The sequence below is a fragment of the Pantoea endophytica genome (genome assembly GCF_002858935.1).
GTDB lineage: Bacteria > Pseudomonadota > Gammaproteobacteria > Enterobacterales > Enterobacteriaceae > Pantoea > Pantoea leporis.
In genome coordinates this window covers 346,029-403,382 of the sequence record NZ_PJRT01000033.1, presented here as the reverse complement: position 1 = coordinate 403,382, position 57,354 = coordinate 346,029, and the positions used below count along the sequence as shown (strand labels likewise).

General features: G+C 55.5%; 52 protein-coding genes (2 of these 52 running past the window's edge). 26 read left to right on the top strand and 26 right to left on the bottom strand.

Annotation, left to right across the window (positions count from 1 at the left end; genetic code table 11):
• From PZBJ_RS22555 to PZBJ_RS22530, 6 genes are all read left to right on the top strand, one after another.
• Positions 1 to 705: the 3' portion of a sugar-binding transcriptional regulator gene (locus PZBJ_RS22555; protein ID WP_101764372.1), read on the top strand. 285 nt of this gene lie to the left of the window's left edge; the window shows 705 of its 990 coding nt (coding positions 286-990); the start codon falls outside the window, past its left edge; it ends in the stop codon at positions 703 to 705.
• Positions 698 to 2,452 carry a glycerol-3-phosphate dehydrogenase/oxidase gene (locus PZBJ_RS22550; protein WP_101764371.1) on the top strand — a complete coding sequence of 585 codons (1,755 nt, stop codon included), beginning with the start codon at positions 698 to 700 and terminating at the stop codon, positions 2,450 to 2,452. The genes PZBJ_RS22555 and PZBJ_RS22550 overlap by 8 nt, the downstream gene beginning before the upstream one ends.
• Positions 2,436 to 3,275: a class I fructose-bisphosphate aldolase gene (locus PZBJ_RS22545; RefSeq protein WP_101764370.1), complete on the top strand. Its 840-nt coding sequence runs from the start codon at positions 2,436 to 2,438 to the stop codon at positions 3,273 to 3,275. Before PZBJ_RS22550 ends, PZBJ_RS22545 begins: the two co-directional genes overlap by 17 nt.
• 60 nt (positions 3,276 to 3,335) lie before the next feature.
• Positions 3,336 to 4,820 carry an FGGY-family carbohydrate kinase gene (locus PZBJ_RS22540; protein ID WP_101764369.1) on the top strand — a complete coding sequence of 495 codons (1,485 nt, stop codon included), beginning with the start codon at positions 3,336 to 3,338 and terminating at the stop codon, positions 4,818 to 4,820.
• Positions 4,821 to 4,937: 117 nt separating this feature from the next.
• Positions 4,938 to 5,420: an Xre family toxin-antitoxin system antitoxin gene (locus PZBJ_RS22535; RefSeq protein WP_101764368.1), complete on the top strand. Its 483-nt coding sequence runs from the start codon at positions 4,938 to 4,940 to the stop codon at positions 5,418 to 5,420.
• Positions 5,420 to 5,920 carry an RES family NAD+ phosphorylase gene (locus PZBJ_RS22530; protein WP_101764367.1) on the top strand — a complete coding sequence of 167 codons (501 nt, stop codon included), beginning with the start codon at positions 5,420 to 5,422 and terminating at the stop codon, positions 5,918 to 5,920. The genes PZBJ_RS22535 and PZBJ_RS22530 overlap by 1 nt, the downstream gene beginning before the upstream one ends.
• Positions 5,921 to 6,201: 281 nt before the next feature.
• Here the strand turns inward: PZBJ_RS22530 and PZBJ_RS22525 are convergent, their stop codons facing one another.
• Both PZBJ_RS22525 and PZBJ_RS22520 read right to left on the bottom strand, forming a co-directional pair.
• Positions 6,202 to 7,464: an acid phosphatase gene (locus tag PZBJ_RS22525; RefSeq protein ID WP_101764366.1), complete on the bottom strand. Its 1,263-nt coding sequence runs from the start codon at positions 7,462 to 7,464 to the stop codon at positions 6,202 to 6,204.
• 75 nt (positions 7,465 to 7,539) lie between these two features.
• Positions 7,540 to 7,779: a hypothetical protein gene (locus PZBJ_RS22520; protein ID WP_101764365.1), complete on the bottom strand. Its 240-nt coding sequence runs from the start codon at positions 7,777 to 7,779 to the stop codon at positions 7,540 to 7,542.
• Between the two features lie 250 nt (positions 7,780 to 8,029).
• Here PZBJ_RS22520 and hpxO point away from each other — a divergent pair, with 250 nt between their 5' ends.
• Complete coding sequence (hpxO, locus tag PZBJ_RS22515) at positions 8,030 to 9,187, top strand: FAD-dependent urate hydroxylase HpxO (RefSeq protein WP_101764364.1); 1,158 nt, start codon at positions 8,030 to 8,032, stop codon at positions 9,185 to 9,187.
• Between the two features lie 25 nt (positions 9,188 to 9,212).
• Here the strand turns inward: hpxO and dcp are convergent, their stop codons facing one another.
• The 5 genes from dcp to guaD form a co-directional block, all read right to left on the bottom strand.
• Positions 9,213 to 11,261, bottom strand: coding sequence for a peptidyl-dipeptidase Dcp (dcp, locus tag PZBJ_RS22510; RefSeq protein WP_101764363.1), 2,049 nt, complete (start codon positions 11,259 to 11,261; stop codon positions 9,213 to 9,215).
• 72 nt (positions 11,262 to 11,333) lie between these two features.
• Positions 11,334 to 12,116, bottom strand: a complete 783-nt coding sequence (gene xdhC, locus PZBJ_RS22505) for a xanthine dehydrogenase accessory protein XdhC (protein ID WP_101764362.1) — start codon at positions 12,114 to 12,116, stop codon at positions 11,334 to 11,336.
• Positions 12,103 to 14,469 (bottom strand): xanthine dehydrogenase molybdopterin binding subunit, encoded by a 2,367-nt coding sequence (xdhB, locus tag PZBJ_RS22500; protein WP_101764361.1) that lies wholly within the window; start codon positions 14,467 to 14,469, stop codon positions 12,103 to 12,105. Before xdhB ends, xdhC begins: the two co-directional genes overlap by 14 nt.
• Complete coding sequence (gene xdhA / locus PZBJ_RS22495) at positions 14,459 to 15,901, bottom strand: xanthine dehydrogenase small subunit (protein WP_101764360.1); 1,443 nt, start codon at positions 15,899 to 15,901, stop codon at positions 14,459 to 14,461. The genes xdhB and xdhA overlap by 11 nt, the downstream gene beginning before the upstream one ends.
• Positions 15,898 to 17,226 carry a guanine deaminase gene (gene guaD, locus PZBJ_RS22490; protein WP_101764359.1) on the bottom strand — a complete coding sequence of 443 codons (1,329 nt, stop codon included), beginning with the start codon at positions 17,224 to 17,226 and terminating at the stop codon, positions 15,898 to 15,900. Before guaD ends, xdhA begins: the two co-directional genes overlap by 4 nt.
• Positions 17,227 to 17,610: 384 nt before the next feature.
• On the opposite strand from guaD, the gene ydfG reads away from it, so the two are divergent.
• Positions 17,611 to 18,357, top strand: a complete 747-nt coding sequence (ydfG, locus tag PZBJ_RS22485) for a bifunctional NADP-dependent 3-hydroxy acid dehydrogenase/3-hydroxypropionate dehydrogenase YdfG (protein ID WP_101764358.1) — start codon at positions 17,611 to 17,613, stop codon at positions 18,355 to 18,357.
• A 127-nt stretch (positions 18,358 to 18,484) separates the two neighbouring features.
• Here ydfG and PZBJ_RS22480 read toward each other — a convergent pair whose 3' ends face one another.
• Positions 18,485 to 18,814, bottom strand: a complete 330-nt coding sequence (locus tag PZBJ_RS22480; protein WP_192233901.1) for a YnfA family protein — start codon at positions 18,812 to 18,814, stop codon at positions 18,485 to 18,487.
• A 130-nt stretch (positions 18,815 to 18,944) separates the two neighbouring features.
• On the opposite strand from PZBJ_RS22480, the gene PZBJ_RS22475 reads away from it, so the two are divergent.
• Both PZBJ_RS22475 and PZBJ_RS22470 read left to right on the top strand, forming a co-directional pair.
• Entirely contained in the window at positions 18,945 to 19,280 is a 336-nt protein-coding gene (locus PZBJ_RS22475) for a DUF1283 family protein (protein WP_101764357.1), read from the top strand.
• A 52-nt stretch (positions 19,281 to 19,332) separates the two neighbouring features.
• Positions 19,333 to 19,629, top strand: a complete 297-nt coding sequence (locus PZBJ_RS22470; protein ID WP_101764356.1) for a DUF1161 domain-containing protein — start codon at positions 19,333 to 19,335, stop codon at positions 19,627 to 19,629.
• Between the two features lie 31 nt (positions 19,630 to 19,660).
• On the opposite strand, the gene PZBJ_RS22465 is transcribed toward PZBJ_RS22470, so the two are convergent.
• Positions 19,661 to 21,121 (bottom strand): MDR family MFS transporter, encoded by a 1,461-nt coding sequence (locus PZBJ_RS22465; protein ID WP_101764355.1) that lies wholly within the window; start codon positions 21,119 to 21,121, stop codon positions 19,661 to 19,663.
• Positions 21,122 to 21,505: 384 nt separating this feature from the next.
• Between PZBJ_RS22465 and PZBJ_RS22460 the strand changes: the two genes are divergently transcribed.
• The 4 genes from PZBJ_RS22460 to osmV are packed head-to-tail and all read left to right on the top strand — an operon-like array spanning position 21,506 to position 24,958.
• Entirely contained in the window at positions 21,506 to 22,222 is a 717-nt protein-coding gene (locus PZBJ_RS22460) for an ABC transporter permease (protein WP_101764354.1), read from the top strand.
• A gap of 16 nt (positions 22,223 to 22,238) precedes the next feature.
• Positions 22,239 to 23,165: a glycine betaine ABC transporter substrate-binding protein gene (locus PZBJ_RS22455; RefSeq protein ID WP_008108905.1), complete on the top strand. Its 927-nt coding sequence runs from the start codon at positions 22,239 to 22,241 to the stop codon at positions 23,163 to 23,165.
• A gap of 9 nt (positions 23,166 to 23,174) precedes the next feature.
• Positions 23,175 to 23,822, top strand: coding sequence for an osmoprotectant ABC transporter permease OsmW (gene osmW, locus PZBJ_RS22450; RefSeq protein WP_064738719.1), 648 nt, complete (start codon positions 23,175 to 23,177; stop codon positions 23,820 to 23,822).
• Positions 23,822 to 24,958, top strand: coding sequence for an osmoprotectant ABC transporter ATP-binding protein OsmV (gene osmV / locus PZBJ_RS22445; RefSeq protein WP_101764353.1), 1,137 nt, complete (start codon positions 23,822 to 23,824; stop codon positions 24,956 to 24,958). The genes osmW and osmV overlap by 1 nt, the downstream gene beginning before the upstream one ends.
• Positions 24,959 to 25,102: 144 nt before the next feature.
• Here the strand turns inward: osmV and PZBJ_RS22440 are convergent, their stop codons facing one another.
• The 4 genes from PZBJ_RS22440 to PZBJ_RS22425 form a co-directional block, all read right to left on the bottom strand.
• A complete protein-coding gene (locus tag PZBJ_RS22440) occupies positions 25,103 to 26,476 on the bottom strand; it encodes a nucleobase:cation symporter-2 family protein (RefSeq protein WP_101764352.1) in 1,374 nt (457 codons plus the stop codon).
• Between the two features lie 178 nt (positions 26,477 to 26,654).
• Positions 26,655 to 27,359 carry a dethiobiotin synthase gene (gene bioD / locus PZBJ_RS22435; RefSeq protein ID WP_101764351.1) on the bottom strand — a complete coding sequence of 235 codons (705 nt, stop codon included), beginning with the start codon at positions 27,357 to 27,359 and terminating at the stop codon, positions 26,655 to 26,657.
• A gap of 102 nt (positions 27,360 to 27,461) precedes the next feature.
• On the bottom strand, positions 27,462 to 28,679 hold the full coding sequence (gene mlc / locus PZBJ_RS22430) for a sugar metabolism global transcriptional regulator Mlc (RefSeq protein ID WP_101764350.1): 1,218 nt from the start codon (positions 28,677 to 28,679) through the stop codon (positions 27,462 to 27,464).
• Positions 28,680 to 28,813: 134 nt separating this feature from the next.
• Complete coding sequence (locus PZBJ_RS22425) at positions 28,814 to 29,710, bottom strand: LysR family transcriptional regulator (protein ID WP_101764349.1); 897 nt, start codon at positions 29,708 to 29,710, stop codon at positions 28,814 to 28,816.
• A gap of 94 nt (positions 29,711 to 29,804) precedes the next feature.
• Between PZBJ_RS22425 and PZBJ_RS22420 the strand changes: the two genes are divergently transcribed.
• From PZBJ_RS22420 to PZBJ_RS22410, 3 genes are all read left to right on the top strand, one after another.
• On the top strand, positions 29,805 to 31,061 hold the full coding sequence (locus tag PZBJ_RS22420) for a multidrug efflux MFS transporter YnfM/SxtP(Kp) (RefSeq protein WP_101764348.1): 1,257 nt from the start codon (positions 29,805 to 29,807) through the stop codon (positions 31,059 to 31,061).
• A 168-nt stretch (positions 31,062 to 31,229) separates the two neighbouring features.
• Complete coding sequence (locus PZBJ_RS22415; protein WP_101764347.1) at positions 31,230 to 31,487, top strand: hypothetical protein; 258 nt, start codon at positions 31,230 to 31,232, stop codon at positions 31,485 to 31,487.
• A 364-nt stretch (positions 31,488 to 31,851) separates the two neighbouring features.
• The gene (locus tag PZBJ_RS22410) at positions 31,852 to 33,036 is read left to right on the top strand and encodes a sugar transporter (RefSeq protein ID WP_101764346.1); all 1,185 of its coding nucleotides are present in this window, start codon (positions 31,852 to 31,854) and stop codon (positions 33,034 to 33,036) included.
• An 82-nt stretch (positions 33,037 to 33,118) separates the two neighbouring features.
• On the opposite strand, the gene bhsA is transcribed toward PZBJ_RS22410, so the two are convergent.
• Positions 33,119 to 33,376 carry a multiple stress resistance protein BhsA gene (gene bhsA / locus PZBJ_RS22405; RefSeq protein ID WP_101764345.1) on the bottom strand — a complete coding sequence of 86 codons (258 nt, stop codon included), beginning with the start codon at positions 33,374 to 33,376 and terminating at the stop codon, positions 33,119 to 33,121.
• Positions 33,377 to 33,670: 294 nt separating this feature from the next.
• Between bhsA and PZBJ_RS22400 the strand changes: the two genes are divergently transcribed.
• Positions 33,671 to 34,324, top strand: a complete 654-nt coding sequence (locus tag PZBJ_RS22400) for a TetR/AcrR family transcriptional regulator (protein WP_101764344.1) — start codon at positions 33,671 to 33,673, stop codon at positions 34,322 to 34,324.
• 67 nt (positions 34,325 to 34,391) lie between these two features.
• Here PZBJ_RS22400 and rhaM read toward each other — a convergent pair whose 3' ends face one another.
• From rhaM to rhaB, 4 genes are read right to left on the bottom strand one after another with little or no spacing between them, the layout of a single operon-like run.
• On the bottom strand, positions 34,392 to 34,706 hold the full coding sequence (gene rhaM / locus PZBJ_RS22395) for an L-rhamnose mutarotase (RefSeq protein ID WP_008108878.1): 315 nt from the start codon (positions 34,704 to 34,706) through the stop codon (positions 34,392 to 34,394).
• Positions 34,696 to 35,538: a rhamnulose-1-phosphate aldolase gene (rhaD, locus tag PZBJ_RS22390; protein ID WP_101764343.1), complete on the bottom strand. Its 843-nt coding sequence runs from the start codon at positions 35,536 to 35,538 to the stop codon at positions 34,696 to 34,698. Before rhaD ends, rhaM begins: the two co-directional genes overlap by 11 nt.
• A gap of 10 nt (positions 35,539 to 35,548) precedes the next feature.
• Positions 35,549 to 36,805 carry an L-rhamnose isomerase gene (locus PZBJ_RS22385; RefSeq protein ID WP_101764342.1) on the bottom strand — a complete coding sequence of 419 codons (1,257 nt, stop codon included), beginning with the start codon at positions 36,803 to 36,805 and terminating at the stop codon, positions 35,549 to 35,551.
• A 19-nt stretch (positions 36,806 to 36,824) separates the two neighbouring features.
• Positions 36,825 to 38,270, bottom strand: coding sequence for a rhamnulokinase (gene rhaB, locus PZBJ_RS22380; protein WP_101764341.1), 1,446 nt, complete (start codon positions 38,268 to 38,270; stop codon positions 36,825 to 36,827).
• 290 nt (positions 38,271 to 38,560) lie between these two features.
• Between rhaB and rhaS the strand changes: the two genes are divergently transcribed.
• Together rhaS and rhaR are read left to right on the top strand one after the other, a co-directional pair.
• Complete coding sequence (gene rhaS, locus PZBJ_RS22375) at positions 38,561 to 39,382, top strand: HTH-type transcriptional activator RhaS (protein ID WP_101764340.1); 822 nt, start codon at positions 38,561 to 38,563, stop codon at positions 39,380 to 39,382.
• Between the two features lie 15 nt (positions 39,383 to 39,397).
• Positions 39,398 to 40,264 (top strand): HTH-type transcriptional activator RhaR, encoded by an 867-nt coding sequence (gene rhaR / locus PZBJ_RS22370; RefSeq protein ID WP_101764339.1) that lies wholly within the window; start codon positions 39,398 to 39,400, stop codon positions 40,262 to 40,264.
• A gap of 27 nt (positions 40,265 to 40,291) precedes the next feature.
• On the opposite strand, the gene rhaT is transcribed toward rhaR, so the two are convergent.
• The gene (rhaT, locus tag PZBJ_RS22365; protein ID WP_101764338.1) at positions 40,292 to 41,326 is read right to left on the bottom strand and encodes an L-rhamnose/proton symporter RhaT; all 1,035 of its coding nucleotides are present in this window, start codon (positions 41,324 to 41,326) and stop codon (positions 40,292 to 40,294) included.
• Between the two features lie 366 nt (positions 41,327 to 41,692).
• Here rhaT and PZBJ_RS22360 point away from each other — a divergent pair, with 366 nt between their 5' ends.
• The 3 genes from PZBJ_RS22360 (at position 41,693) to aldA (ending at position 43,767) form a co-directional block, all read left to right on the top strand.
• Positions 41,693 to 42,016 carry a hypothetical protein gene (locus PZBJ_RS22360; RefSeq protein WP_101764337.1) on the top strand — a complete coding sequence of 108 codons (324 nt, stop codon included), beginning with the start codon at positions 41,693 to 41,695 and terminating at the stop codon, positions 42,014 to 42,016.
• A gap of 14 nt (positions 42,017 to 42,030) precedes the next feature.
• Positions 42,031 to 42,129, top strand: coding sequence for a YoaK family small membrane protein (locus PZBJ_RS24090; RefSeq protein ID WP_137385834.1), 99 nt, complete (start codon positions 42,031 to 42,033; stop codon positions 42,127 to 42,129).
• Positions 42,130 to 42,330: 201 nt separating this feature from the next.
• On the top strand, positions 42,331 to 43,767 hold the full coding sequence (aldA, locus tag PZBJ_RS22355) for an aldehyde dehydrogenase (RefSeq protein ID WP_101764336.1): 1,437 nt from the start codon (positions 42,331 to 42,333) through the stop codon (positions 43,765 to 43,767).
• 596 nt (positions 43,768 to 44,363) lie between these two features.
• Here the strand turns inward: aldA and PZBJ_RS22350 are convergent.
• A complete protein-coding gene (locus PZBJ_RS22350; RefSeq protein WP_101764335.1) occupies positions 44,364 to 45,638 on the bottom strand; it encodes an MFS transporter in 1,275 nt (424 codons plus the stop codon).
• Entirely contained in the window at positions 45,635 to 47,056 is a 1,422-nt protein-coding gene (locus PZBJ_RS22345) for a M20 family metallopeptidase (protein ID WP_101764334.1), read from the bottom strand. The genes PZBJ_RS22350 and PZBJ_RS22345 overlap by 4 nt, the downstream gene beginning before the upstream one ends.
• Positions 47,057 to 47,204: 148 nt before the next feature.
• Between PZBJ_RS22345 and PZBJ_RS22340 the strand changes: the two genes are divergently transcribed.
• A complete protein-coding gene (locus PZBJ_RS22340; RefSeq protein WP_101764333.1) occupies positions 47,205 to 48,131 on the top strand; it encodes a LysR family transcriptional regulator in 927 nt (308 codons plus the stop codon).
• A gap of 1 nt (position 48,132) precedes the next feature.
• Here PZBJ_RS22340 and PZBJ_RS22335 read toward each other — a convergent pair whose 3' ends face one another.
• The gene (locus PZBJ_RS22335; RefSeq protein WP_101764332.1) at positions 48,133 to 49,728 is read right to left on the bottom strand and encodes an ABC transporter substrate-binding protein; all 1,596 of its coding nucleotides are present in this window, start codon (positions 49,726 to 49,728) and stop codon (positions 48,133 to 48,135) included.
• A gap of 126 nt (positions 49,729 to 49,854) precedes the next feature.
• Here PZBJ_RS22335 and pepT point away from each other — a divergent pair, with 126 nt between their 5' ends.
• Positions 49,855 to 51,081, top strand: coding sequence for a peptidase T (gene pepT, locus PZBJ_RS22330; protein ID WP_101764331.1), 1,227 nt, complete (start codon positions 49,855 to 49,857; stop codon positions 51,079 to 51,081).
• Positions 51,082 to 51,263: 182 nt separating this feature from the next.
• Here the strand turns inward: pepT and PZBJ_RS22325 are convergent, their stop codons facing one another.
• On the bottom strand, positions 51,264 to 52,043 hold the full coding sequence (locus PZBJ_RS22325) for a transporter substrate-binding domain-containing protein (RefSeq protein WP_101764330.1): 780 nt from the start codon (positions 52,041 to 52,043) through the stop codon (positions 51,264 to 51,266).
• 16 nt (positions 52,044 to 52,059) lie between these two features.
• A complete protein-coding gene (locus PZBJ_RS22320; RefSeq protein ID WP_101764329.1) occupies positions 52,060 to 53,226 on the bottom strand; it encodes a methionine aminotransferase in 1,167 nt (388 codons plus the stop codon).
• 126 nt (positions 53,227 to 53,352) lie between these two features.
• Here PZBJ_RS22320 and PZBJ_RS22315 point away from each other — a divergent pair, with 126 nt between their 5' ends.
• The gene (locus PZBJ_RS22315) at positions 53,353 to 54,195 is read left to right on the top strand and encodes a LysR substrate-binding domain-containing protein (RefSeq protein ID WP_101764328.1); all 843 of its coding nucleotides are present in this window, start codon (positions 53,353 to 53,355) and stop codon (positions 54,193 to 54,195) included.
• On the opposite strand, the gene PZBJ_RS22310 is transcribed toward PZBJ_RS22315, so the two are convergent.
• Together PZBJ_RS22310 and PZBJ_RS22305 are read right to left on the bottom strand one after the other, a co-directional pair.
• Complete coding sequence (locus PZBJ_RS22310) at positions 54,192 to 55,859, bottom strand: methyl-accepting chemotaxis protein (protein WP_101764327.1); 1,668 nt, start codon at positions 55,857 to 55,859, stop codon at positions 54,192 to 54,194. The two genes, PZBJ_RS22315 and PZBJ_RS22310, sit on opposite strands and share 4 nt — an antisense overlap.
• Before the next feature lie 213 nt (positions 55,860 to 56,072).
• Positions 56,073 to 57,354, bottom strand: partial view of a carboxylesterase/lipase family protein gene (locus PZBJ_RS22305; RefSeq protein ID WP_101764326.1) — the 3' portion only. Its footprint extends 236 nt past the window's final position; the window shows 1,282 of its 1,518 coding nt (coding positions 237-1,518); the start codon falls outside the window, past its right edge — the gene reads right to left on this strand; it ends in the stop codon at positions 56,073 to 56,075.

Here is a 57,354-nt window from a genome sequence, read left to right as displayed (position 1 = left end):
CATAGTCTGCAAATGGTCGGCGCAGCGGCGGCAGAATATTTGTTATCACGTCTAAAGGATGGCGATGTCATTGCTATTACTGGTGGCAAAGGTGTAAGTGCGCTGGTTGAAGCATTACAGCCCTCACGTAAATACGATGTTCAAGTGGTACCCGCGCTGGGCTGCGTGCAAGGCAAACATTACACCGACGTCAATCATGTGGCCTCGGAAATGGCGGCGCGTCTTGGCGGACACGCATGGCAGATTCACGCCCCGCTGTTTACTGATTCTGCCGATGAACGCGACATGCTGATGGGCATTAGCGCCGTCGACCAGGTGCTGGATAAAGCGCGTAACGCCACGTTAGCGGTAGTGGGTTTAGGATCAATTCATAGCGACAATTCCAGCTACTACGATCTTAACCTCTCGGCGCGCCATGCTTCCTCCAGCATTGAAACCAGCGGTGCGCGCAGTGAACTGTTAGCCTGGCTGCTGGATGCTAACGGCCAACCGGCTCCGTTCGATGCCAACCGGCGTTTAGTTGGCCTGACGTTGCCTGAACTGCAACGCATTCCCTTCTCAATGGCGGTGGTGGCTGGTCGTGACAAAGTGGACCCGATTGACTGCGTGCTGCACGGTCAGTGGCTGAAAGGCATGGTCACTGATGAATCGACTGCGGCAGGCGTACTGGAATTGGCCCTGAGCCGAGGAGCATCTCATGGATAACATTAAAACCCGCGAACAACGCCTGAGCGCCCTGCGCCTGCGTTCATCGACACCGGTGTTGATTGTCGGCGGCGGCATCAACGGCATCAGCACTTTTCGTGAGCTGGCGCTGCAGGGCATTCCGGCGATTCTGGTGGAAAAAGGCGACTGGTGTCAGGCCGCCAGCGGTGCGCTGTCGCGCATGATTCACGGCGGTTTGCGGTATCTGGAAACCGGTGAATTTACGCTGGTCAAAGAGTCGGTCACCGAGCGCGATCGCCTGCTGAAAAATGCTTCGCACTATGTTTTCCCCCTACGCACCACGGTGCCGATCGATAATCTCGCTGGCGGTTTAGTGAATGCTACCCGCCGTTTTCTACGCCTGAGCGATAAACCGACGCGGCGCGGGGCGTTGCTGATCAAAACCGGGCTTAGCCTGTATGACATTTACACCCGCCAATATGGATCGATGCCGAAGCATCAGGTGCGCAATGAAGCCGCCACGCGTGACCGCTGGCCGGGATTCGCGCCCTGGGTGAAATACAGCGCCAGCTATTACGATGCCTGGATCAGCGCGCCGGAACGGCTGGGATTTGAGCTGATTGATGATGCCGAAAAAGCCTGTCCAGAGGCGCTGGCGCTCAATTATCTGCAGCTGGTCAGCGCCGAGGGCGAAACGGTTATTTTGCAGGATGCGTTAAGCGGTGAGCGATTTAGCCTGCAACCGCATGTGCTGGTGAATGCCGGTGGCGCCTGGATCGACCAGCTTAACCAACGCATCACCTCCAACCGCGATCTGCCAAAGCTGATTGGCGGCACCAAAGGTTCGCATCTGATCCTCGATCATCCCGAATTGCTGCAGATGCTGGACGGCGAAATGGTCTATTTCGAAAACCAGGAAGGCCGCGTCTGCATCATGTTTCCGTGGTTTGGCAAGGTGCTGGTGGGTTCCACCGATATCCGCGTGGACGATCCCGATGCAGTGGTGTGCGAAGAGGAGGAAAAGAGTTATATCCTGGAGTCACTGCGCTTCGTCTTCCCGCATATCGAGGTGGCGGATTCCGCCATCGTTTACACCTTCTGCGGCGTACGTCCGCTGCCCGCCAGCGAGGCCAAACTTAACGGCCAAATCTCGCGCAATCACTCGTTAGTGGTGTTGCCAGCTGACGCCAATCGCGCCTGGAGCACGCTCTGTTTAGTCGGCGGTAAATGGACCACTTTCCGCCAGTTTGGTGAAGAGGCGGCGGATCGCGTGCTGCGGCTGCTCGGCGAAAAACGTCAGGTCTCCAGCGGTGATGTGCCGATTGGCGGCGGACGTGATTTCCCCAAACCTTCTGGACAAACCGCGTGGCTGGCGCAACTGGCGCAGCGTTATGGCGCGCCGCTACCGCGCGTAATGCAACTCGCCAAACGTTACGGCAGCCGCGCCGTGCCGCTGCTGGCGCTGATCCAGCAGCACGGCGAGCAAATGTTGCAGCATCACGCCGCCTACAGCGATGTCGAATTGCGGTATCTGATTGAGCACGAACAGGTTTGTCAGCTGGAGGATTTGCTAGTGCGCCGCACCTCGCTAGCGATTTGCGGTGAACTTAGCGCGCCGCTGGTGCAGGAGATCGCGCAGATCATGGCCGCAACGCTCGGCTGGAGCGATAGCGAACGCGCGCAGCTGCTGCAGTGCGGCTGCGCCAATCTGGCAAGGTTGCACGGCCTTACCGGCCTTTACCCCACGGTTTTTCAGGAGGAAACACGACATGTTAGTAACCAATAAAGTGCGCATGCAGCGTCTGTTTCAGCACGGTAAATGTCTGGATGTCGCCATTGATCACGGTATCGCCAACGAGCCCGATTTTCTCATCGGTCTGGAGAATATTGAGGGCGTGATGGATAACCTGATCGCCGCGCAGCCGGATGCGATTCAGGTCAACTACGGTCAGGCCGATCTGCTGCAGCGTGTGGCGGGACGTAAACCGGCGCTGGTGTTGCGCACCGATGTGGGCAATGCCTACAACGCGGCGCGTCATCGGGAAATGTGGGCGGTGCTGCACAATCCGGATGAACCGATTCTTGCCGCATTGCAGATGGACGCCGCCGCAGTGGTTGTAAACCTCTATCTGATCCCGGATGAACCGGGCATTTTCCGCATGTGCGTCGAAAATATTGGCCGCTTGCGCCAGGCTTGCGATCGCTACGCCATGCCGCTGATGATTGAGCCGCTGGTGATGGCCCCCGCCGGACAAGGCGCGGCTTACGGCTCACTCGGCGATGTCGAGAAAATTGTGCCGCTGGTGCGGCTGGCGCGTGAGTTAGGTGCCGATATCATCAAAGCCGATCCCACTGAGAACGTGGAAGATTTTCATCGCGTGGTGGAAGCGGCGCGCTGTCCCACGCTGGTGCGCGGCGGCGGCAAAGGTGAACTGGCTGGCGTGCTGACGAAAAGTGCTGCGCTGATGGCGCAAGGTGCCAGCGGTATGGTGTATGGCCGCAATGTTTATCAACACGATAATCCGTCACGCGTGGTGAAAGCGCTGATGGCGATTATTCATCAGGGCGTCAGCGGCGCGGACGCCCTGGAAATCTATCAGCAGGGTTGAGCCTTACCTGCACCGGCGCTTAAGCGGTGCGCCGTCTTCGCCAGTTGCACGGAGTCGGATATGAAGATAGTTGGTATTGATGCCGGAAACACCATGATCAAAGCGGTGCTGTTTGATCTCAGCGGTCGCGTATTGTCGGTGGCCGAGTGCGCGGGAGAAACCCATCGTCCGCAGGAAGGCTACGCCGAACGGCCGGTGGCGGATATCTGGCATGGCGTCAGCGATGCGGTGAGCCGTTGTCTGCAGCAGGCGGAGACGCCCGCCAGCGATGTGATTGCGGTTGGCGCGGCCGGCCACGGCAACGGTTTGTACGCGCTGGATAAGCATCAGCAGCCGCTGTTTGGTATTCAATCTATCGATCATCGAGCTTGTGACACGGTGCACGCGCTGGAAATGAGCGGCGCGGATAAGCGCATCTACCAGATTTCGCTGCAAAAACCCTGGCCTGCGGCAACGCCGGTATTGATCAGCTGGATTAAGCAACATCAACCCGAGCGCTGGGCGCAAATCGGCCATTTACTCTGCGCGAAAGATGTTATCGCCCATTTTCTCAGCGGTGCGATTAGCGCTGATTTTTCAGATGCCGCCGGTGCCGGCTTAATTGATTATCGTGCGCGCAGCTACAGCCGTGAATTGATGGCGCTGTACGACATCGAAGAGGCGCTCGCCCTGCTGCCCAAACTGCATGAATCCTGCGAGGTGGTTGGCCATGTCACGGACCGGGCTGCTCAGCTCACCGGATTACCGGCGGGCATTCCGGTGGTGGCGGGCATATTTGATGTGGTGGCCAGCGCCGTGGGTTCAGGCGTGGTGAACACCGGTGAAGCCTCAATTGTCGCCGGTACGTGGAGCATCAATCAGGTGGTGGTGGATAAACCCGATTATCTGCGCCCGGTATTTATGAACTCCATTGTAGAGTCCGACCGTTATATGGCGATTGAGGCCAGCGCCACCTCGGCGGCGAATCTCGACTGGTTCCTGCGCGAATTTGACGATGGTCGCGGCGGTCAGGGCGCGGTGCGCAGCAGCGATAGCGTGGCGCACGTGCAACCCAATGCCCAGCTACCGCTCTATCATCCTTATCTCTATTCCGGACGCAAATCGGAACCGGCCAAGGCCGGGTTTTATGGCTTAGGCGGCTGGCATACGCGCGCCGATATGCTGTTTGCGCTGTTTGAAGGCGTGACCTTTGCCCATCGGGCGCATATTGATCGCTTGCGTGCGGCAGGCATCCCTTTTACGCAGGCCATTTTGTCGGGCGGCGCGGCGCGCAGTTGCGTCTGGCCGCAGATGTTTGCTGACGTGTTAGGCATACCGATTCGCGTGGCGGAGTGCAAAGAGACCGGCGCGCTGGGCGCCGCCTTGTGTGCCGGTGTGGGCGTCGGCGCGTGGCGCAATCTTGCCGAGGCCGCGCAGCAGGCGGTGCAGATCAATCCCGGCGAATTGTTGCCGCGACCAGAGCGCGTTGCGTTTCACGACGTACGTTATCGGGTGTTTAAAAAGCTGGAGCTGGCGATGCGCGAGATGTGGCAGCAAGCCAGTTGATTATTGTTTATTAACAATGCATTAGTTTTAAGATCGTATAAAAAATGACAACCCCTGCGCAGTGATGTACACTTGAGCTATCAAAATGTTCAAATGAACATTGTTCAGGAGGTTGTTATGACAACTGCATCCCCATTCAATCACGGCAATGCCGCACGCGTCTTCGATCCCACGCTGATCCAGCACGCTCAGCAATCGTTTATGGATCAAATGGGCTTACCGCGTAATCCGCTGAAAGCGCACCAGTTGATCACCGAAGGTCTGGATGTCGGCATCGTTGAACGCGCGGCCACGGTGCTGAAAGCAACGCCGCTGGATGTGGCCCAGATGGTGTCTATCGATCGCAATACCTATCGCCGCCGCGAGAAAGCCGGATCGCAACTTTCGGTGGAGCAAGGTGCGCGCGTGTATCAGGTGTTCGAAATTCTGGATGCCGTATTGCAATTATTTTCCGGTGACGTTGACGCTGCCATGCGCTGGATGTATCAACCTGCGTTGGCACTGGATGATGCATTGCCGATGGAGATGCTGAGCACGCCTGCGGGTTGTGATGCGGTGTTAACGCTGATTGGTCGCCTGGAACACGGAGTAATTGTGTAATGACGCAACGGAAGGAACCGGATGCTCCCTATCGGCTGTTTTATCGACTCGTGAAAGAAGAGTACGCCAGCGAGGCATTTAGCGGCGCTGGCGCTGAAAAATGGGGCGGACGCTGGAATCCGCCCGGCATTAAGACGGTGTATCTCAGCAGTTCAAAGGCGCTCGCCACGCTGGAACTGGTGGTGCATGCCGGTAAAGCGATGCTGGAGAAAAGTCGCTTTGTGATTTTTACTCTGCCGATTCCTGAAAGCGAAATCATGGCGCTGGACAGCAATAAACTGCCCGACGATTGGCAGAAGTATCAGCAGCAAGAAGAGACACAGGCGATTGGCGCCGCATTCCTCGATGTGCAAGGCGGCTTTCCTTTGCTGTTAACGGTGCCCAGCATTTTGACCGGCGAAGACAACGCCATTCTCAATCCCGACCACCCCGCCGCTGCGGCCCTATTTGCACAAGCTACTTCAGCGCCCTTCGCGCTTGATCGCCGGATTAAAGCGTGACGAGGGTATTGCTTCAGTGCGAGTTGTTGAAAAGGACACATTTGCTAAAGGCGCTGGCGCGTCTGCTGCGGCAAAAGGGCTATCCACAGCGCTGAGGATTTTACGTTGGGCCAGGAGCCTCACGCATGGATGCGTGAGGCAGTTCGGGGCCGGCCAGGACGGCCGATCCCCGAACGGTCCGTTGGCACAACGTAGAAGCCGAAGGCACCGCGCTAGCGGCGCGAGGACGGCCCGTGACGCAGCAGATGTGTCTGCGCCCGCACCGAATTTAAAGCAAAATATCAACGCGCCGGTTTCGCTAAAGCATACGCCGCCGTTAAATCCACACGTTGCCAGAATGACTGATCTGCATCATTGCCAGACAGCGGATAGCCGTTTGGCAGCGCGCTTTTCACCATCAGGCTACGAATCTGCGCATCAGACAGCTGCGGCAACGCGGTTTTTAGCAGGATCTCCGCGCCCTGCGGGACTTTGACAGGCGCGTTCTGCACATTGGCTCTCGGCAGGTTGTAACTCATGGTGAAACGATAGAACTGCTTCATCGCCGGTGAGCGATATGGATCGTCCTTGCCATTGCTGCGCGCACACTCTGCCAGCGACGTGCCACACTCTTTTTCCAGCGCGGCACGCAACTGATTACGCGCTTCCCTAAACAGTGCCTGATAGCGCGCATCGTTGAGATAATTCGCCACGTTGCGCTGCGCTACCATGCGCGAACCCATCACATCCAGCGGGTAATGCACGCCCAACACTAAACGCGAATAACCGTAGCGTGCGCCGCGCGTCACCAATGCTTCAAAACGTTCCGGCACCATTTCGGCCAGCAACAAAGCATCGGTATAACCGGTGTTGGTGTGACCACTCGGGAAAGAGCCGCCGTCGGCGGTGTAACGCACGTTATCCTTCACCACTACATCGTCCGGCACCAGATGGATGCTGTTGCCTTCACGCAGGAACGGCCGCGGATAGTTAAAGTGCTTTTTCGCCGCGCTGGTGCTGACTTCACTGGCTTTAATTAGCGCGGCGGCCTTACCTATCTCACCTTTGTCGTAAGCGGCGAGGAAGGCTTTGCCAAGGCGCGGACCAAGCGCATCGGAGAGGAAATAGAGATAGCTGATGGCTTCTGCATCGGCCAGAGCCTGATGACGCACATTTTGCGTGGCGTTCAGGTTGATGTGGGTGACGGTGGCTTGGCTGGCATCAAGTACGCTGGCGGGCAACGTGCTAAAGCCCGAAAGCAGCGCAATTCCGGCCTGCTGGTTCTCTTTCATTTTGAAATCGTAGCCGCTGTTTTTCAGCCACTGCGTGTCTGCCTGTTTCGCGGTCTGTTTGGCTTTTTCCAGTTGCTCGCGCGTCAACGTGCTGCTGTCACCTTGCAGCGCCTGACGTTCAGCCTGTAGCGATTGCTGCTCGAGATCGCTATAAGCGGAGGTGGAACCGGTAGAGGTTAAGCCTGCCAGCGCGGCCGCATCGGGCAGTGAAACCGCATGTGCCTGCTGTGCCAGCAGAATAACCGTTGCAATCAAAGTGAAGCGGGTTTTCATTATTTTCCCCTGTTATCAGAATATTACCTTGCCGGGGAAACACGCTAGCACTCGGTTATGACAGATTTATTTCACTTAACGACACTGACTGGCACAGTTTTGTACGCAAATTTGTGCCAGCGAGCCGCAGCCGCCGTTATTGTCATTTTTACACTGTGATTGCTGCACATAGCAGTTTTGCTGACAGGCTGAAACATCGCACTTCGCGGCAATCGGCGTCAGCTGCACCACCGGTGCTTTTCGCTCCGGCTGCCATTGCGGTTGTGCCAGCACGCTGGCGCTGAACAGCAAGGTAAAAGCCATTATCCATTTCATGATTGAGTCCTCGCAGAACGGGTGTAATGAGTATGGCTGCTGCGGGGCCAATTACCATGCTGAAACAATCGATTCACTCTTTCACAGAAGTTGCTCTGCTGCAGTGCATGGACGTGCGCCACTGTAGTGCAGAGCGGCAAGATCAGATGCTGCTTCGTTGATTTTAAATCAATGAGTTAGCCTCCATTCGGCCAACCTTCCAACCTGGTACAAAAGTTGCAGTCTTTAATGCATAGCAAAGGAGACGGATATGAAAGCGATTGTGATTGGCGCGGGCATTGGCGGTATGAGTGCTGCGATTGCGCTGGAGAAAGCGGGTTTTGACACCGCCGTATTTGAAGCAGTGAAAGAGATGAAGCCGGTGGGTGCGGCGATCTCTATCTGGCCCAACGGCGTGAAATGTCTCAACGCGTTGGGCATGAAAGAGCCGCTGCGTGCACTGGGCGGCAACATGGCGTTTATGGCTTATAACGATGCGCACAGCGGTAGCACGCTCACCCGCTTCAGCATGAAACCGCTGGTGCAGCAGGTGGGGGAATATCCCTATCCGGTGGCGCGCGCCGAATTGCAGGCGATGCTGATCGATACCTACGGACGTTCGCGCATTAGCTTTGGTAAACGCGTCACGCAGGTTGAGCAAACCGAGCATGGCGTCACCGCCTGGTTTGATGACGGTAGCCAGGCCGAAGGTGATTTTCTGATTGCCGCCGATGGTACGCACTCGGTGATCCGCCACTATGTGCTGGGTGAAAGCGTGGAACGTCGTTACGCCGGTTACGTCAACTGGAACGGCCTGGTGACAATTGATGAAGCGATTGCGCCCGCCGATCAATGGACCACTTTTGTCGGCGAAGGCAAACGCGTGTCGCTGATGCCGGTCAGCGATAACCGCTTCTACTTCTTCTTTGATGTTCCGCTGCCAAAAGGCTTGCCGGAAGATCGCGCAACGTTGAAAAACGATCTCAAAGGCTACTTCAGCGGCTGGGCCGAACCGGTGCAGCGTCTGATTGAACGCCTCAATCCGGAAACCACCAACCGTGTGGAAATCCACGACATCGAACCGTTTAGCCGTTTTGTTAAAGGTCGCGTGGCGTTGCTGGGCGATGCCGCACACAGCACCACGCCGGATATCGGGCAAGGCGGTTGTGCGGCGATGGAAGATGCGGTGGTGCTGGCGCAGACGCTGGCGTCACACTCTTTAGGGATTGAGGATGCGTTGTTGCGTTATGAAGCCCGTCGTGTGGAGCGCACCAAAGATTTGGTGTTGAAAGCCCGTAAGCGCTGCGATGTGACCCACGCTAAAGACGCGGAAGTGACGGCGGCATGGTATGCAGATTTGAAAAACGAAACCGGCGAGCGCGTGCTGGCCGGCATGTGCGATACCATTGAAGGCGGTCCGCTGGGTTGAACCAGCGTCGCCATCAATGGCGGTTCTACGACTCTAATCCACGATTTTTCAGCATAGGGCCGATCTCCGGCTCTTTGCCGCGCCACGCCAGCCACAGATGCTGCAAATCGGTGCTGTTACCGCGTGACAGAATATGTTCGCGGAACTGCTGACCGTTTTCACGTGTTAATCCACCGCGTTCAACAAAGGCTTGATAGCCATCATCGGCGAGCATCTGCGTCCAGATATAGGCGTAATAACCGGCTGCATAGCCGCCGCCCCAGATATGGCGGAAATAGCTGGAGCGATAGCGAGGCGGAACCGTCGCCAGCGCAATGTTTTCGGCAGCCAGCGCCTGCAGCTCGAAGTGGCTGACGTCCTGCGGATTGTCGTGCGTGGTCAGTGAATGCCACTGCAGATCCAGCAGCGCGGCGGCCAGCAGCTCGGTCATGTCGTAACCTTTGTTGAACTTTGCGGCGCGAACCATCTTGTCACGCAGCTCAGCAGGCATCGCCTCGCCGGTTTTGTAGTGGCGCGCATAGTTGGCAAACACCGCCTCGTTGCTGGCCCAATGCTCATTAATCTGCGACGGGAACTCGACAAAGTCGCGCGGCGTGGCGGTGCCCGACAAGCTCGGATAGCGTTGCGTGGCGAACAAACCGTGCAGCGCATGACCAAACTCGTGGAACAGCGTGATCACTTCATCCCAGCTCAGCAGCGCCGGCTGGCCTGCCTGCGGCTTGGTGTAGTTGCACACGTTGTAGATCACCGGTTTGGTGCCGAGCAGCGTGGTTTGGTCGACGAAATTACTCATCCACGCGCCGCCGCTTTTGTTATCACGCTTAAAGAAATCGGTGTAGAACAGCGCCAGCGGCGTGTCGTCGGCATCGAAAATCTCGTAAACGTTAACGTCCGGATGATAAACCGGCAGATCGTGGCGCTGGCTAAAGCGAATGCCAAAAAGCTGGCTGGCCGACCAGAACACACCTTTTTCCAGCACGTTATTCAGCTCAAAGTACGGGCGGATTTGGCTCTCATCCAGCGCGTATTGGGCTTTACGCACCTGCTCGGCATAAAAACTCCAGTCCCAGGCGCGCAGCGGAAAACTGTGATGCGCGGCTTCAATGGCCTGCTGAATGTCGGCGGCTTCGCGTTCCGCGCGGGCCCGCGCGGCAGGGACAATATTGCGCATAAAGGCAAAAGCCGCCTCCGGCGTTTTCGCCATCTGATCCTGCATGCTCCATTCGGCATAGGTTTTGAAACCGAGCAAACTCGCCTGCTGCGCGCGCAGTTGCGCCATGCGTAACACGATGTCGCGCGTGTCGTTATCATCGCCCTGCTCGCTGCGTGTTAGCGCCTGCTGGAACAGCGCTTCACGCGTGGCGCGCACTTCCAGCGCCTGCAGCGCCGGTTGCTGCGTGGTGTTTTGCAGCGCAATCAGCCATTCGCCGTGCAAGCCGCGTGCTTCGGCCGCCGCTTTGGCATGCGCCAGCTCTTCTTCACTTAATCCGGCCAGCGCCGCAACATTGCTCACCACGTAAGCACCGGCTTTGGTGGCCGCCAGCAACTTATTGCCGAAGCGGGTGCTGAGGCTCGCCAGCTCCTGATTGCAGGCGCGCAGCTGGGTTTTATCCGCTTCGCTCAGGCTGGCACCGGCCAGCTGGAAATGCTGCCAGGTGACTTCCGCCAGACGCATCGCTTCGGCATCCGGGCACTGCGAACCGCGATGCTGGTAAACGGTATCGAGGCGAGCAAACAGCTGGCTGTTCAGGTAGATTTCATCATTGAGCGCGGTGAGTTGCGGGGTAATCAGCTCATCGATTTCCTGCAGCCGATCGCTGGTGTTGGCGGAAGTCATGGCACCAAACACCAGATTCACGCGCTTCAGCAACTGGCCGCTGCGTTCCAGCGCCTCAAAGGTGTTGGCGAAGGTTGGCGCGTCAGGATTGCTGGCGATCGCCGCCACTTCGCGCCGTTTCTCTTCAATCCCCGCTTCCAGCGCCGGCAGAAAATCCTCTTCCTGAATCTGGTCAAATGGCGGGGTTTGATACGGCAAGGTGCTGGCGGTGAAAAACGGATTGGCTCGTGAATTCATTATCGCTCCTGATAATCAGCAACGCCGCACGGTGGCGGCGGGATGGTTCTATCCTGGCAGTTTCCTCGTCACTCAACAACTTATCGCCTGCTGTTGATAAACGCTGATGATTTCTCCCGCCACCGCGACGGCAATTTCCGCCGGTAACTTGCCCTTCACATCCGCCAAACCAATCGGGCAGCGCAAACGTGCGAGGGAATCTGCCGCAATGCCTTTGCCCTCTAAGCGATAGCGAAAGCGCTGGGCTTTAGTGGCAGAACCAATCACACCGGCATAGCGAAAATCGCCCCGGCGCAAGATCGCTTCGCTGAGCGCCAGATCGAGTGGATGATCGTGCGTCATCACCACAAAATAGCTGTCGGGCGCGGCTTCCTGCACGCAGTCAATCGGATCCTCAACCTGACGCACCGTCACGCCGGGCGGCACGGCGCGAAACTGCGCGGCGCGGCTGTCAATCCACGTGATGCGGCACGGCAAAGTGGCAAGCAGATTTACCAGCGCCTGGCCAACGTGACCTGCACCGTACACCTGGATTTCCGGCTGCTGCTGCATCAGCGGTTCAAACAGCAAAGTGGCGTGACCACCGCAGCATTGGCCGAGACGTGCAGCCAGCGCAAACTCTTCACTGCGCGGTTGAGTGCAGCGCTGCTGCAGCATCTCTCGCGCCTGCGCAATGCATTGATATTCGAGATGGCCGCCGCCAATGGTGAGAAAAGTGTCAGTGGCGCTGACCACCATTTTGCTACCGCGATCGCGCGGCACAGAGCCCCGCTCGCTGAGCACGGTAATCAGTACGCAGCTTTCGCGTTTTTCCCGCAGGCTGTGCAACACGCTGATCCAGTCATGATAAATCATGGTCCGCTCCTGATAAGCGCTGAATCCCCCAGAATACTCGCTCCGGCGTGGCGGGTGCGTCCAGCTGCGGATGGCGACGATAGTTATCAACGCTGGCAACCGCATCCTGCAATGCGCACCACACGGCGATGCCCAACATGAACGGCGGTTCGCCGACGGCTTTGGAGTGGAACACCGTGTCCTGCGGGTTTTTGCGGTTCTCAACCAGCGTGACGCGCAAATCACTGGGCACATCGCTGATCGCCGGGATTTTGTAGCTGGCCGGGCCATCGGTGAGCAATTTGCCCTTGTCGTTCCACACCAGTTCTTCGCAGGTGAGCCAGCCCATGCCCTGCACAAAACCGCCCTCAACCTGGCCGATATCAATGGCCGGATTCAGCGACGCGCCCACGTCATGCAAAATGTCGGCGCGCAGCAAGCGGTATTCGCCGGTCAGCGTATCCACCAGCACTTCGCAGCAGGCCGCGCCGTAGGAGAAGTAATAGAACGGTTTGCCGCGTCCGGCGGCGCGATCGTAATGGATGCCCGGCACTTTGTAGAAACCGGTGGCAGAAAGCGGCACCTGATTAAGCCACGCTTGCTGTGCAACCTGGGCGAAGGTGAAGTGTTTCTCGCCGACTCGCACGATTCCGTTGCTGAAATGCACCGTGTCAGCCGCGCATTGATGTTGCTGACACAGCATCTCGGTCATGCGATCGCGCAGAATTTGCGCCGCATTTTGCGCCGCTTTGCCGTTGAGATCGGCCCCGCTGGACGCTGCGGTTGGCGAGGTGTTGGGCACTTTGCCGGTATCGGTGGCGGTCACCTGAATCTGGCTGATATCAATCTGCAGCACTTCCGCCACAATCTGCGCCACTTTGGTGTTTAAGCCCTGGCCCATTTCGGTGCCGCCGTGATTGAGCTGCACCGTGCCATCGGTGTAAATCAAAATCAGCGCGCCGGCCTGATTGAGGAAGCTGGAGGTAAATGAGATGCCGAATTTCACCGGCGTCAGCGCCAGTCCGCGTTTCATAAAACGGTTGCTGGCGTTAAATGCGCTGATGTCACGACGCCGCGCGGCGTATTCGCTGCTGGTTTCTAATTGCTCCGTCATCTCATCCAGCAGATTGTCTTCCACCTGCTGGTGGTAATGGGTGATGTTGCGATCGGTTTTGCCGTAATAGTTACGTTTGCGCAGTTCGAGCGGATCTACTCCCACTTCGCGCGCGACGTGATCCATGATCTGCTCAATCGCCACCATGCCTTGTGGCCCGCCGAAGCCACGGTACGCGGTGTTCGAGGCGGTATGTGTGCGGCAGCGATAGCCGGTAATCAGTGCATCGCCGAGGTAATACGCGTTATCGGCGTGGAACATCGCACGATCGACAATCGATCCGCTAAGATCGAGCGAATAACCGCAGTTGCCGGCCAGATCGATCTTCACGCCGCAGAAGCGACCATTATCATCGACGCCGACATCGTAGCGGACAAAAAACGGATGGCGTTTGCCGGTGATCTGCATATCGTCGCGGCGCGCCAGACGCATTTTTACCGGTTTTCGCAGCTGACGCGCGGCGATGGCACACAAACACGCCACGCCCGCCGCCTGCGTCTCTTTACCGCCAAAGCCACCGCCCATGCGCCGCATATCAATGGTGACTTTGTTCATGGTGATGCCCATCACTTCCGCCACCAGTTTCTGCACTTCTGTGGGGTTTTGCGTCGAGGAGAACACCTGCAAGCTGTCATCTTCGCCGGGGATCACCAGCGCCGTCTGGGTTTCCAGATAGAAATGTTCCTGACCGCCGATGTGAAATTCGCCCTGAATACGGCGTGACGCCCGCGCCAGCGCAGCGTCAGCATCACCGCGTTGGTGAATGTGCGGCTGCTGTACAAAGAAACGCTGTTCCAGCGCTTCACGCACGTCGAGGACGGCCGGTAGCGCTTCGTACTCAACGATCGCCGCTGCGGCACCGGCACGCGCCGCTTCGGGTGAATCAGCGGCGACGGCAATGACGATTTGACCGAAATATTCGATTGTGTCCTGCGCCAGCAGCGGATCGCCCGGTTCGAGCGGACCGACATCGTTGAGGCCCGGCACATCGCGCCACGTCAGCACGCTGACTACGCCCGGCACCGCGTAACATGGCTGCACATCCAGTTTGGTGATGCGCGCATGCGCATGCTCGCTCAGACGCGGATAGAGATGCAGCAATCCCGGCAGATCCGGCTTGTCGTCGATATACAGCGCTTCACCGGAGACATGCTTGTCGGCACTTTCATGTTTATTGCTGCGCCCGACGCCCGTTTGCATGTCGGTGGCAAACTGGGCTTTGAGCAGCGTTTCGTTCAGTTCCGGACGGTTATGAGACATAGCGCGATACCTCAGTAATGGTCAGCTCGCCAGACGCTTGTGCGTAGTAGCGGCGCAACAGATTGCGCGCCACCTGCAGGCGATAATCGGCGCTGGCACGGAAGTCGCTTAGCGGCTGGAAATCCTCACTCAGCGCGGCGCAGGCTTTTTCGATGGCGCTGAGATGCAGCGGCTGGCCCAGCAGTTGTGCTTCAGCCGCCAGCGCGCGTTTCGGCGTGGCGGCCATACCCCCAAAGGCGAGCCGCGCTTTCACAATTACCCCTTCCGCGATGTGCAGATTGATAGCGGCGAAAACCGCGGAAATATCATCATCCAGCCGCTTAGCCACTTTCCACGCCGCAAAGTTGGGTGACACCGTCACTTTGGCGATGGTGATGCTGCGAATGAATTCACCCGGCAGCAAGACCGTTTGGCGATATGCAGTAAAAAAATGGTCGAGCGGGACTTCTCGCCTCTTTTCACCCTGCTGCAAAACCAGACGCGCATTTAAAGCCAGCAGCATCGGCGCGCAATCACCAATCGGCGATGCGTTACCAATATTGCCGCCGAGCGTGCCCTGATTACGAATTTGCAATGAGGCAAAACGCTCCAGCATGCTGCTAAACGCTGGAATGTGCTGTGCTAAAAACTGATAGCAATGCTGCAATGAGGCGGCAGCACCGAGATAAAGATGCGTTTCATCTTCGTGGCAGACCTTCAACTCATCAATCTGCTCCAGCGCGATCAGCAGCGGCAAGCGCTGATATTGCTGAGTGATTTGCAGCGTCAGATCGGTACCGCCAGCCACCAGACGGGCTTCAGGATATTGCTGATAGAGCTCGGCGAGTTGCGCTACTGTTTTCGGCAGATAGCAGCGGCTGCCCGCGGCTTCGATGATCTGTACTTCATCGTTGCTGAGCGCCTGTAAACGCTGTACTAGCGCGGGTCCATTGGCGCTGAAGGCATCTGCATCAGGTTGTTCACACGCCTGCTGCGCCGCATCCATGATCGGACGATAGCCGGTGCAACGACATAAATTACCCGCCAGCACCTGTTCTGCCTGATGTCGGTCCCAGCCAGCGCTGTTTTTCTGCAGAGTAAACAGCGACATCACAAAACCCGGCGTGCAGTAGCCGCATTGCGAGCCGTGGCAATCCACCATCGCTTGCTGCACGCTGTGTAGTTCGCGGCCCTGCTTGAGATCTTCCACGGTAATCAATTGCTTGCCTTGCAGGCTGCTGACCAGCGTCAAACAGCTGTTCACCGCCTGATACTGCATCTGCCCATCGACGACTTTACCGAGCGTGACGGTGCAGGCACCGCAATCGCCAGACGCGCAGCCCTCTTTGGTGCCGCGACGCTGCTGCTGGCCGCGCAGGTAGTTAAGCACGGTGAGATTGGGATCAAGCTCGTGTTCGGTGACTAAACGATCGTTGAGTAAGAATTGGATCATGCGATTTGCTCCTCACTTTCGCGCTGCCAAACCGGCTTGCCGCTCACCCAGGTTTGCGCGATGTTGCGGTCGTCGCCAAGCGTCATCATTACAAACAGCCGCTCCCAGATGTCTTTGCTGTTGGCATTGCGCAGCTTCTGCAGCGGCGACACCGCCGCATCGAGTACCACGAAATCGGCCTCTTTGCCGGGGTTAAAATTGCCGATAACGTCATCCAAATCGAGCGCGTGCGCGCCGCCTAAGGTGGCGTGATAAAACGCTTCGCAGGCGCTGAGTTTGTATTGCTGTAGCTGGCCGACTTTGTAGGCTTCGCCCAGCGTTTGCAGCAGATTAAATGTGGTACCTGCGCCAACGTCGGTGCCAATGCCCATGCGCACGCCCTGCTGCCAGCAGCGTTTGATGCTGAATAAGCCGCTGCCGAGGAACAGGTTTGAGGTCGGGCAGAAGGCAATTGATGAATCGGTGTCATGCAGGCATTGCCACTCTTGATCTTCCAGATGCAGGCAGTGCGCGAACACACTACGTTTGCCGGTAAGTTGGTGATGATGATAAACATCAAGATAGCCTGCGCGCTCCGGGAATAGCGCTTTTACCCAGGCGATCTCCTGCGGATTTTCACTTAGGTGCGTGTGCATCCAGACATCAGGAAACTCCTCGCGCAGCTGACGCACTTTATCCAGCAATTCCGGCGACGAGGTCGGTGCAAAGCGCGGCGTGAGCGCATAGCTCAGGCGACCGCGCTGATGCCAGCGCTCAATCAGTTCACGCGTGTGCTGATAACTCTCTTCCGGGGTTTCGGTCAGGTATTCCGGCGCATTGCGATCCATCATCACTTTGCCAGCAATCAGCCGCATATCCAGCTGCTGCGCGGCGCTGAACAGCGAGTCGACCGACTGCTTATGCACGGTGCCGAACACCAGCGCGGTGGTGGTGCCATTCGACAGCAGCTGATGCAGGAAGAACGCCGACATTTTTGCCGCGTGATCGGGACAGTGATATTGGCTCTCCACCGGGAAGGTATATTGGTTGAGCCACTCCAGCAGCTGTTCGCCAAAGGCGCCGATCATCTCGGTTTGCGGATAATGAATATGGGTGTCTATAAAGCCGGGCACAATCAGTTTGCCGCGCAGATCGGTGACGTGCGTGGGATCAACGCGCCCTTCCGCGATTTGCCAGCTTTCCAGGCTGACCACTTTGCCGTCACGCAGCGTTAATAAGCCATCTTCGAGATAGCGCGCGTTGGCAGCGATGTCGTCTGGCTGCGCGGCCAGAGCGGTGAAATCAAAGAAGCTGGCGCGCAGCAGCGTTTCGGGTGCGTAAGGCATAATGGTTCCTTGGTGCTTTTTTATTAGTGCAGGTGATTGCCTTAAAGATAGTTTGCAAAGCGCATGCCAATGCAAAGAACAAAAAATACTGTTTACTTTCAATATAATAGGTTGTTCTGATGCGTTTTTGTGTCAAGCTTAACGAGCAAACGTATGCGCAACCGGTTGCCTGCAATCGCAAACGGTTGCGATTTAACATTGCGGCGAGTTTTGCCGGGCATGGCGTGTTTATCGCCTGTTGAGATGCGTCTTTGTGGTGCGCTAATGCACTCGTAATGTGCAGGAAAAATCCTGCAACACGCTGCTTTGGGTTTTCATGAGCATGGGTTCGAGGTTAATGCTAAGGTGTGGCTGATAACCTGAAATCGTATAAGGAACAGTGAGATGATTATTTTTGTTACTGGCGCAACTGCTGGTTTTGGTCAAAGTATCACCCGCCGCTTCATTGCTACAGGTCACAAAGTGATCGCCAGCGGACGTCGCGCTGAGCGTTTAAAAGAGCTGAAAGATGAGTTGGGCGATAATCTGTATACCGTTCAGCTGGACGTGCGTAATCGCGCCGCCATCGATGAAGCGATCGCCTCCCTGCCCGCTGAATGGCGCAATATTGATGTGCTGGTTAACAATGCTGGCCTGGCGTTGGGTGTGGAACCGGCGCACAAAGCCAATATCGAAGACTGGGAAAATATGATCGACACCAACAACAAAGGTTTGGTGTACATGACGCGTGCGGTGCTGCCGGCAATGGTTGAACGCAATGTTGGTCATATCGTGAATATCGGTTCGATTGCCGGCAGCTGGCCTTACTTGGGTGGCAACGTGTATGGCGCGACCAAAGCGTTCGTGCGCCAGTTCAGCCTGAATCTGCGTACCGACCTGCACGGCACCGCGCTGCGCGTGACCGATATCGAGCCAGGTTTGGTGGGCGGCACCGAGTTCTCAAACGTGCGCTTCAAGGGCGATGACGATAAAGCGGGCCAGGTTTATGAAGGCACCACCGCACTGACGGCGGAAGATGTCACCGAAGCGGTGTATTGGGTGACGACGCTGCCGAAGCACGTCAACATCAATACGCTGGAGATTATGCCGGTGACGCAAACCACCGCGGGACTGAAGGTGCATAAAGGTTAATCGCGGTTACACGCTGTTTGATCGAAATATCCGGGGCGACCATCCTGTGAGGCGCTCCGGCGGCTTTTGCCGCGACGATCTCATGGGGATGTTTCCCCCTGATATCGCACGCCGGTGTGGCCGATGATTACGCGCGGCCCCAACCGGTTACGATAATCAACATGCCGCTCAAGGCGACCAGCGCGCCAACCCAATCCCACGTACTCAGTTTTACGCCATCCACCACGCGCAGCCAGATTAGCGCCGTCAGCACATATACGCCGCCATAGGCCGCATAAACGCGCCCGCTCGCGGCAGGATGCAACGTCAACAACCAGACAAACAGCGCCAGACTTGCCGCGGCTGGCACCAGCAGCCACGCCGTCATGCCCTTCTTCAACCACAGCCACGGCAGGAAACAGCCAACAATTTCCGCTATCGCAGTGATAAAAAACAGCAAGGCGGTTTTGACCAGCATAGAAAATCTCTCGCTAAGCTAAACAAAGCGCTCACCGCTGGTGAGCAAAGAAGCAGCGATGATATACTAGCGGCCATGGTTGTTACAGCCGCGATCCCGGCTGTGCTGGTGTTAACTGAAGGAAATGACGATGAAAAAACTGTTTTCCGCCCTGCTGGCTACCGTGGTGACGTCGAGCCTGTTAATGGCTGCGCCCATCGCTGCGGCCAAAACCGATCGCCTGATTATTGAAGATGGCAGCAGCGCCTCCAGTAATGAAGCCGCGCGCCAGAGCAAAGAGCAGTGGAACGATACCAAAAACCTGCGTAACAAGGTCAATACGCGCGTTGAGAAAGAGTTCGATAAAGCGGACAAAGCCTTTGATACACGCGACTCCTGCGAAAAGAGCTACAACGTTAACGCCTATTGGGAACCGAATACGCTGCGCTGCCTCGACCGCCGCACCGGACGTCCAATTGCACCTTAATCGTTTATCACTGCTATAGTTTTGACAGGATTTCTGACCAAAGGAGTGAATGATGAAAAAACGTAATGCAGTTCTGCTGATGGCGATGTTGTCGCTGCCGGTATTGGCGCAGGCGTCTTGTGAAAGCGTCAAAGCGGACATCAGCAAAAAAATCATTAACAACGGCGTCGCCGAATCGGACTTCACGCTGGATATCGTGGCCAATGATCAAGCCGATCAGGTCGGCGGCCAGGTTGTGGGTCATTGTGAGAACGACACACAGAAAATCGTCTACAAGAAAAATGGCCGTGATGGTGACAGCACCGTGCCAGACAGCGTGGGCAGCTCTCAGGATACGCCAGCGCAGTAAACTTTCGGGCGGCTCTCTGGCCGCCCTGCTTTTACTCCACTTCCGGCCTTTGCCGCGGCATTATCCACGCCACCCACAACGTTAGCAGCGCAATCAGCAACGACACTACAAACACCCAATGTAAAGAACTGGCGATTTGTCCGGTCCAGTCATGCAATGTCGCCTCCGACAGCGCCTGACGGCTTTCAGGCGACATGATTTTCTGCATCGGATCGTCAGCCTGCGGCAGACGCAGCGACAAGTTAAGGTTCAGCACTGCGCCCAATAACGCGGTACCAATCGCCGAACCGATCATGCGGCTGAACATGATTGAGGCGGTGCAAATGCCGCGAATGTCGTAATGCGCATGGTTCTGTACCGATACCAGAAACGTGGTGCTGGTCATGCCCATGCCGGTGCCAATCACAAAGGCGGTGAATCCGGCCTGCACGATTGAGCTGTCGCTGCGCAGTAGCAGCAGTAATGCGCTGCCCGCAATCAGCAGCAGCGCGCCCAACTGCGCGGTGAAGCGATAGGAGGTGATAAGCATCAACCTACCGCTCAATGTACTGGCCAGCGGCCAGCCAATCGACATCATCGCCAGTGCGCTGCCGGCCTGCAGCGGCGTGCCGCCGGTGATGCCCTGAATCCAGGTTGGTAGAAAGGCGCTGATGCCCATCATACTGGCACCGATGATCAGGTTGCCGATGTTGCCAGCAACGATGAGCCGGCTGCGCCAGATTTCCAGCGGGAACAGCGGCGCATCAGCACGCTGTTCATGCTGTTTTAAACGCCAGGCAGCAATGACCGCCAGCAGCAGGAACGGCACCAGCCAGAAACCGAGCACTTCTGCCTGCAGCAGCGCGACCAGCAACGCCGTTACGCAGATCATCAGCCAGCAGCTGCCGGTGAGATTGAGCGTGGTGGCCTGATTTTGTTCACGCGATGGAAGAAAACGCGCCAGCAGCAGCATGGCGATGGCGCCAATCGGCACGTTGACCCAGAAAATCACCGACCAGCTAAAGTGCTGCACCAGCCACGCGCCGCTCAGCGGACCAATGATTGCCGCCACGCCCCAGACGCTGGAGAGCCAACCCTGGACGTTGGCGCGTTCGCGCGGCGAATAGACGTCCGCCACAATGGTGGACGTTAGCGGCATAATCGCGCCGGCACCTAACCCCTGAAAAGCGCGAAACAGGATCAGCCACGCCATGCTGTGGGCAAATCCGCACAGAATCGATCCCAGTAAAAATAGCGAAACACCGATAAACAATAGCCGTTTGCGGCCCCACATATCTGCCAGTCGGCCATACAGCGGCACGCTGACGGCTTGCGTCAGTAGATAGATGGAAAATACCCAGCCAAACTGCGAAAAGCCGCCAAGATCGGCAATAATGGTCGGCATGGCGGTGGCCACGATGGTGACTTCAATCGCCGCCATAAACATAGCGAGCATGCAGCCGATAAGAATCCAGTGGCGATGTTCCGTGTTCAATTCTGCAGTTTCAGTCATACGTCTCCTTAATTTCTAACAAGGCTAGCTCAAAATTCGCCAGACCAGTTTCCTCTGCGTGCGACCTATCTGTGACGACGTCACTTATTTCGATGAATATTTTTTATTGTCGAATGATGCCTTATTCCACGCGGGTTAGATGGCGTTTTTTATTATTTCTATCTGTCTGATTTTGCCGCAAAAACTAGCGCTTATCGACAAGCATTGCTATAGGTCTAAGCGGTGCTTTCCAGATATTCACTGAAAAAGCATCTGATAACAGTCATTTTAACTGCAATTTAACGGGGTGAAGGATTTTCGTATGTGTGCGTTTTAACACTGCGCCGTCATCCTGGGAATGACATTACCTATCGAACGATTTCTTGAATCAGGGAGACACTGGCTATGCAAAATGCATCGCTCGCCCGCCGCGCTGGGCTGGCTCTGCTCGCGATTGTTGCGGTGATTGCCCTGCTGGTTTGGGGGCTGGGGCTGAATACGCTGCGCGACCGGCGGGAAGATTTGGTTTATCTCGGGCAGCAGCATCTGTTTTTAGTGTTTTGGTCAATGTTCTTTGCGTTACTGGTGGGCATTCCCAGCGGCATCCTGCTTAGCCGTCCGTTCGCTCGTCGCTGGGCAGAGTACGTGATGCAAATTTTCAACGTGGGTAACACGCTGCCACCGCTGGCGGTATTGGCGCTCGCGATGGTGATTGTCGGTATCGGCGATCGTCCCGCGCTGATTGCCCTGTTCCTCGCCTCGCTACTGCCAATTGTGCGTAATACTTTTGCCGGTTTAAGCGCGGTACCGCCGTCGCTGATTGAAGCCGCCAACGGTATAGGTATGACGAAGTTTCAGCGTTTGCGTCAGGTGGAAATTCCCAATGCGCTGCCGGTGATTCTGGCAGGCGTGCGCATCGCCACGGCGATTAACGTCGGTACCGCGCCATTGGCGTTCCTGATCGGCGCCAGCAGTTTTGGTGAGCTGATCTTCCCCGGCATCTACCTCAACGACTTCCCTACGCTGATCCTCGGCGCTGTGGCCACCGCGCTGGTTGCGCTGGTGCTCGACATGCTGCTCGCGGCATTGGGACGTTATCTCAGCCCGCACTCTGCGGCTTAACACAAGGAGCTTTGTGATGGCCACTGCCAACAAACTGGCGCGCTGGGTTAAACGTACTGCGCTGGCACTCACCGCGACGCTGGCAATCAGCCAAAGCGCCGCGGCTGCAACACCGATTACCATGGCAACTAAGAGCTTTACGGAGCAGCACATCCTCTCCGCGATGACAGTAATCTGGCTGCAAAAGAAAGGTTTTCAGGTGATCCCCAAGACCAATATCGCCACCACTATTGGTCGTAACGCGATGATCAATAAACAGATTGATATGACATGGGAGTACACCGGTACTTCGCTGATCATCTTTAACCACATTAATAAGCCGATGTCGACCGAAGACGCGTATAAAACGGTGAAACAGCTGGATGCGAAGTTAGGGCTGGTGTGGCTCAATCCTGCACCGATGAACAATACCTATGCGTTTGCCATGCAACGCGATCGTGCGGAGAAAGAAGGCATCAATACCATGTCGCAACTGGTGGCGAAGCTGGAAGAGGTACGCAAGAACGATCCGGATCATAACTGGAAACTGGGTTTGGACCTGGAATTCTCAGGCCGCTCCGATGGTCTTAAGCCATTGCAGAAAGCCTACAACATGCCGCTCGATCGTCCGCAGATTCGCCAGATGGATCCCGGCTTGGTTTACAACGCGATTCGCGATGGCTTTGTTGATGCCGGTTTGATCTACACCACCGATGGCCGCGTGAAAGGGTTCGAACTCAAAGTGTTAGAAGATGATAAGCACTTCTTCCCAAGTTACAACGTCACGCCCGTAGTGCGTCAGGATGTGCTGGAGAGCCATCCGGGTTTGGATACGGCGCTCAATCAACTCTCCGCGTTGATTAATGACGAAGCGATCACCGAGATGAATAAGCGTGTCGATATTGATCATCAGTCGCCGCAACAGGTGGCGCGTGATTTCCTTCAATCCAAGAACATGCTGTAAGGAGGCGCTGTGGATACCTTGCATTACATCATGAATAACTGGCACACCTTGATGACGCTCACCTGGCAACACACGTGGCTGGTACTGGTGGCGGTCGGTTTCGCCATCATCGTTGGCGTACCGCTGGGCATTTTGATTGTGCGCTTTAAGTGGCTGGCCACGCCGGTGCTCGGCATCGCCACTATTGTGTTAACCATTCCCACCATCGCGTTGTTTGGTTTGATGATTCCATTGTTTTCTATGATCGGTCAGGGCATTGGCGCCCTTCCCGCTATCACCGCCGTGTTCCTCTACTCGCTGCTGCCGATTGTGCGTAACACCCACACCGCGCTGGAGAATTTGTCTCCCGGACTGCGTGAAGCCGGTCGCGGGATTGGCATGACCTTCTGGCAGCGTCTGCGCTGGGTAGAAATTCCGATGGCGCTGCCGGTGATTTTTGGCGGTATTCGTACAGCGGTGGTGATGAACGTCGGCGTGATGGCGATTGCCGCCGTGATTGGTGCGGGCGGTTTGGGCCTGCAACTGCTCGACGGGATCAGCGGCAGCGATGTGCGCATGTTGATTGCCGGTGCCTTGATGATTTGTTTGCTCGCGATTGTGCTTGATTGGCTGCTGCACCGTTTGCAGTCGGCGCTGACTCCTAAGGGGATTCGATAATGATAAAACTGGAAAACCTGACGAAAACCTTTACGCAAAAGAACGGCACATCACTCAATGCCGTGGACAACGTCAGCCTTGAAGTGCCTGCCGGGGAAATGTGCGTGCTGCTCGGCCCATCGGGTTGTGGCAAAACCACCACCCTTAAGATGATTAACCGTTTGATTCCCTCCTCAAGCGGCAGGATTTTGATCAACGGTGAAGACACCAGCGGACAAGATACCGTCACCCTGCGCCGCAATATTGGCTATGTCATCCAGCAGATTGGTCTGTTCCCGAATATGACCATCGAGGAGAACATTACCGTGGTGCCGCGCATGTTGGGTTGGGATAAGAAGCGCTGCCGCGAACGCGCCACGGAATTGATGAGCATGGTGGCGCTCGATCCGACCAAGTTCCTGCATCGCTATCCGCGCGAAATGTCCGGCGGTCAACAGCAGCGTATTGGCGTGATTCGCGCGCTGGCCGCGGATCCACCGGTATTGCTGATGGATGAACCTTTCGGCGCGGTCGACCCAATCAACCGTGAAGTGATTCAGAACGAATTCCTTGAGATGCAGCGCCAGTTAAAGAAGACCGTGATGCTGGTTAGCCATGATATTGATGAAGCGCTGAAGCTCGGCGACCGCATTGCGGTGTTTGGTCAGGGGAAAATTGTGCAGTGCGCCAGCCCGGATGAGCTGTTAGCCAAACCGGCGAACGACTTTGTTGGCTCCTTTGTCGGTCAGGACCGTACGCTGAAACGTTTGTTGCTGGTGCAGGCCGGCGATGTCACCGATCAGCAGCCCACCATCACCGTGCAGCGTAATACGCCACTGCAGGAGGCCTTCGCCACCATGGACGATAACGATATGCGTTCGGTGACGGTAGTTGATGAAGATGGCAAGCCACTGGGATTTGTGAAGCGGCGTGAAGCGCGCGGCGCCACTGGCCGCTGCGAAGAGATGCTGCATACCTTTAAAGTGACCGGCAAAGCGGAAGAAAACCTACGCGTGGTGCTGTCGAAGCTGTATGAGCACAACACGGTGTGGATGCCGATCGTCGATGAGGAAGGTCGTTATAGCGGCGAGATATCGCAGGATTACATTGCCGATTATCTCAGTTCTGGACGTACGCGCCGTCGGTTGAATCCGTAAAACCCTAAGCAGTCGCCGAGGGGCATATGGCAGATCGTAAAGTCGCCATAAATCATCCCTGAGGCTCAGCCCGCGCCTTCCCTGGCGCGGGATGCTTTACTCCTCTGCCATATGCCCCTCGGCTATTTGACTCCGTGCGCTTTGTTAACGCGACTCCTCAGCCGTTTTTGCCGCCACTGCTTCGCTGCGCTCTGAAGGCAGCACGACATTCAAAATAATCGCCAGTATCCCGCCAGTAGTCACCGCGTGACCAAACAGGTTGCTGATCAGTGTCGGGAACTGTTTCAGCACTTCAGGTACCGCTTCGACACCCAAACCGATACCAAACGACACGGCAACAATCAGCATCTCGCGACGGCCAAGCGGCGTTTGCGTCATCACGCGGATGCCGGCCGCCACCACGCTCCCAAACATCACGATGGTCGCGCCGCCCAGTACCGGCGGTGGAATCTGCTGCAGCATATAGCCAATCGCCGGGAACATACCGAGCAGCACCAGCATCACGCCGATCACCATGCCAACATAACGGCTGGCAACGCCGGTCATTTGGATGACGCCATTATTTTGCGCAAAAGTGGTGTTGGGAAAGGCAGAGAACACGGCGGCGAGCAAGCAGCTGATGCCATCGGCGAAAATACCGCCCTGCATGCGGCGCTCAAACGCTTCGCCTTCAATCGGCTGCTGCGACAACATGCAGTTCGCCGTGAGGTCGCCCACCGCTTCAATCACGGCTATCACCGATACCAGCGCGATGGGAATGAAGATGGTCCAGTCGAAGGCAAAACCAAAACGGAACAGCGCCGGCATTACCAGCCACGGCGTATCATCCATTGGCTTAAGGGTGAGATGGCCGGTTAACGCTGCGGCGATACAGCCCGCAGCAATGCCGGCCACCACCGCAACCAGCCGCGTCCAGCGATTTTGCGAACGGTTAAGTACGATAATCACCAGCAGCGTCAAGGCACCGAGCGCCAGATTGCCGGGCGCGCCAAAATCGTTGGCGTTATGGCCGCCAGCCCAATCGGTGATGCTGACTTTAATCAGGCTGATACCAATTAAGGTAATAACGGTGCCGGTAACCACCGGCGTCAACACTTTGCGTAATGGCGCGATGCAGCGGCTGATCAACATCGGAATCATCGCCGCCACCAGGTTGCAACCAAAGATCATCGCCATGATCTCTTCTGGCGATCCGCCGCGCGCTTTGACCATCAATCCGCCCGACAGAATCACCCCGAGAAAGGCAAAGCTGGTGCCCTGCAGGCAGATCATGCCTGCGCCAATGCCCATAAAGCGGCGCGCCTGCAGGAAAGTACCGAGACCGGAAACGAGCAGTGACATACTGATCAGATAAGGGATCCATGCCTGTAATCCCAACACGGAACCAATAATCAGCGGCGGCGTAATGATGCCCACTACGCTGGCCAGCACATGTTGCAGTGCGGCACAAAATGCAGGCAATGGACCGATGCGGTCATTCAGCCCATACAACAAACCTTTCTCATCTGATTGCGACATACAGGTGCTCCGGCAAGATATTCATCAGAGCTGCTGATGCATGAATCACGCCAGAACAAGGGGTTTATTAAAAATTGGAAATAAGATATTGAATATTCTGGCAATTAATTCAGTAAAGAGGAGGGCTGAATCTGAAATCTTAGATTCAGCCATTGATCATTTGCGGCTTTTTGTTTCATCAAGCCGCAGGCTTTGCACTGTTGTCGTGCGTAATATTGTCATCGAGCAGTGAAACATCCAGATAACCACTCAGTTCCCGCTGTTCTGCGCGCGGCAGATAAGGCAACTCGCCTAGTAAAGGTGCGCCTAGCTTTTCTCTCAAAACATCAATAATTTCAGCGTAATGCGCCAGACCGGGATTAATACGGTTGGCTACCCAACCCACGAGTCGCAATCCATCCTGCGCAATCGCCTCGGCGGTCAGTAAAGCGTGGCTGATGCAACCTTCTTTAATGCCGACTACCAACACAACGGGTAAATGTTCCTGCCGCACCCAGTGGGACAAAGGCTGTAAGTCGTTCATTAAACTGCGCCAGCCGCCGGTGCCTTCTACCACCACGCGCGCGGCGCGCTGCTGCAAATCGTTTAGACTGCGGCTGAGCAACGGATAATCTATACGCTGCGACGCGCTGGTGCTGATTTCATCCTCTTGTAAGGCGATAGGATTGACGGCGGAATAATCGAGAGCGAGACCTGAAGCCTGCTGTAATAACAGGGCATCTTTATTACGTAAGCCTTCAGATGTGAGTTGCGCGCTTTTGGCGACAGGTTTGAAGCCTGCGGCGCACAGATTCGCCTTGGCAAAGCACTGCAATAATGCGCGTGATACCACGGTTTTACCCACCGCGGTGTCGGTACCGGTGACAAAAAGCGTTTTCACCATTCTCCTCCTTCATTAAAGCGATGTGTAACGTGCGAAGGAGGCAGTTTAAGGAAATGTTTTCGCGGGCAGATTGCGTTAGGACAAACTTAAGGTGAGCTGTAATTATCCCTGCAACAGTTTTACCAATAAATGGCCGCTATAGAGCGCGTCTTTTATCAGTGCGGCGCCGCCAAAGGTGCCGGGATCGCTGAAAGCCGTTGGTGTGAGCTGGATTTCACTGCTATATGCGGGCAAGGCTTGTTGTCGAATGGTACTGCTCACCGCAGGGAACAGCACATCGGCGGCCTGATTCAGCGGCGAACCGATAAGGATTTGTTGAGGATTAAAGATGTTTACCATCATCGCCAGCATACGGCCAATATGGTGTCCGACGCCCGCAATCACATCACGCGCCAGGCGATCGCCCTGCTGCGCGGCTGCGCATAAGCTCTCAATCGTCAACGGCGTCTGATGCAATACACTGTCCGGCTGCGACGGCAAACGCTGGGCGGTGAGATTAAGCAAGCTTCCGATGCTGGCGACGGTTTCCAGACAGCCATTATTGCCGCAATAACACTGCTGGCCGTAAGGATCGATTTGCGTATGACCAATTTCCACCAGCGTACGACCATTTTTGTGCAGCAGTTGTCCGCCGCTGATCACGCCCGCGCCGACGGTTTCATCAATCACAATCTGAATCACATGTTGCGCGCCACTGGATGCGCCAAACAGCGCTTCGGCTAACGTCCAGGCGGAAATATCATGCTGCACGAACACCGGCAGACCGGTGCGCTGCGCCAGCGTTTCTCCCAGCGGCATATCCTGCACGTCATAACCCGGCATACGATGGACCACGCCAGAAGCGGCGTTGATCAATCCTGGCAAGGTAATGGCGATGGCGGTCAAACGCTCCAGCTTGCTTTGGTGGCGAATAAAGAAGTCATTCACTGTCTCGTGCAAGGTTTGCAGCAGTGGTTTGTCGGCGCTGGCGTGCAGCGGCAGGCGATCTTCCTGCAGCGCGCGGCTGCTGAGATCGCGCAGCGTCAGCGTAATAAATCCGGGCTGAATGCGCACGGCGAGATAGTGCCAGGCGAGCGTATCGAGGATCAAACCAATCGCGGGACGACCGCGACTGCCCGGTTCCTGAAATTCAGTTTCCTGAACCAGATGGGCATCGAGCATTTCACGCACGATTTTGGTAATGCTGGCGGGTGCTAACTGGGCACGTTTAGAAAGCTCAATACGCGAAATCGGGCCGTAAAGGTCAATCAGTCGGTAAACCACACCTGCGTTGGTCTGTTTTATCTGATCAATATGACCAGGTTGACTGTACAGATTCACGCCCAGCTCCCATTATTTTCGCGCTTCTAAATAAACAGCAGCTATGGTGATGCAGATTGACCAGCAGCGTCAAATATTTGATTAGAAATGTGATTTATCGCACATAAAGTTTGGGCCCTCATTCAACTGCGGACTCAATTCTCTGCATTTTGCAGCATCAGCGACATCATATTGGTCATTTGCGCCGTTGGTTCTCGCGTCGCTGACCAGACCAGCCAAACTTCAGAAATCGCGTCGCACTCCTGCAATGGAATCCACACCACATCAGCCAGACGTGCACGGCTGAATGACGCCGGCAGAATAGACACGCCGAGTCCGGTCGCCACCAGACCAAGAATGGTCATCGCCTCGCCCACTTCCTGCGTAATAAAAGGTTTGATTTGATAGCGATGCAGCAGCGCCAGGATTTCACCGTATAACGCAGTGCCGCCTTGCGGATCGAAAAATACAAACGGCTCGTTGGCTAATGCCTGAATGGAAATCGACTCTGCATCGGCCAGCGGATGCGCCCAATGCACTACCGCGCATAGCGGCTCACGCAGTAGCACGCGGTGCTGCAGATCGCTGGGGAGCGGCGTATTGCGCATCACACCAAGATCGAGTCGAGCATCATGAAGTGGCGCAAGCTGCTGCCGCGTGTTGTTCTCCTGCATCTGAATGTGTACTTCTGGCCAACGCTGACGGAATTGGTACAGCGCGTCAGAAACCAGACCGGTAAACGGCGCTGAGGAGGTAAAGCCGATGCGCAACTCGCCCTCCTGCCCGCTATGCACGCGTGCGGCGCGGCGGGCGGCCTGCTCGACCTGTAACAAAATGGCACGCGCATCCTGCAAAAACAGTGCGCCGGCGGGCGTGATCTGTACGCTGCGATTGGTGCGGGTAAACAGCTGCGCGCCAATTTCCTGCTCCAGCTGCTGAATCTGCTGGCTTAGCGGCGGTTGCGAAATATTCAGGCGCTGCGCGGCGCGGCCAAAATGCAGTTCCTCCGCGACGGCAACGAAATAGCGTAAATGACGCAACTCAACATTCATATTTTAAACGTCTCATTTGAGATTATTAATATATTGTACAACCTATTCGCCCTTTCCTACAGTAACGGCATGATTGTTCAAACGAGGATGTTCCGTGAGTCGCTCTTCTCAGGCGGTGATACTCGATGAAGACGAGTTGTCCGTAAAGCCTGTTCCAGCTGCAACCCCTTCAGAATGGATTGAACGCGGATCGCCGCAGTTTATGCGCGTGACGCTGGCGCTGTTCTCTGCCGGTCTTGCCACTTTCGCCCTGCTGTATTGCGTGCAGCCCATTTTGCCGGTGTTATCGCAACAGTTTGGCGTTTCTCCAGCGCAAAGCAGTATTTCTCTCTCGCTATCGACCGGCTTAATGGCATTGGGATTGCTGTTTACCGGGCCGCTGTCGGATGCGATTGGGCGTAAATCGGTGATGGTTACCGCGCTGTTGCTCGCGGCTATCTGTACCTTGATTTCCGCCACCATGAGCAGTTGGCAGGGGATTTTGCTGATGCGCGCGCTGATTGGCTTATCGCTGAGCGGGGTTGCGGCGGTTGGCATGACCTATCTGAGTGAAGAGATTCATCCACGCGTTATCGCCTTTTCCATGGGGCTGTACATCAGCGGTAACTCGATTGGCGGCATGAGCGGACGCCTGTTGACGGGCGTATTGACCGATTTCTTCTCGTGGCGCGTTGCGGTGGGCGTGATTGGCTGTTTCGCGTTGGCGGGCGCGCTGATGTTTTGGAAAATCCTGCCTGCGTCGCGTCATTTCCGTCCAGCTTCGCTGCGTCCGCGTAGTTTGCTGATCAACTTCCGTTTGCACTGGCGCGATAAAGGATTACCGCTGCTGTTCGCTGAGGGCTTCCTGCTGATGGGCGCGTTCGTCACGCTGTTCAACTACATCGGCTATCGCCTGCTGAGTGCGCCCTGGTCGCTGAGCCAGGCGGTGGTGGGATTGCTGTCGGTGGTCTATCTGACCGGCTCCTGGAGTTCACCGAAAGCCGGCGCGATGACCAGCCGCTTTGGACGCGGTCCGGTGATGATTGGCGCAACTGCGATTATGCTGACGGGATTGCTGCTGACGGCGTTTAACTCATTGTGGCTGATTTTACCCGGCATGATGTTGTTCACCGCCGGATTTTTTGCGGCGCACTCTGTTGCCAGCGGCTGGATTGGCCCGCGTGCGCGTCGGGCTAAAGGCCAGGCATCGTCACTCTATCTGTTTAGCTATTACGTTGGATCCAGCGTGGCGGGTACATTGGGCGGCGTGTTCTGGCACAGCTATGGCTGGATGGGCGTTACGGCATTCATTAGCTTGCTATTATTAATGGCTTTGCTGGTCGGCTGGCGATTGCAGTGCCGGAAACTGTAATACCTTTCATCTGTTAAACGGGGCTAATGCGCCCCGTTCTCTCATCAAGTCCACGCCATCCGGTGATCTCACAGTCCCAGATAAAACAAAACGGCCATTCGTCGCTATAATTCATTCCATTCCAACAATAGTTAGACTTTTATTATTTCACAGCAATGAGGACGATAGATGGGACTCTATTATTACGTCGATAAGCATGCCGGCTATAACGACAACCATGTAGTACACGCAACGGGATGCCCGTACCTACCCGCCGATGAGGCACGCCGTTTCCTTGGGACTTTCTACACGCCAAATGCCGCCATTCAGCAAGCGCGTAAATTTTATGCCAGCGCGCTGGGCTGCGAGCACTGCTGTCCGGTGGGATTAAAAAAAAACATGACGACTCAAAATAGTGTGGCACTAAAACACATGGTGCGACTCTGATAATCATGATGTGAGAGTGGTCAGCAGACCTAACTCTTTTGTTAAGCAGCACTGCGGCGTTTCATAATAACTATAAATTTAAGTGTAATAATAACTGGACCTTAAGGCGCTCAAAGTGGTGTCAGGTCCAGTTGCTTCTTTCACCCCGTTGTTAATCTTGCTCGCTCTCGTATTGATGACAGAAAGCGTAAAAACCTCAGGCTATTAATTACGCCACTCTTGATAAAAAATATTCAGTAATAAAAGCCCGACAAACGGTTTCCCTCCGCTCATTAATGCTCCACAATAGCGGCAATTTGTGACTCCGGTCACTTTCTGGGGTGCTTTTTGCCCTTTCATTTGCCGTCTGACTGATTTGAACTCCATGCAATCTACTACTGTTTCCCGTAAAACGGCCTGGCTACGCGTTGTACTGCTGGCTATTGCTGCTTTTGTCTTTAACACCACAGAATTCGTGCCTGTCGGTCTGCTGTCGGATATCGCCGCCAGCTATGACATGAAGACTGCCGATGTTGGCATTATGCTGACCATCTACGCGTGGGTTGTCGCGCTATTGTCGCTGCCGCTGATGCTGTTAACGCGCAATATTGAGCGTCGCCTGCTATTGGCCGTGTTGTTCATCGTGTTTGTTGCCAGCCATGTGCTCTCGTCTTTGGCATGGGATTTCACCTCACTGGTTATCTCGCGCATCGGTATTGCCTTAGCGCACGCCGTGTTCTGGTCAATTACCGCTTCGCTGGCCATTCGCGTGGCGCCTGCAGGCAAGAAAACTCAGGCGTTGAGTATGCTGGCAACCGGTACCGCGCTGGCGATGGTGCTGGGCGTGCCGATTGGGCGTATCGTCGGTCAATATCTTGGCTGGCGCACTACTTTTGGCATGATCGGCTTGTCTGCTTTGGTATTGCTGATTTTGCTGATGCGCATACTGCCGCGTCTGCCGAGCGAGCACACGGGTTCACTGAGCAGCGTTCCGATGCTATTCCGCCGTCCGGCGCTGGTGGCAATGTACGTTCTGGTTACCGTGGTGGTGACGGCGCATTACACCGCTTACAGCTACATCGAACCGTTTATGCAGGTGGTGGCTAATGCCGATGATAATTTCACCACGCTGCTGTTACTGCTGTTTGGATCAGCGGGCATTCTCGGCAGCGTGCTGTTTAGTACGCTGGGCAATAGATTCCCTTCTGCGATGCTGATCGCCGCGATTGCGATGATCACGCTAAGCATGGGCTTGCTGGTGTTTGCTGCTGTACGTCCCGCTGCAATCACCGTGCTGTGCATCGTTTGGGGCATGGCAATGATGATGATTGGTCTGGCGATGCAGGTGCGCGTTTTGGCGCTGGCACCGGATGCCACCGACGTCGCGATGTCGCTGTTCTCGGGTATCTACAACATCGGTATCGGCGCGGGTGCGCTACTGGGTAATCAGGTCAGTTTGCATATGCAAATGTCGGATGTCGGTAACGTCGGCGGCATTATTGGCCTTGCCGCACTGTTCTGGTGTATCGCTATCTTCCGCCGCTATCCACAGCTGCGTTCTAACGGATAAGAAAAAAGGCTTCAGAAGGTTATCTTCTGAAGCCTTTTGTTCACTTCCTGCGGAATGCTTAATTGCCCTCCGCTCAATTCTCTTAGTTATAAATTACTGCTGTGCCATTTAGCTTGTTGTTGCCAGAGGTCGAAGTGATGCGGAATGACTTTGCTCCGGCAGCACTGGCCTTTTCCGCTAGCTGATTCTCCAGCGATGTCAGGTTAGTGCTACCTGATGCGCTAACCACACCAATTTGTTGTTGATTCAGCGGCGCTTCGTTTACTAAGTCTGCAGCCATGCTACCAAACGCGATTGAAGACAATGCTACAGCGGCCAAAGTCAGTTTGATGCTTTTCATAATTTTGCTCTCTTATACAGATGAATTGGGGTCGGTCGCGATTAAGTTAACAACCGTTAATTAAATGCTACTGCCGAATGGACCCGCGCGTCAATCATTTTATTAACGATCATTATTTTAATCGGAAGTGGCGTGATTATGGGCTTCCCAGCCCTTTTTGACTTATCCATTTGGGTGCTTTCGCAAGCAAAAAGCACAAACGGGCAAAGACGAATAGACTCATTCCGGGCTGCGCTTGCATATTTATTTAATGATCGGTAATTTAATGGAGTATTTTACGCTTTGAGGTGCCCAATGACCGAAGTTATCGATGTGGTGAACAGGAAAACGCGCGGCCGTCCGAAAGTGTTTGATCGCAACGATGCCCTGGACAAGGCAATGATGTTGTTCTGGGCGCATGGCTATGAAGGCACTTCGCTGTCCGATTTGGTTAACGCTACCGGCGCTAAAGCCCCAACCCTTTATGCTGAGTTTGAAAATAAAGAAGGGTTATTCCGTGCGGCGATGCAGCGATACATTGAAACGTTCAGCGCGCAACGCAACGCCGTGCTAAATGATGATGCTTTAGACGTGAAAACGGCCATTGAAGCCTATTTTCGCGCAACCGCCGCATGCTTCACCGCATGTGATAAGCCTGCTGGCTGTTTCTTCATTTGTACCTCGAGCGCGCTCTCTTCCGGCTCAGAAGAAGTGGCGCAAATGCTGGCGCAGCAGCATCACGCTCAGGAATCAGCGTTAAAAGCATTTCTTGATACCCGGCAACAGCGCGGCGAGTTACCGCAATGTGCCAATAGTGAAACGTTAGCCCGCTATCTGGCGTGTTTACTGCAGGGAATGTCGGTGCGTGCGCGTGAAGGCGCTAATCGTGAGGATCTTGACCAGATCGTGGATACGCAGATGGCAATCTGGCCCGCTCTGGCGGGATATTGTGAATTGAGCACCAAATAAAATTCAGGCCGACTTCCGTGTCGGCCTAAAATTATTACCTCAGTACCAATACTGAGGGGAGCGCGCGTTAAGGCAGGAAAAACATCGGTTTTAACGCCGCGCTCACCGGACTGTTATCCGGATTCGATGGCATTAAATCCTTCATTGATGCCCACCAGCGCTGACACACTTCGGTTTTTGCCACTGCTTCCCAGCGCGCTTCAGACTCAATTTCCACGCTGGCAAACAGCAGATTGCGTTCAGCATCCAGCCAGATAGCGTAATTGTGCGCACCATGCGCTTTTAGCGTCTCGGCCAGTTCCGGCCAAATTGGCGTATGGCGGCGCAGATACTCATCGTGGCAGTGTGCATGCACCTGCATCACAAAGGCTTTACGCAACATCGCTGCGCTCCGCCTGCAGCGCGGCTTGCCACGGCTTAACGTTGAAGCGTTCACCCAGCGCGATCAGCTGCTCAGTAGTGATGCTTTGACGAATACCGCCCATTGACAGTGCTTTTACCACCACTTCGGAGGATTTCTCCGCCGTATCGATCAGGCCGAAAGTCTCGTCGAGGTTTGGACCCGCGCCAAAGATGCCGTGGAACGGCCACATCACAATGCTGTGATTTGCCATTGCGTCTGCCGTTGCCTGACCAATTCCATCGGTACCGGGCACCATCCATGGCAGAATACCTACGCCATCCGGGAACACCACCAGACATTCGGTGCTGCCTTCCCACAACAGGCGTGTGAATCGTGCGGAATCCAGATTTACCACATAGCTCAGCGCCATAAAGTTGGTGGCGTGGCAATGCATGATGACGCGATCAATGCCGTTTGAGACCTGCTTGCGCACGCTGTGCGACTGGAAGTGAGCTGCCAACTCTGATGTTGGCAGGCCGCCGTTACTCAAACCCCAATGGATTTTGTATGACAAGCCTTTGTCATCCACCTGCAGCAGCGCCAGACAGTCGGCCGGGTCGAGCTGAACGTTACGGAAAAACTTACCCGATCCGGTGACCAGGAACCAATCATTGGCCAGCGCTGGAGCAGGTTTGGTCAGCTCAATACAGCGCGGCTCGGCATAGAAATCACCGGCGAAATCTTTAACTTCTTCCGGCAGTAAACGTAAGCTGACGTTGCCGCCATTACGCTCATCCCAGCCTTTCAACCACATGTCGCTGGTCGCTTTAACCATTCCCTGAACAAAAGCGGAAGAGAGGATATTTTGCATGGTGTGTCCCTTAACGTTGACGCAGTGTTTGTTGTTCATAATGACGGACTTCGCTCAGCCAGCTGGCATCAGCAGGGACATCGTGGCGCAGACACCAGGCTTCCCACACCGCTTGCCATGGCAACGATTTTTGTTCTTCCAGCATCGCCAGGCGGCCGGTGTAATCCCCTTCGCTCTCCAGCTTGCGTAACTGGTCGGTAGGTTCCAGCAGAGCACGCAGCAGCGCTTTTTTGGCATTGCGTGTCCCAATTACCCACGCCGCGATGCGGTTGATTGACGCATCGAAGAAGTCGAGACCGATGTGCACCTTGTCGAACAATTTGTGGCGTGCGATTTCGGTAGCGATGGCCTGGGTTTCATCGTCGAGAATCACCACGTGATCGCTGTCCCAGCGCACCGGACGGCTTACGTGCAGCAGCAGGCGCGGCACATAGAGCATGGCCGTGGAAATTTTGTCGGAAATCACTTCGGTTGGATGGAAGTGGCCGGCGTCCAGAGTCAGCGCGGTCTGGCGGCTGCTGGCATAACCCAGGCAGAATTCATTGGAACCCACGGTGTAGCTCTCTGCGCCAATGCCAAACAGTTTGCTCTCTACCGCATCAATGTGGTGCGCAGGATTGAGTTTTTCACTGATCACTTCATCAAGCGCACTCGCCAGGCGTTGACGCGGTCCTAAACGATCGACGGTGAGATCTTTCATTCCGTCCGGCACCCAGATATTCATGACGGATGCGGTACCCAGTTGCTCACCAAAGTGTGCAGAGATACGACGGCTGGCCTTGCAGTGTTCAATCCAGAACTGACGAATCCCTTTGTCGGCGTGTGACAACGTAAAACCATCGGCGCTCAGCGGATGGGAGAAACAGCTTGGATTAAAATCGAGGCCCAGCTTGTGCGTTTTGGCCCATTCCACCCAGTTGCTGAAGTGTTTCGGTTCAATCGCATCACGATCAACCGGCTTATCGCTCTCCAGATAAATCGCATGCAGGTTGAGGCGTTTAGCACCCGGAATGAGTGACATCGCTTTTTCAACATCAGAGCGCAGCTCATCAGCATTACGTGCACGTCCCGGATAGTTGCCGGTAGCCTGAATACCGCCGGTCAGTTCACCGTTCGGATTTTCGAAGCCGCGCACGTCATCACCTTGCCAGCAGTGCATCGAGACCGGAATGCCATCCAGCTGCGCCATTACCTGTTCCACATCCACACCGATGGCGGCGTAACGTTGTTTGGCCAGTTCGAAGGCCTGTTCAATCAGCTTAGTCATATGCAAGTTCCTTAGCAGGTTAGCTGAGCGCGGCAAAGCGTGCCTGATGGGCAGCGAAGGCGCTGTTGTTCAACGGTTCAAATTTTTCTAACGGGAAGTTTTGGCTAATGCAGCGGCGTAAATCGCTGACGTCACGCAGTTCGCCCAAAGCAATGAGCTGGCAGCCGACGTTGCCGAGCGTCGAGGCTTCAATCGGCCCCGCCAATACCGGCAGCTGACAGGCATCGGCACACAATTGATTTAACAGCGGGTTCTGACTGCCGCCGCCCACCACATGCAGTTGACGCAGCGGTGCCGCGCGCAGTGTGGCGAGTTCGCCAATCACCTGACGATAGAGCAAGGCCAGACTGTCAAAGATGGTGCGAGCCAGCGCAGCCGGCGTCTGCGGTACGGGCATGTTCTGTTCGGCGCAGGCGTTTTGAATCTCCTGAACCATGCTGTCTGGATTGATAAAACGGCTGTGATTGGGGTTTACCAGCGCACGACAGGCGGGCCCTTTTGCGGCGTCTTTGATCAGCGAACAGAGATCGGTAATTTGCAGCTCAGTGCAGACACGTTGCAGCAGCCACAAACCCATAATGTTTTTCAGAACGCGGTAGCCTTCTGCTCCACCTTCATTGGTTACGTTGGCATTGAGCGCCGCCGTGCTGACACAAGGCTGCAAGCTCTCAATCCCCATCAGTGACCAGGTTCCCGAGCTGAGATAAGCGGCATCATCCTGCATTAACGGTGTGGCCAAAACCGCGCTCGCCGTATCGTGAGTCGCAACCGCGATCACCGGAATGTGGTTGCCGCTGGCGCTGGTCCAGTAACCGACAGTGTTACCTGGCGATGTTGGTTTGCCGAACCACTTAGCCGGCACGCCAGCCCACGCAAGCAAATCGCTGTCCCATTCGCCGCTGTGAATATTGAGCAGTTGTGTGGTGGTGGCGTTGGTGTATTCCCAGTTCATCTGGCCGGTAAGGCGATAGTGCAGATAGTCAGGAATCATCAGCGCATACTGCACTTTTTCCTGCCAATCTGGCTGCTGCTGATGCAGTGCGTGCAGTTGATAAAGGGTGTTGAACGGCAAGAATTGAATGCCGGTGCGCTGATAGATTGCTCCTTTGCCGAGATCGTTAATGGCCTGAGCCATGTGCCCTTCTGTACGCTTATCGCGATAACTTACCGCCTCGCCGACGCGTTCACCGTTGGCATCCAGCAACACCAAATCAACGCCCCAGGTATCGATGCCAATGCTGTCCGGCACAATGCCTTCATCATCAAGCTGGGCCAGCCCTAAACGAATCTCTTGCTCCAGTCGCTCCAAATCCCAACAATCATAATCTGCACGGCGCACACGCTGATTGGTGAAGCGACGCACTTCGCGCAGGCTGATCTGCTGATTCGCTGAACTCCATTGTGCGAGCATCACGCGCCCGCTGGATGCGCCTAAATCAATGGCAACAATGTTACGCATACTCATGGCGTGTTCTTCCTGTAATGAGATGACTACAGATTAGAAATCTCCGCTTTTTGCCACCTTCCCCTTACTGCCAGTGCGTAATAGTCACTGGCAGGCTGACAAAGAAGTTCGTGAGAAAGCTCACAGAACCACACAAGTGGCGAGATGTGAGCCTTGCCGCATTTCTGTCAATCGCCGGTGAGATCTTGAAAAATTAGCCATTTTCCTGCGTCACTAAGATGAAAATTCAAGGTAAGGTGCGGGGCGCCTGCGTAGACTCGGCAACGGTTGAGTTAATTAAGAGGCGAATCATGACCGTTCTACATATCGCAGATTTCTTCCCTGAAGGGAATTACGCCATCGCCATCGAGCCGCGTGTGCCGCAGCAGGCATTTCCGGAGCACCATCATGATTTCCATGAAATCGTGTTGGTGGAACACGGTTCTGGCATTCATGTGTTTAACGGTCAGCCACAAGCTTTATCCGCAGGATGCGTATGCTTTGTGCGCGATCACGATCGTCATCTTTATGAGCAAACGGAAAATTTGTGCCTGACCAACGTGCTGTATCGCAGTCCGGCGTCATTTCGTTTTCTCTCGGGTTTGCAGGCGCTCCTGCCGCGCGAAGAAGAGGATCACTACGCGTCGCACTGGCGCATTAATCACAAGGTGATGGCGCAGGCGCTGCAAATCGTTACACAGATGAAGCAGCAAGATGTGTGGTCACTGGAACGTCACGCACGCCAGGAGCAACTTTTTCTGCAACTGCTGGTGTTGTTGCGCGAAGCGGCTCACAACGATCAATTACAGGATCAGGAAGCACGCTTACATCGGTTGCTCGACTGGCTCAATGAGCACTACAGTGAAGAGATTGTGTGGGATGCATTAGCCGATCGTTTTTCATTGTCGCTGCGCACTCTGCACCGCCAGATGAAGCAGCAAACCGGTAATACACCGCAGCGTTACCTTAATCGGCTTCGCCTGTTACAGGCGCGGCATTTACTGCGTCATAGCGATATGCGCATTACAGACATCGCCTACCAGTGTGGATTTGGTGACAGCAATCACTTCTCCACGCTGTTCCGGCGGGAATTTGGCTGTGCGCCCAGAGCGGAGCGCCAGCAGATGCTATAACTGGAGCGTTTCCTCATGTCGCTGATCTTAACGCGGGAAGACTATTTTCCGGCCTCCAATCTGCCGATTGCGGTGGCCGAGCGCATGCCGCAGCCCTCCTTTCCTCCGCACCGTCATGAATTCAGTGAAATCGTTATCGTCTGGCGCGGTAACGGCCTGCATGTGTTGAACGATCGTCCATGGTTGGTAACCTGCGGCGACGTTTTTTACATTCACGATAACGACTGCCACAGCTATGACAGCGTCAACGATTTGGCGCTGGATAACATTCTTTACTGCCGCGATCGCTTTCGTCTTGGCCTTGACTGGAGCCAGTTGTTGCCGCCGCAAGAAGAAAATTCGCCGGGCTGCTGGCGTTTGACCACCCGCGGGATGGCGTTAGCGCGCGGTGTGATTAGCCAGCTGGAACGCGAAAGCCGCAAAAGTGATTCGCTATCGATTCAACTCTCTGAGGCGCTGTTTTTGCAATTAGCATTGATTCTGCGCCGTCACGGTTATGCTGCCGATCGGCCCTGGGCATTACCTGAAGGAGAACAATTAGATCTGCTAATGTCGGCGCTGCAAGGTGCCATCAGCCGTCCATTCGATTTGGCAGTGTTCTGCCAGCAGAATCAGTTGAGCGAGCGTGCGTTGAAGCAACTGTTTCGCCAGCAAACCGGTATGACCGTGGGACACTATCTGCGGCAACTACAGCTGTGTCAGGCGAAATATCTGCTGCGGACGCAGGATTGCTTAATCAGTGAAGTGGCCGCGCGTTGCGGCTTCGATGACAGTAACTACTTTTCGGTGGTGTTTACGCGGGAAACCGGTTTAACGCCGAGCGCGTGGCGGCAGCGTTTCCTGCCGCAGCGTGAATTCTCAGCAGAGAAAGTGAAGGCCTGACGTGCCGTAGCGGCGTCAGGCTTTACATCAGGCTGCCATGCCTAATCCAACGATGTTGGCAGCAATGATAATCACCACACAACCCAGCGAGAGAACGCGAACCGGACGTTGACCCGCCGATTTCCACTCTTTTAGTACCAGACCAACCAATCCACCGCACAGCACGTAGAGGCTCATATGCAGCATCCAGCTGATGAAGTCATACTGTGCCGGAATTTTGGCGTGTCCCCAGGCGTAGAAGAAGAACTGCAGATACCACATGGTGCCGCCCAGCACGGCAAACGCGATATTGGCCAGCAGCATTGGTTTAGCGACGGAGAAATCACGGCGTACAGAAATATCGGTTTTTACCGCCAGACGGATAAAGCAGTAAGCCAGATTGATTAACGCACCACCGCCCATAATCACCACATAGCTTGGCAACGCAACATAGAGTGGATTGATACCCAGATTGGCTGCGGCTTCGTGCATCGGCTTGGCGGCATCCATCGCAAACGACATGCCGGCCGAGAAGATGCCGCACATCACGGCCAGAATCAGCCCTTTTTTCAGGTTGAACTCTTCGGCGTTGATGCCCAGCGCCCGCTCTTTTAACAGACCGGCACGCGATACAATCCCTACGCCGATCAGGGCAACTAACACGCCGAGCAGCGTCATGCGTCCGCCGGGTGAGCTGAATAGCTCGACAAAGCGGCCCTGCAGCAGCGGCGTCATCAAGGTTCCCACCACTAACGTGATACCGATGGCAATACCAATGCCCATCGACATCCCGAGGTAGCGCATGGTCAAACCATAGTTGATGTTACCGATGCCCCACATGGCACCAAACAGAAATACCGGCATCAGTTGAGAGAAACTAAAGCTGCCGTAATACGCCCAGAAGTTCGGCAGTAATACCGCACTGACTGCCCAGGGAAGAATCAGCCACGACATAACGCCGCCTACTGACCACATCGTTTCCCAGGACCACTTTTTCACCTGCTTAAATGGAGCATAAAAACAGGCGGCACTGGCGGCACCCACCAGATGCCAGAAAATACCTGCAATGATGGCACTGTTCATTGTTATTCCTTCGTAAGGTTGAGGCCAACAGGAAACCGGCGGTTTCCCGATTACCGGCAGTCTACGGTGGGCAGCTTTTCGTCAGCCTTTGGATGGCTGCCGGAAAGCGGAGGTTGCTGGCAAAATTCGGTGGGTCGTCAACATAAGGATCACAAAATCGCATTCGCAGGCAGGTCACGGGGTGATTTTTATAAGTGGCTTATTCTTCAACATATTTTTCTATTATGCTGTGCCGATCAGCACAGTTTTTGATTCACTGCCACTGCAACAGTTAACATGGCAGTCACACAAAGCCGCGTACCAGACTTTCCCCGCAGGCGTTTAATCCGTATAACGTTGGGAAAATCATCAGGACGAAGGATTGAGATGAATACCAAAAGATTGCGACTGTTGCTGTCACAATCGGTGAGCCGCGTGATGCTGGATGACATCCGGGCCATCGTGCCGGCGCAGGCGCTGAACGTCTTTATTAATGGATTAGATGAAGCACATTACGCCACGCTGGATTGCGTGCAGAGCGAGGAGAATTGCGCCCTGCTGGCTTCGGTGATTGTGGTGTGGCGACAGCTGGGTCACGTTCATGCGATTCATTATCAGAAAGGTGAGCATCTGCGTCAGGTCGACGACGCCACGCAATTCCAGCTGTTCAGTATGATGAAAACCCATCGCGCGATCGTGCAGATCGCTTAACTCTCGGGATGACTATGAAAATCGGACTGCTTTTCCCTATTGCCATCATCATTGCTGGCGTCAGTTTTTTGGCGTGGTTTATTGTCAGCGGCGCGGCGATGCCAGGTTCCTGACATTTTTTAACATACCTTAAATCACTGCTAAGCCGCTGAAAGCGCGGCATTTCGCCAGGAATGCTGCGTCTGTCGTGTTGTTCTTCCCTTCTTTGCCATCCCACAAGTTGCATTGGCAATAGCAAAAAGGTGCTATGCCCTGATCTGTTTCACTCTGCAATTCACAAATCTTTAACGAAACCGATCGCGGAGAACCTGCACATGACAACACACCATCAACATTATATTAATGGCGCGTTTGTTGCCGATCAGAACGATAAGTGGATAGAAGTGATTAACCCAGCAACTGAGGCATTACTTTCGCGCGTGCCGGAAGGCAGTAAACACGACGCCGCGCAGGCCATCGACGCTGCTGAAGTGGCGCAGCCGGATTGGGAAGCGCTCCCCGCCGTTGAACGCGGCAACTGGCTGCGCAAAATTGCCGTCGCTATTCGTCAGCGTGAACCAGAACTGACCGCCACTATCGTCGCCGAAGGCGGCAAAACCCAGGGTCTGGCGCAAACTGAAGTACTGTTTACAGCTGATTATCTTGAGTACATGGCCGAATGGGCACGCCGTTATGATGGCGAGATCGTTAATAGCGATCGTCCCAACGAAAACATCTTTGTGTTCAGGAAAGCGATTGGCGTCACCACCGGCATTCTGCCGTGGAACTTTCCCTTCTTCCTGATTGCACGTAAAGCCGCGCCCGCGCTGGTAACCGGCAATACTATTGTTATCAAGCCAAGTGAGCTGACGCCTAACAATGCGGCGATTTTTGCGCACATCATCCATGAAATTGGTCTGCCGAAAGGCGTGATCAACTTTGTTTACGGCTATGGCCCGGAGATTGGCCAGGAGCTGGCAGGCAACCCGAAAGTCGGCTTAGTCAGTCTGACCGGCAGCGTCAACGCCGGTATCGCCACCATGGAAGCCGCAGCGAAAAACGTCACCAAAGTCTCGCTTGAACTGGGCGGAAAAGCGCCAGCCATCGTCATGGATGATGCCGATCTCGATCTGGCGGTTAAAGCGATTGTTAGCTCTCGCGTGATCAACACCGGACAGGTGTGTAACTGTGCTGAGCGCGTTTACGTGCAGGAAGGCATCTACGACCGCTTTATCAGCGCGCTGACTGCCGCCATGCAGCAGGTGAAGTTTGGTAATCCGGCCGAGCAAAACGATATCGATATGGGGCCGCTAATCACTGCGGCCGCGCTGGAACGCGTTGAGCAGAAAGTGGCGAACGCGGTCGCGGATGGCGGCAAAGTAGTGCTAGGCGGGAAGCGTGCAGGCAGCAAAGGCTTCTATTTTGAGCCAACCATTATCACGGGCGTGCGTCAGGATATGGAGATCATGCAGCAAGAGATTTTTGGTCCGGTGCTGCCAGTAATGACCTTTAGAACCCTTGATGAAGCCATAGCGCTGGCGAATGACTGTGAATATGGTCTGACCTCATCGATTTACACTCAGAACCTCAACACCGCGATGGTTGCCCTGCGTAAGTTGAAATTTGGAGAAACCTATATCAACCGCGAGAATTTCGAAGCGATGCAAGGTTTCCATGCGGGCTGGCGTAAATCGGGCATTGGCGGTGCTGATGGCCGTCACGGTTTGGAAGAGTTCTTACAGACGCACGTGGCATATTTGCAGTTCTCGTAGGATCGCCATTCATGGCGTAATGCTTGTCAATTAAGCCAACGACGAGGGCGCAGGCCGGTGGCACTTTTGGTCCGGCGGTCCTCGCGCCGCTAGCGCGGTACCTTCACTTCGCTCGTCTGCCTGACGGACCGGTGGAGACGGGACGTCCTTGTCCCGGCTCCACCTTTCGCCCGCGTCCTGCGGGCTCTCCTGGCTTCCTCGCTTCGTTCAGCGCTGCGGAATGCCTGCCCAAAAGTGCCCCCGGCCTGCTTTAAAGCTTCAGTGCGTGTTTCTGAAAAGGGCACATTTGCCAGAGGCTCTGGCGCGTCTGCTGCGGCAAAAGGGCTATCCGCAGCGCTGAGGCTTTTACGTTGGGCCAGGAGCCTCACGCATGGATGCGTGAGGCAGTTCGGGGCGGCCAGGACGGCCGATCCGCGAACGGTCCGTTGGCACGACGTGGAAGCCGAAGGCACCGCGTTAGCGGCGCGAGGACGGCCCATGACGCAGCAGATGTGTCAGAGCCCGCACCAGATTTAAAGCAAAATGGTTTCTTAACGGACAAGCATTACGCCATAAGTGGCGACCTGTAACCCTGTAACCCTGTAACCCTGAAACCTTTATGAAACCCGTTTCTGGCTGCGCAGCAGCGCCAGGCCGCTTAACACCGACATCGCCATCAGATAATAACCGGGCGCCAGACTGGTGCCGGTCACGCTAATCAGCAGTGTACAAATCAGCGGTGCAAAGCCACCAAACACCGTAACCGCCACGTTATAGCTGATCGCCATGCCGCTGGCGCGCGTACCCATCGGGAACAGATCCGCCATCACCGACGGCACCGTTGAGAAGTAGATCGACTTCAGCAGCGCCATCCAGCACACCAGCAAAATCAACGTAGTCGGCGTGGTGTGATCAACCACCAGCTTAAAGGCCGGATAGATGGTGACGATCAGCAAAATCAACGATCCCCACATCAGCGGCACGCGCCCCACCCGCTCGGCCCATAACCCCATAATTGGCGTGACCACCGTCAAAATCACACCCGCCAACAAGGTAGCAGTAAACGCCACGCTGCCCGACAGGTGCAGATTTTTGGTGGCGTAAGTCGGCACATAGTTCAGCATGTAGTTCACCGCAGTCGAAATCACCATCAGGCCGATCGCCAACAGCATCAACTCCTTCTGGCGGCCAAACAGGCTTTTCAGCGGCGCGGCTTCCGGTTTGTGCTCAGCAAAGCTCGCCGGTTCATGTACGTGACGTCGAATATAGATCCCCAGCGGGCCAATCAGCAGGCCGAAGGCGAAGGGAATACGCCATCCCCAATCCTGAATCTGGCTTTCGCTGAGAATCTGCGTCAGTCCGAGTCCAAATGCCGACGCCATCAACGTACTGGCGCCCTGCGTGGCGAACTGCCAGCTGGCGATAAAGGCTTTGCGCTCCGGGAAGTGTTCAACCAGGAACGCCGTCGAGCTGCCAAATTCGCCCCCGGCGGAGAAACCCTGCACCAGACGCGCCAGCAAAATCAGCAGCGGTGCCATCAGGCCAATGCTGCTGTAGCTCGGCATAAAGGTGATGACCGCGCCGCCGAGCATCATCAGGTTGATCGATAACAGCAGCGCTTTTTTTCGACCGTGACGATCGGCATAGTTGCCCAGCACAATCGCGCCTAGCGGACGAATCAGGAATGACACACCAAAACTGCCAAAGGTGAGCAACATTGAAACCGACGGATCGCTGGTAGGAAAGAAAGCATGCGCAATGTAGCTGGCAAAAAAGCCGTACACGGCGATATCAAACCACTCCAGCGCGTTACCGATACAGGTCGCGAACAGCGTTTTGTGCAGATTGGGCTTCGCTGCGTTCAACGGCATCGTGGTATTTAATGTACTCATTGGCCACCTCCAACGTGCGCACGATGCTGCGCCACCAGTTCCGTTCCCTGCTCGCCGAGATCCCACAGCAGACGCGTCATAATCTGCAAACCTTCGCGGGCAATCGATTTCAACATATGCTCATTGACGCCATGCTGGCCGCATGCTGGATACGAGTGCGGCACCCACAAGGTCGGCAAACCGAGAATGTCGGAGAACACGTCATTGGGCAGCGAGCCGCCGAGGTTAGGCAGCAGCGCCGGTTTCTTGCCGCTGGTTTCCGCCATGCTGGTCAGCACCCAATTGACCAGCGGATCGGTGGGATCAAGGCGTGTCGCGGGCGATCCGCGCATAAACTCCACCTCCACATAGTCAAAACCGTGCTGATGCAGATGGGCGCGCACATGCTGGGCGAGATTTTCCCAGTCGGTACCCACCACAAAACGCAGCTGACACACGGCGGTGGCGCTGCCCGGAATAGCATTCATTGGACGCGCCGGATTGCCGGTGAGAAACGACAACACTTCCAGCGTGTTCCAGCCATACAGGCGTTCGGTTGGCGTCAGTCCCGGCTCGCCCCAGTTCACGTCGATATCGGGATCGCCCGGCATGCCGCCCACCTCGATATCGCCGAGAATATCGCGCACCTGCGGCGTCAAAGAGTTGGGTTTCAGCGCCTCGACCTGCAACACGCCCTGCGCGTTGACCAGCGAAGCGATGGCGTTGGCCAACTGCGTACCCGGATTGCTCAACAATCCGCCCCAGTTGCCGGAGTGATAAGCGTTGTCACGCGCGTTAACGGTCAAACGGAAATTAACCGCGCCGCGTGAGCCCAGGAACAGCGTCGGACGAACCGCATTGAGACGCGGACCGTCTGAAGCAATAAACAGATCGGCTTGCAGCAGTTCGCCATGCTGCTGGCACAACTGCGCCAGCCCTGGCGAGCTGATCTCTTCACCCATCTCGAACAGTATTTTGCAGTTAAAGCCCAGGCTACCGCCGCGCAACGCAAACACCTGCTCCAGCGCCGCCAGATTGACGCAGTGCTGGCCCTTATTATCTGCGCTGCCACGCGCATACCAGCGATCGCCCTCTTCAACCATATGCCATGGCGATAAGCCGTCGCGCCAGTTTTCATCATTACCAAACACCACATCGCCGTGACCATAGCTGAGCAAGGTTGGCAGCATGGGATCTTCAATGCGTACCGCCACGAGGAACGGTCGATTAGCGGCTTCCGGGTTGTCGATGAAATGCAACGTGAAGCCCAGAGCGATCAGCTGCGGGCCGATCTCATCCTGCAAATAGCGCTGTAATTCGCTGTCACGATCGTCGCGCTGGCTTTCGGTACGTTGCGCCACGCGACGTGCCAAAATTCGTTGAAACTCCCCGCTGTCAAAATAAGCGGTGGCCTGTTGAACCGCCTGTTGTGCCGTCATGTTTGCCCTGTCTTTTATTGTTTTGTCGTTAAGGCATCTTTGCGGAAACACTGCTTTGCCACAATTATCAATTTATCGAGTAAGATTTGCTTTTATAGCAAAGCTAGCCTGCCCGATTTCGAGGCATGCACCACCATGAGGCATCCGCATGTTAAGCAGTGAAATCCGCTATTTTCTCGCCGTCGCTAATACTGGCTCGCTCAGCGCCGCCAGCGAACAGCTGTTTGTGGCGGTGTCGGCGATCAGCCGGCAAATTCAGCGGCTGGAAGATCAGGTTGGCGTGCCGCTGTTTGCGCGTCACGCGCGCGGCATGGTGTTGAACGAAGCGGGGGAAATCTTTGCACATCACGTACGTAAGAATCTGCTGGATATGGAGTATGCGCTGGCGGAAATTAAGGGACTGAAAGCGGTGCGCCGCACGTTGATTCGCGTGGCCTGCACCGATGGGCTGGCGTTTACGCTGCTACCGCGTTTGATCGCAGATTTTCGCAATGACAATCCGGGCGTGCTGTTTGATGTGAAAGTCGCCAGCACGCAAGGCGTGGCGGAAGCGCTGCGCAACGGCGAGTGTGACGTGGCGCTGCAATTTAGTCTTCACGCTGAGCGCGGTGTGGAAGTGATGGGTTCGTGGCCGGCACCGGTATTAATCGTGATGCATCAAACGCATCCGCTGGCCAACGCGCCGCAGGTCACGCTCGCCGATCTCAGTCACTATCCGCTGGCCTTGCCGCAGCAAAACACCACCGTGCGGCAACTGTTTGAGCTCGCCAGCCATATGAACGGCAGCCTGGTTGAGCCGGTGATGACCTGCGATACCTTTTCGATGTTGTTTCAATTCCTGCTGCGCACGCCGCAGGCGGTGACAATTTGCAGCGCCTTTACCGTGCTACAGGAAGCGGAAACGCACGGTTTGATATTGCGCTCGGTAGGCATCGATCAGCTGAGCCAACGCACCTTGCAATTGCAGACGCAATCAGGGCGGCCTCGCAGTGCCGCCCTGAATGTGTTTCTCACCTTTATGCTGCAACAGCTGGATGCGTTAGAGGAACCGCTGCGCCAGCGCTGGAAGCCGTGACTCAGTTCTTGATATCCACCGGGTAGAAGATGTGTTTACCGAACGGATCGACCTGATAACCAGTCACCGATTTGCGCACCGGCTCAAAGATGGTTGAGTGAGCAATCATCACCGCTGGCATTTGATCATGCATAATCTGCTGCGCTTGCTGATACAGCGCCACGCGTTTGTCGTGATTTTGCTCGGCGCGCGCTTCGGTAATGATCTTCTCAAACGGCTGATAACACCATTTCGACGAGTTGGAGCCGCCATTTGCCGAGGTGCAGCTGTAAAGCGGACCGAAGAAGTTATCCGGATCGCCGGTCGCCGTGGTCCAGCCCATCAGCGCCGCCTGATGCTCACCGCCTTTCACGCGCTTGAGGTATTCGCCCCACTCATAACTGACGATATTGGCTTTGATACCCACTTTGGCCCAGTCCGCCTGAATCATCTCCGCCATTCGTCGCGCATTCGGGTTATACGGTCGCTGTACCGGCATCGCCCACAGGGCGATTTCGGTGCCTGGCTTAATCCCCGCCTCCTGCAGCAGCGCTTTGGCTTTCTGCGGATCGTAGTCGTAATCCTTCAGATCTTTATCCGCACTCCACACGTCCGGCGGCAGGATGTTTTTCGCTACCGTGCCAGTACCTTTGAAGATGGCATCAATGATCGCCTGTTTGTTAATCGCCATCGCCAGCGCCTGACGCACCTTGACGTTATCCAGCGGCGCTTTGGTGGTGTTGAACGACAGGAAACCGGTATTCAGGCCCGATTTCTGTTCCAGCGTTAAATCGGGATTGGTGCGCATCTTCTCCAGATCGGCCGGATTGGGGAACGGCATAATCTGGCATTCGTTTTTCTCCAGCTTGGCATAACGCACCGAGGCGTCCGGCGTGATCGAGAAGACAATACGATCGAGCTTCGCCTTGCCCTGCCAGTATTCCGGGAAGGCTTTATAGAGAATGCGCGAATCTTTTTGATACTGCACCAGCTCAAACGGCCCGGTGCCAATCGGCTCCATATCGACCTTCTCCGGCGTGCCGGCTTTCAACATCTGGTCGGCGTATTCAGCCGAATGGATCGAGGCAAAATACCAGGCTAAGTCGGCGAGGAATGGCGCTTCAGCGTGAGCTAAGGTGATGCGCACGGTATTGTCATCGACCTTCTCAATACTGGTGATCAGCTTCGCCAGCTCGAGACTTTCGAAGTTGGCGTAGTTACCGCCGGAGACATTGTGGTACGGGTTTTTGGGGTCCATCTGACGCATAAACGAGAAGATTACGTCGTCGGCATTAAAATTGCGCGACGGCTTAAACAGCTTGTTGCTCTGGAATTTCACCCCTTTGCGCAGATGGAAGGTGTAGACCTTGCCATCCGGGCTGATATCCCAGCTCTCGGCGAGGCTGGGCACCAGTTCGGTGGTGCCGGGCGTGAAGTCCACCAGGCGGTTAAAAATCGGCACTGCGCTGGCATCGACGCTGGTTCCTGAAGTGTACAACTGCGGGTTGAAGTTCTCTGGCGATCCTTCTGAACAGTACACCAGCGTTTTTGCCGAAACCCCGCCCGCGACCGCCAAGCCGATTGCAGTGAGAGTGAGATTTGCCATCATTTTTTTCATCATGATCCTCGCTTTTTATTGACTTCCATGAGTCTGCTTCGTTATGTAATGTTCATCTGATTAATAAATAACATGATTTAACCAGCACGCGTACTACAGACGCCGCAATGCTAATAAGGAATTGTGATGACAGACCAACTTGCCAGCCAATTGACCCAGCGTTTCTACCGTTATCTGGCGGTTTCCAGCCAGAGCGATGCCAAATCAACCACGCTGCCGAGTACGCCGTCCCAACATGCGATGGCGGAGTTACTGGCAAAGGAGCTGGGCGAATTGGGATTGCAGGATATCGTGATTGACCAGCACGCCACGGTCACCGCGGTGAAACCTGGCAATCGCCCTGATGCGCCGCGCATCGGTTTTATCACCCATATTGATACCGTGGATGTCGGCCTTTCGCCAGACATCCACCCGCAAACCCTCAGGTTCACCGGTGAAGATCTGTGCCTTAACAGCACGCAGGACATCTGGCTGCGCGTGGCGGAACATCCGGAGATCAAACCTTATCTCGGGCAGGAGATTATCTTCAGCGACGGCACCAGCGTGCTGGGCGCCGATAACAAAGCAGCGGTGACGGTGGTGATGACGTTGCTGGAGAACCTGCGCGGCGATCACGGTGATATCGTGGTGGCGTTTGTGCCCGATGAAGAGATTGGCCTGCGCGGCGCTAAAGCGCTGGATCTGGAGCAGCGCTTTAACGTCGATTTCGCCTGGACTATCGACTGCTGCGAGCTGGGTGAAGTGGTGTATGAAAACTTCAATGCTGCCGCCGCTGAGCTGGTGTTTACCGGCGTGCCGGCGCATCCGATGTCGGGCAAAGGCGTATTGGTCAATCCGCTGCTGATGGCGCATGACTTCATCTCCCGCTTCGATCGCTTAAAAACCCCCGAACATACCGAAGGCCGCGAAGGTTATATCTGGTTCAACGATATGAATGCCAACGCCAGCCGCGCGGTGTTGAAAGCCTCGATTCGTGATTTCGATTTGCAGGGTTTTGATGCGAAGAAACAGCAACTGGTGGAAGTGGCCGATGAAATCGCCGCGCGTTATCCCACCGGCCATGTAGCGCTGACGATTAACGATATTTACAGCAATATCAGTAATGCAATTGGTGAAGATCGTCGTGCGATTGACCTGATTTTTGCCGCGTTAGAGCAAGTGGGCGTGGAACCGAAGGTGATTCCGATGCGCGGCGGCACCGACGGTGCAGCGCTGTCAGCGAAAGGGCTGCTGACGCCGAACTTCTTCACCGGCGCGCACAATTTCCATTCGCGCTTTGAGTTTTTGCCGGTTCCCTCGTTTGTGAAGTCGTATCAGGTGGCCGAAGCGTTGTGTTATTTAGCCGCGAAATAAAAAAAGGTCGCCCTTCATGGCGTCATGCTCGTCAGTTAAGACATGAAACCCTTCATTAACGAGAGCCCACATTGTAGCGGCGCAATTCATTGCGCGATAAATCGCGCCGCTACGGAAGGTGCGGTGATTTGATACGGCGCTTAACTGATCGTCATTACGCCATTTATGGCGACCTCGTTTAGTTATTTACTCGCTGAAACATCAATCCCAGGGAAGAATTTCGCCGCCAGCTTAGTGACGGTGCCATCGGCTTGCACCTTGGCGATTGCCGCATCCAGCTCTTGTTTCAGTTTGTCATCGCCTTTACGCAGGCCAAAACCAATACCGGTGCCGAGAATAGTGTCATCTTCTACCGGCTTGCCGGCAAAGGCGAAACCTTTACCCTGCGGCTTTTCGAGGAAGCCCGATTGACCGGCAGCTGACATCACCAGCGTGCCGTCAAGACGACCGGCAACCATGTCGTTGTAAACCTGGTTCTGATCCTGATAAGAGGTCACTGTAACGCCCTGCGCTTCCCAGTGCTTCTTGGCATAGGTTTCCTGGATCGAACCCTGCAGCACCCCGATGTTTTTCCCTTTCAGTGATTCGGCGGTTGGCAGCAGCTTCTCGCCCTCTTTCACGATTAACATGGTCGGAATGCGGTAGATCGGCTTAGTGAAGTCGATGCTTTTCGCCCGCGCTTCGGTGATGTTCATTGCGGAGTTAATGGCATCAAATTTTTTCGCCTGCAGCGCCGGAATCAACGCATCAAAGCTGCTTTCCACCCACTTACAGTCGAAGTTGCCTACCTGACAAATCGCTTTACCCAGTTCGATATCGAAACCTTCCAGTTCGCCCTGCGCGTTGCGGCTCTCAAATGGCGGATACTGCGATTCAAGACCATAGCGTAAGGTTTCCTGCGCCAGCGCGTGCGCCGAAGTCAGCATGCCCAAAGCGACAAACAGTGCGTTCAATTTTTTCATTATATTTACCCCTAAGTTACCCTTTGACCTGGCAGAGCGCTTCTGCACCGGCCTGAAGTGTTGCGTCGTCTTTTGCGAATGACAGGCGAATTAATTTATTGTCAGTGCCGTCCATATAAAACGCCGACAACGGAATGGTGGCCACACCGTGATCGACGATGAGACGTTTTACCATTTCGCTATCACTTTCGTCACTGAAATGTCCGTAGCTGGCCAACATAAAGAACGAACCGGCGCTCGGCAGCAGTTTAAACGGCGAATCCTCCATCAAGGTCAGCAGACGATCGCGCTTCTCCTGATAGAACGGCGACAGCTGCAGATAGTTCTGCGGATTTTGCAGATAGTGAGCAAAACCGACCTGCATCGGCGTATCGGCGGCGTACATCATGAACTGATGGACTTTGACGATCTCTTCCATCAGCGCTGCCGGTGCCAGCGCATAACCCACGCGCCAGCCGGTGACATGGAAGGTTTTACCGAAGGAGGAAACCACCACGCTGCGCTGCGCCAGTTCCGGATGCGTTGCCATGCCGCAGTGCGTACGGCCATCAAACAGGATGTGTTCATAGACTTCGTCAGACAGCACCACAATATCGGTGTTGCGCGTCAACGCGGCTAACTGATCCAGATCCGCAGCTGACAGCACCTGCGCGCTGGGGTTGTGCGGCGTATTGATGATGATCATGCGGGTGCGCGGCGTAATGGTGGCGCGCAGTTCGTCCCAATTGATGGCGAAATCCGGCACCTGCAACTTCAGGCCAATTGGCGTAGCGCCCTGCAGACGGACCACCGGCGCGTAGCTGTCAAACGCCGGCTCGAAGAAGATCACTTCATCGCCTGCGTGGACCAGCGCGGAAATCGCCATGTAAATGCCCTGGCTGGCGCTGCCGGTGATCAGCACTTCGCTGCCGGCATCATAGTGCTGGCCATACAGCGTGTGAACTTTCTCCGCCAGCGCTTCACGCAGCGACGGCAGGCCGGTCATTGAAGCGTATTGGTTATGACCGTCACGCATCGCCTGGCTGACCAGCTCAACCAGCTGGGGATCACACGGGAAGTTTGGTGCGCCTTGCGACAGGTTAATGGCTTTATGCTGCGCCGACAGCTGGCCAATGACGCTAAAAATCGTCGTGCCGACATCGGGCTGTTTGGAAGAGATGTTCACACTGCTGTTCAAGGTCATCGGTGCCTCGTAAGGTTGCATAACCACGTATCGAAAGTAGATTTCTATTCAACGGTGTGCGGCTTGAGTCGACAAGCGAATTGTTGTCATAATAGCCATGATTTAAAATCATAGCTTGAGGTTGTTATGTCCCGCTCTGCTCTGCCGCTCAATGCCATCCACGCGTTTCTGGTCACCGCGCGCCATCTCAATTTGACGCGTGCCGCCAGCGAGCTGTGCATCACCCAAGGCGCGGTGAGCCGTAAAATCGCCACGCTGGAGAGTTGGCTGGGCTTCGCGCTGTTTACCCGCCACGCACGTGGTCTGCATCTCACCGAACAAGGTGCCGCGCTGCTGCCGGAATTGCAGCAAGGTTTCGCCATGCTGGTGAATGCCACAGAAAAAGCCAGCCGCAGCAATGCCTCGATTCGCCTGAAAGCGCCTACCTGCGCCATGCGCTGGCTGGTGCCGCGTCTGGTGGCGCTGGAACAGCAGCGGCCAGATATTCACGTAGCGTTGACCACCACACTCGATCATGGCTCGCAGCTCGATAATTTTGACGCGGCGATTGTGTTTGGCCCGTCGCCAGCCGGTTCGATTTGCCTGTTTGAGGAGCGTTTAACGCCGGTGATGGCCAGCAGCGTCACGCCGCCCACGCAGATTGGCGAACTGGCGAAGTTTACTTTTCTGCATCCCACGCCGGATTCACGCGACTGGCAGCTTTGGCTGGCCGGGCTGGATGCCGCGTTACCAATGGCGCGCAATCAGCATTTCGCCACCATGGATCTCGCGATCAGCGCTGCGATTCAGGGATTTGGCATCACGGTGGCGGATGTCACCTTGGTGCAGAACGATGTGGTGAATGGGCGACTGATTGCGCCGTTTGCCACCAGTGTGGCGACCGGCGCAAGCTACAGCCTGTTACAGCGGGCGGAAAAAGATGCGCCACCGTTCCTGCCGGAACTGGTGGCGTGGTTATCTGAGGTTTAGAACGAGACCCATTCGTCAGAGGCTGATTTCGGCTGTGCAAGGCCTGCGCCGGTCAACACCGGCCGACGCAGCACGGTTGGCGATACCACGGCCTTGTTCACAGGCGCGCTGTCCGACAGACGGAATTTCGCCACCGAGGCCTGCAGCTCCTGCGTCTGGCGCTCCAGCGCGCTGGCAGCGGCAGAAACTTCCTCAACCAGCGAGGCGTTCTGCTGAGTGACGCTGTCCATCTCGGTGACGGCGGTACCGACCTGCGAAATCCCTTTGCTCTGCTCTTCTGACGCAGCAGCGATGTGCTTCATGATTTCATTCACATCCTGCACCGACTTAAGAATGTCGTGCATGGTGCTACCCGCGCTGCTCACCAGCGCCGACCCTTTTTCCACGCGCTGCACGGAATCTTCGATCAATGTGGCGATCTCTTTCGCCGCACCGGCGCTGCGCTGTGCCAGATTGCGCACTTCACTGGCCACCACGGCAAAACCGCGGCCCTGTTCACCGGCGCGTGCGGCTTCTACCGCGGCGTTTAGCGCCAGGATGTTGGTCTGGAAAGCGATACTGTTAATCACGCTCGTGATCTCAGCGATCTTCTTCGAGCTGCCTGAGATGCCTTGCATGGTGGTAACCACTTCGCCCACCAACCGTCCGCCCTGCTGTGCGGTGCCGGTAGCGGTTTCGGCCAGCGAACTGGCCTGACGCGCGTTGTCGGCGTTGAACTTCACGGTGGCAGTTAACTGCTCCATGCTGGCCGCCGTTTGCTCCAGCGCGGCCGCCTGCTCTTCGGTACGCGATGAGAGATCGTTGTTGCCGGAGGAGATCTCCGCTGCGCCGCGATAAATGTTTTCAGTGCCGCTGCGAATCGCGCTTACCGCTTCGCGCAGGCTGTCCTGCATGGCACGCAGCAGCGGCACCAGTTTGCCGACGCAGTTACGGCCAAAATCTTCCACCGGCTGGCTGAGGTCGCCCTGCGCAATAATCGTGAAATGGTTACGGATGCGCTCCAGTGGTTTCACCAGCATCGCCACCAGATAGCGATCGGTAAACAGCAAGATAAACAAGCCAATCACTACCGCCACCAGAATAATGACTTTAGTGATGCTGGTGAGCTTATCGACGGTGACGCGCGTCTCATCCAGTTTGCTGCCTGCGGCTTTATTGAAGGCTTCCGCGCTGGCACCAAACGCACGACTAAGTGGCGGCGTGACGTTATTGGCTTGCGCACGATAGGCTTCAAGCGTGCCCTGCTGCGCCAGCGAAACCTGCGGTGCGATGCCTTCATCGAGCAGTTTTTGCCAGTTGGTGATGACGCTATTGGCGGTCTCCGCATCCATCGGACCTGGCGCCATGGTTTTAAACTGCGCCAGCAGCGTTTTCATATTGTCGAGCGCTTGTTGCACCGGGGTAAAAGCATCAGCACCGACTGCGCTGCCTGAGGCGCGGCCTTCCATCACGCGAGACAGACGCGTAACGACACGAAAATATTGATCATTTCCTTTGCTTAAAATGGTCATTTGATTGACCAGTTGGCGGTCAATCTCGTTGCCCTCGCCGAGGGCGTTCAGTGAGTGGACGCTAAACAGCCCAACGGCACACCACAGCAGGCAAAACAGCCCAAGAATGGTGAGCAATACGGCGCGGATGGTGAAATTTTTTAAGATACCCATACATAATCCCTTGGTGTGAAACGCGAAGGAGGCCCGATAAAATCGGGCATATTGCGTTTATCGGCATCGGATCGGGAAAATGTAACGGTTTTGTAAGCTAATTAATTGCTTACTGACGCGGGTGAGGAATATGCGCTTTTAAGATTTATCAGCAAGATAGGCGAAAATTTGCCTTATAAATTGATTTGCCAGATTACACCATTAGCACGCTCATTAAAGCTTAACGTGGCTGCGCATCATCAAACGGAACAAACGCAGCCGTCCACGCATAAAGCGCGCCTTCACCACCGCCTGGGCTTTGCCCTGATCCCCCAGCGCCAGCGTCAGATCGTCGCCCGGTCGCCAGGCTGGCCAATCTACTTCACCCGCTAAGTGCGAGCTGAACTCGCTGGCTTCACGCGCGAAGGTGACCCAATAAGCGCTGACTGTGGAGGCGAACGCTTTATCCTGCTCGCTGTAGCTGCGTTCCGCTGGCGGCGCTAGCGTATCCAGCGTGTTAAAGACATAGGGAATTTCGTTGCCGTGCCATGTTCCATGCGGATAGAGGTCGCGCGCATTTTCGGAGACGTAATCGAACCAGTAACGCCATGCGGGCAGGCCGATATTGTGCTGCGCCTGAGCGATGATTAACGGTAACACCGTGAACGCCATATCGCGCGCCACCGCACGTCCCAGCAGCGCATCATCATGAATGTCGTACAGCCACTTCATCAGGCGATAACTGATGCGGTTTTTGCTGCGCATCTGTCGCAATACTGCCGTGGCATCCACGCCAAAATAGTCCAGTACGCTGGCTTCATCGCTGTTGCTGCCGATCATTAACGGAATGCGATGCTGCTTGCCGGAGATAAACGTGGTTAACATCGGTTTCGGCAGTACCGCATCGCCGCTGATGGGCACCGGGCCGAGCGCCAGCGGGCGTTCTAACGGCCAGAATTGTTCGGCTGGTAGCTCACGCAGTTGCTCGGCGCTGGCATCTTCGGGTAACGCAAAATGCGCCGCGACCTGTAAACCTATCTGTTGTGCCTGCTTTTGCGGGATGTCGGGCAAGCTGTAGGCGCTTTGTACGATGCCCTTGTGAAACAGCGCCTCGGAGAGCGGCGAGCAGCACAGCGATAACACACTACGCGCACCGGAGGATTCACCAAACAGCGTCACGTTATGGCGATCGCCGCCAAAGGCAGGAATGTTGCGCTGAATCCACTGCAAAGCAGCAATTTGATCGAGTAAGGCAAAGTTGTTGATCACGCGCCCGTCGGGGTATTGCGCATCCAGCGCCGGATGAGAGAAGAAACCGAAGTGACCAAGGCGATAATTGAGCGTTACCACCACCACACCTTGCGCCGCCAGCGCTTTACCGCGATAAGGATCAAGATTACCGGCGCCGATGGAAAATCCCCCGCCATGCAACCAGACCATCACCGGCAACGGCCGCGAAGGCTCAACATCCGGCGTCCAGATATTCAGGTAGAGACAATCCTCACTAAAGCGACCG

Coding starts and splice junctions, on each gene's coding strand:
- PZBJ_RS22550 (WP_101764371.1), top strand. CDS start 698: ATGGATAACATTAAAACCCGCGAACAACGCCTGAGCGCCCTGCGCCTG.
- PZBJ_RS22545 (WP_101764370.1), top strand. CDS start 2,436: ATGTTAGTAACCAATAAAGTGCGCATGCAGCGTCTGTTTCAGCACGGT.
- PZBJ_RS22540 (WP_101764369.1), top strand. CDS start 3,336: ATGAAGATAGTTGGTATTGATGCCGGAAACACCATGATCAAAGCGGTG.
- PZBJ_RS22535 (WP_101764368.1), top strand. CDS start 4,938: ATGACAACTGCATCCCCATTCAATCACGGCAATGCCGCACGCGTCTTC.
- PZBJ_RS22530 (WP_101764367.1), top strand. CDS start 5,420: ATGACGCAACGGAAGGAACCGGATGCTCCCTATCGGCTGTTTTATCGA.
- PZBJ_RS22525 (WP_101764366.1), bottom strand. CDS start 7,464: ATGAAAACCCGCTTCACTTTGATTGCAACGGTTATTCTGCTGGCACAG.
- PZBJ_RS22520 (WP_101764365.1), bottom strand. CDS start 7,779: ATGAAATGGATAATGGCTTTTACCTTGCTGTTCAGCGCCAGCGTGCTG.
- hpxO (WP_101764364.1), top strand. CDS start 8,030: ATGAAAGCGATTGTGATTGGCGCGGGCATTGGCGGTATGAGTGCTGCG.
- dcp (WP_101764363.1), bottom strand. CDS start 11,261: ATGAATTCACGAGCCAATCCGTTTTTCACCGCCAGCACCTTGCCGTAT.
- xdhC (WP_101764362.1), bottom strand. CDS start 12,116: ATGATTTATCATGACTGGATCAGCGTGTTGCACAGCCTGCGGGAAAAA.
- xdhB (WP_101764361.1), bottom strand. CDS start 14,469: ATGTCTCATAACCGTCCGGAACTGAACGAAACGCTGCTCAAAGCCCAG.
- xdhA (WP_101764360.1), bottom strand. CDS start 15,901: ATGATCCAATTCTTACTCAACGATCGTTTAGTCACCGAACACGAGCTT.
- guaD (WP_101764359.1), bottom strand. CDS start 17,226: ATGCCTTACGCACCCGAAACGCTGCTGCGCGCCAGCTTCTTTGATTTC.
- ydfG (WP_101764358.1), top strand. CDS start 17,611: ATGATTATTTTTGTTACTGGCGCAACTGCTGGTTTTGGTCAAAGTATC.
- PZBJ_RS22480 (WP_192233901.1), bottom strand. CDS start 18,814: ATGCTGGTCAAAACCGCCTTGCTGTTTTTTATCACTGCGATAGCGGAA.
- PZBJ_RS22475 (WP_101764357.1), top strand. CDS start 18,945: ATGAAAAAACTGTTTTCCGCCCTGCTGGCTACCGTGGTGACGTCGAGC.
- PZBJ_RS22470 (WP_101764356.1), top strand. CDS start 19,333: ATGAAAAAACGTAATGCAGTTCTGCTGATGGCGATGTTGTCGCTGCCG.
- PZBJ_RS22465 (WP_101764355.1), bottom strand. CDS start 21,121: ATGACTGAAACTGCAGAATTGAACACGGAACATCGCCACTGGATTCTT.
- PZBJ_RS22460 (WP_101764354.1), top strand. CDS start 21,506: ATGCAAAATGCATCGCTCGCCCGCCGCGCTGGGCTGGCTCTGCTCGCG.
- PZBJ_RS22455 (WP_008108905.1), top strand. CDS start 22,239: ATGGCCACTGCCAACAAACTGGCGCGCTGGGTTAAACGTACTGCGCTG.
- osmV (WP_101764353.1), top strand. CDS start 23,822: ATGATAAAACTGGAAAACCTGACGAAAACCTTTACGCAAAAGAACGGC.
- PZBJ_RS22440 (WP_101764352.1), bottom strand. CDS start 26,476: ATGTCGCAATCAGATGAGAAAGGTTTGTTGTATGGGCTGAATGACCGC.
- bioD (WP_101764351.1), bottom strand. CDS start 27,359: ATGGTGAAAACGCTTTTTGTCACCGGTACCGACACCGCGGTGGGTAAA.
- PZBJ_RS22425 (WP_101764349.1), bottom strand. CDS start 29,710: ATGAATGTTGAGTTGCGTCATTTACGCTATTTCGTTGCCGTCGCGGAG.
- PZBJ_RS22415 (WP_101764347.1), top strand. CDS start 31,230: ATGGGACTCTATTATTACGTCGATAAGCATGCCGGCTATAACGACAAC.
- PZBJ_RS22410 (WP_101764346.1), top strand. CDS start 31,852: ATGCAATCTACTACTGTTTCCCGTAAAACGGCCTGGCTACGCGTTGTA.
- bhsA (WP_101764345.1), bottom strand. CDS start 33,376: ATGAAAAGCATCAAACTGACTTTGGCCGCTGTAGCATTGTCTTCAATC.
- PZBJ_RS22400 (WP_101764344.1), top strand. CDS start 33,671: ATGACCGAAGTTATCGATGTGGTGAACAGGAAAACGCGCGGCCGTCCG.
- rhaM (WP_008108878.1), bottom strand. CDS start 34,706: ATGTTGCGTAAAGCCTTTGTGATGCAGGTGCATGCACACTGCCACGAT.
- rhaD (WP_101764343.1), bottom strand. CDS start 35,538: ATGCAAAATATCCTCTCTTCCGCTTTTGTTCAGGGAATGGTTAAAGCG.
- PZBJ_RS22385 (WP_101764342.1), bottom strand. CDS start 36,805: ATGACTAAGCTGATTGAACAGGCCTTCGAACTGGCCAAACAACGTTAC.
- rhaB (WP_101764341.1), bottom strand. CDS start 38,270: ATGAGTATGCGTAACATTGTTGCCATTGATTTAGGCGCATCCAGCGGG.
- rhaS (WP_101764340.1), top strand. CDS start 38,561: ATGACCGTTCTACATATCGCAGATTTCTTCCCTGAAGGGAATTACGCC.
- rhaR (WP_101764339.1), top strand. CDS start 39,398: ATGTCGCTGATCTTAACGCGGGAAGACTATTTTCCGGCCTCCAATCTG.
- rhaT (WP_101764338.1), bottom strand. CDS start 41,326: ATGAACAGTGCCATCATTGCAGGTATTTTCTGGCATCTGGTGGGTGCC.
- PZBJ_RS22360 (WP_101764337.1), top strand. CDS start 41,693: ATGAATACCAAAAGATTGCGACTGTTGCTGTCACAATCGGTGAGCCGC.
- PZBJ_RS24090 (WP_137385834.1), top strand. CDS start 42,031: ATGAAAATCGGACTGCTTTTCCCTATTGCCATCATCATTGCTGGCGTC.
- aldA (WP_101764336.1), top strand. CDS start 42,331: ATGACAACACACCATCAACATTATATTAATGGCGCGTTTGTTGCCGAT.
- PZBJ_RS22350 (WP_101764335.1), bottom strand. CDS start 45,638: ATGAGTACATTAAATACCACGATGCCGTTGAACGCAGCGAAGCCCAAT.
- PZBJ_RS22345 (WP_101764334.1), bottom strand. CDS start 47,056: ATGACGGCACAACAGGCGGTTCAACAGGCCACCGCTTATTTTGACAGC.
- PZBJ_RS22340 (WP_101764333.1), top strand. CDS start 47,205: ATGTTAAGCAGTGAAATCCGCTATTTTCTCGCCGTCGCTAATACTGGC.
- PZBJ_RS22335 (WP_101764332.1), bottom strand. CDS start 49,728: ATGAAAAAAATGATGGCAAATCTCACTCTCACTGCAATCGGCTTGGCG.
- pepT (WP_101764331.1), top strand. CDS start 49,855: ATGACAGACCAACTTGCCAGCCAATTGACCCAGCGTTTCTACCGTTAT.
- PZBJ_RS22325 (WP_101764330.1), bottom strand. CDS start 52,043: ATGAAAAAATTGAACGCACTGTTTGTCGCTTTGGGCATGCTGACTTCG.
- PZBJ_RS22320 (WP_101764329.1), bottom strand. CDS start 53,226: ATGACCTTGAACAGCAGTGTGAACATCTCTTCCAAACAGCCCGATGTC.
- PZBJ_RS22315 (WP_101764328.1), top strand. CDS start 53,353: ATGTCCCGCTCTGCTCTGCCGCTCAATGCCATCCACGCGTTTCTGGTC.
- PZBJ_RS22310 (WP_101764327.1), bottom strand. CDS start 55,859: ATGGGTATCTTAAAAAATTTCACCATCCGCGCCGTATTGCTCACCATT.